Here is a 56,089-nt window from a genome sequence, read left to right as displayed (position 1 = left end):
TGGCCAAGCTGGAGCGCATTCTTCGGCACTTCGATCAAGTGGTTGACGTGAAGGTTCTTCTCACCGTTCACAAGCAAAAGGAAAAAGACAAACGCCAGCGCGCCGGCTGCACGGTGCGGGTGAAAGGGCAAGATTTGTTTGTAGAAACGCAGCACTTCGACCTCTACGCCGCAGTGGATGCTCTGGCAGACAAACTTGACCGTGTCGTCATGCGCTATAAAACGCGTCTGCAGGGGCCTCGTTCGGGGGCCAAACGTCTGGATTCGGATGGCATGCAGTTGGCGGAGGTGTCAGTTTGATGAAAGCTTGGCGCAAACCCAGCGTTTGCGCCAATTTGTTGCATGGCTGTCGCCTTGTTACAACGCTAAACACTCCGCCCTATGGGGCGGTTTTTGATAGTGATCAGGGTTTCCCCACGGTTTCCAGCGCTGCGGTGCATAATTGTTGATCACACCATGAATCGCCTAGCTTCTATCCTTCCACCCGCTCAAGTGCTTGTGAGCGTTGATGTCACCAGCAAGAAACGCGCTTTCGAGGAAGCGGGTTTACTCTTTGAGAGCTTGCATGGTCTGTCTCGTGCCTTGATCACCGATAGCCTGTTCGCTCGCGAACGTCTGGGCTCTACGGGACTGGGGCACGGAGTTGCCATTCCGCACGGTCGCATCAAGGGCCTGACGGCTCCCATGGCAGCCGTGTTTCAGCTGGCTAGCCCTATTGGCTTTGATGCACCCGATGAGCAGCCTGTTGGCCTGCTGATCTTTTTGCTGGTGCCCGAAGCTGCGACGCAAAAGCATCTCGAAATCCTTTCCGAGATTGCTGAGCTGCTCAGCGACAGCCAATTGCGCGAGCGTCTGAAATCCTCCTCGGATGCACAGCTACTGCACAGCATGATCGACAGCTGGCAGTCTTCTGTTGCCTCTCAGGCCTGAGGCTTGCCCCCTTCTTTTTGACTGACAGGGCCTTGCCATGAGACCCAGCGCCATCAGTGCGGACGTACTGTTCGAGGCATTTCGCAACTCCAGCCTGCGCTGGCAATGGGTGGCGGGCCTCGGTGCCTCTGAACGCCGCTTTGATGAGATGGCCGTGCGTTCGGCCCGCTCTGGCGCAGACCTGGTGGGTTACCTCAACTACATCCACCCCTACCGTCTGCAGGTGCTGGGTGAGCGTGAAATCGCTTACCTGACCAATGCCACCTCGCAGGATTGCCTGCGCCGCATTGCGCGAATCGTGACACTGGAGCCGCCTGTGCTGGTGCTGGCCGATGGTCAGGAAGCGCCCGACGAGTTGATTTCCACATGCGAGCGTTCGCATATCCCCCTGTTTTCGACCAAAGAGCAGTCGGCCTTCGTCATCGATGTGCTGCGCGCCTACCTGTCCAAGCACTTTGCCGACCGCATCACCATGCACGGCGTGTTCATGGACATTCTGGGTATGGGTGTGCTGATTACTGGTGAATCTGGTCTTGGCAAGAGTGAACTGGGGCTGGAGCTGGTCACACGTGGCAACGGCTTGGTGGCCGATGATGCGGTGGATCTGTACCGTATCAACCAGACCACGGTCGAAGGCAAGTGTCCCGAGCTACTGCAGAACCTGCTGGAAGTGCGCGGCATTGGCTTGCTGGATATTCGCTCTATCTTTGGCGAGACTGCGGTGCGCCGCAAGATGCGCCTCAAGCTCATCGTGCATCTGGTGCGCAAGGAAACCATGGAGCGCGAGTACGAGCGCCTGCCGGCCGAGCCACTGACCCAGGATGTGCTGGGCGTACCCATCCGCAAGGTGGTGATTCAGGTGGTGGCCGGTCGAAATATCGCCGTACTGGTGGAAGCTGCGGTGCGCAACGCCATCTTGCAGCTGCGCGGCATTGATACCTATCAGGAGTTTGTGCTCCGCCACCGCCGGGCCATGGAAAAAGGCGAGTCGTTCTAAGGGCCGCTACACGACCCAGTCAACCGAAGGTTTACGGTTGAGACGAGGCTTCGCTACGTGTATCCAGGGCGGTGCTCGCGGGTCTAACCAGTGAGTCTCGGCATGGAGAAATGCGAAGCAAATGTAAAAAGGGCAAGGCATTTACATGCCCTGCCCTTTGTAGATGAGTCGCGGTTTACTTGGTTGCGCGGGTGGCGCATGCGGCGCACTGGCCGTACAGAGCCATGGAGTGATCCTGAATCACCCAGCCCTTTTCCTTGGCGATCAGGTTCTGGCGCTTTTCGATTTCGGCGTCGTAGAACTCTTCGACCTTGCCGCAGCTGGTGCAGACGAAGTGGTCATGGTGCTGACCTTCGTCGAGTTCATAAATGGCCTTGCCGCTTTCGAAATTGCTGCGAATCAGAATGCCGGCTTGCTCAAACTGAGTCAGGACGCGGTAGACGGTAGCCAAGCCGATGTCCGAGCGCTCATCCAGCAGTACGCGGAACACATCTTCAGCCGTCATGTGGCGCTGAGCGCCCTTCTGGAAGATTTCCAGAATCTTCAGTCGCGGCAAAGTGGCTTTGAGGCCCGTGCTTTTGAGTTCATCAATATTTTTCATGTGTCTATCTCTTGGTGGACTACGGGCACATGGAAGGCTGGAATCACGCGTTTGCAGAGAAGCTTTACACGCAGATAAAGGGAATCCTCAAGTGTCTCCGGGCCTGCCGCTACAATGAACCTGATCATATCCCTATGCCATTACCCATGCATGTTCAAGCCCGTAGCCGCGCAGCTCTGACCCTGACGCTGGCAATCGCAGCGGCACTGGCCGGCTGCAACAGTATCGATGGTGCCGCTCACCGCGTCGCCAATGTCATCACGCCTTACAAAATTGATGTGGTTCAGGGCAATTTCGTGTCCAAGGAACAGGTCGAGGCTCTGCAGCCCGGCATGAGTCGCCAGCAGATCCGCGACATCCTGGGGACACCGCTGGTGACCAGCGTATTCCACGGTGATCGCTGGGAATATGTGTTCACCATCAAGCGCCCCGGTGTGGAGTCGCAGATTCGCAAGCTCACTGTCTACTTCAATGGCGACAGCTTTGCGCGCGCCGAAGGTGACGAGATGCCTTCCGAATCCGAGTTTGTGGCCAGCCTCAAGGGTATGAAGGGCACACCCAAGATTCCTCCGCTGGAAGCAAGCGAAGCGCAGCTGGCCAAGTTCCCAGCGCGTAACAACGCGGAAGCAGAGCAGGCTGCCGCCAATCTGCCGCCAGCCGCTACCAGCTACCCTCCGCTGGAATCGCGTTAAGTACGAAAACATGCTGATCCCCGCTTGCAGTAAGCGGTTGATGCTCTCTTTTTTATGACGGCATGGATTGAAACCCTGCCGTTTGTTTATTTGACCGAGTGATAGCGCCATGACCGCAGCCACCTCCAATACCTCCACCCGTCAGCGCGTTGCCGTGGCTGGTGCCTCTGGCCGCATGGGCCAGATGCTCATCGAAGCCATTCTGAACAGCAGCGACTGCGTGCTGGCCGCTGCGCTGGACCGTGCAGACAGCCCTTCCATCGGCACCGATCCTTCCGCCTTTCTGGGTAAGCCCAGCGGCCTGAAGATTGAAAGCGATGTGCGTTCAGCGCTGGCCAAGGCCGATTGCCTGATCGATTTCACCCGCCCTGAAGGCACGATGGAGCATCTGGCCGTGGCGGCTGATCTGGGCGTGGGTGTGGTGATTGGTACCACTGGCTTCAGCGATGAACAGAAGGCGCAGATCGCCGAGTTTGCGAAGAAGACTTCCCTCGTACTGTCGGCCAATATGAGCGCGGGTGTGAACGTCACCTTCAAGTTGCTGGAAATGGCAGCCAAGGCGCTGAAGGAAGGTGGCTACGACATCGAAATCGTCGAAGCTCACCACAAGCACAAGGTCGATGCACCTTCGGGCACGGCGCTGAAGATGGGCGAAGTGATTGCTGAAGCCCAAGGCACCAATCTGGCTGACCGCGCCGTGTACGAGCGCTTTGGCCACACCGGTGAGCGCAAGGCTGACAGCATCGGCTTTGCCACCGTGCGCGGCGGCGATATTGTGGGCGACCACACCGTACTGTTTGCCGGTACGGGCGAGCGCATCGAGATCTCGCACAAGTCCAGCAGCCGCGCCGGTTACGCCAACGGCAGTCTGCGCGCCGTGGCCTATCTGGCCGACAAGAAGATCGGCCAGTACGATATGTACGATGTGCTGAAACTGCGCTGATAACGCGGATTGCAAAGGGGCCATGATGGCCCCTTGCTGTTTTTGGGAGCGAGGTGATTGATGTCTGCAGGAATGTGGCAATGGCTTGCCGAAGGCGATACCGTCACTTGGGGCACGGCAGCGGTGATGCTGCTGATGTCCGTGCTCAGCTGGGTGGTCATCCTCTACAAACTCTGGTTCATGGCCACTGCGCGCCGCAACGTGCCTCAGGCGGTGGATGCGTTCTGGCAGATGCCTGATCTGGCGCAGGCGCAGGCCAAGGTCAAACAGCTGGACGGGCAAGGTCTGGTGCAGCCCATGGCGGATGCTGTGGCGCAGGCCGACAGCGCAGCGGCTTATGGATCGCTGGCCCAGCACGCGGCGCAAGGCCAGCGTTTGATGCGCAGCCTGCGCACTGCACTGGGCGCGGCTGCCAGCCAGCTGCAATGGGGGCAGACTTTGCTGGCCACGATTGGAGCCACTGCTCCTTTCGTGGGGCTGCTGGGCACCGTCTGGGGCATTCACCATGCGCTGGGGACGCTGGCTGGCAGCGGTCAGGTCGATATTGCCCAGCTCGCAGGTCCGGTGGGTGAGGCTCTGGTCATGACTGCCGCAGGCTTGGCCGTGGCGCTGCCCGCCGTGCTGGCTTACAACCTGCTGGGCCGATCAGCTAGTCAGCTGGAAGCAGTTCTTGAAGGTTTTGCCCATGATCTGCACGCCCAGTTTGGGGTGGATGCTTCATAAAAGGTAGCGCCATGGCATTTGGTCGCATGAGTACACGCCAGGGCGCGGATGCGCCCATTAACACCATCAACGTTACCCCGCTGGTCGATGTGATGCTGGTACTGGTGGTGATCTTTATTCTGGCCGCCCCTATGCTGGCCGCCAGCTTGCGCGTGCAACTGCCCAAGGCGCAGGCCGCCACCCAGCAGGCACCCGCAGCGCAGGGCGATGCGCTGGTGGTGGAAGTCAGCCCGCAGGGCGAAATCTGGATTCAAGGCGCTGTGGCTGACGATGATGCGGTGCAGCAGCAGTTGCAGCAACTGGGGCAGCGCAACCCGCAGGCCGAGGTGCAATTGCGCGCCGACACCAGCGTGCCTTATGGCCGCGTGGTGCAGGTCATGGGCTGGGCGCATGCGGCAGGACTGACGCGTATCGGCTTTGTGACAGAGCCTGAGCCAAAGGCTGGCAGTAACTGACGACTGCGCTCGTAAAAGCCTTTACTTTTTGCAAATTGCCGGTCAGCAATTCTTGCTTTGGCGCAAGGCCAGCGCTCATAGACACTGCCCTTGTTGCTATCTCTTTCAAATCGCCTCCAGCCCGCATCCACAATGGATAAAGCCCCTGACCATCGCTGGCGTAACAAGCCCTGATGTGCAGAACAAGGTTCTGGCGTTACGATGGTTTCGCCTGCCTTTATGGCGCCCCGACAAATTTCGCCGCAGTGGTTGCGGCATTTGGTGACTAGGAGGATTTGCATGCAAGTACAGGTTCATGCCGACGATTCCATCCAGGGTGGAGAGTCTCTGGCTCAATGGGCTCAGGAGGAGATCAATACCAAGCTGGCCCGCCTGAAAGAGTATGTGGTGCGTGTGGAGGTCTTTCTCACAGGCGTAGATGCCCTCAAAAGCACGGGCGGCCCAGGCAAGCGTTGTGTGCTCGAAACCCGAGCGACAGGCAGGCCTCCCATCGCCGTGAATGCAGAGGCAGAAAAGGTCAAGGACGCTTTCAGTTCCGCCATTGAAAAACTCAAGCGCGCGGTGGAAACCGATCTGGACAAGGTGAAGGACAAAAACCTGCGCGATAGCGTCCGTGGCGTAGATGATCTCAGCGACGAGAACGCATCTGTGGCATAAATTTTGAAGGTTTTTCGGCCTCCAGTCCTTTAAATACAGGCGCTGACAGCTACTAAAACCATATCAAATAAAAAAGGGCATGTTCATCAAGAACATGCCCTTTTCCGTTGCGTTGGACTCGGCAATCAGGCCGCGGTCAGTGCACCGGCTTGAGTCAGCTTGTCGGCGACCAGCAGCTTCTTCATCTCGGCCTGGCTCATGATGCCCAGTTCTTCCGCCACTTCGGCAATTTGCTTGCCGCTAGCGATGGCGGTCTTGGCAATCTTGGCGGCTTTTTCGTAGCCGATCAGCGGGTTCAGCGCCGTCACCAGCGTCACCGATTCGGCAATGCGGGCATCCAGCAGCACTTCGTTGGCCACAATGCCTTCCACGCAGTTCACTTGCAGTGTCTTGCAGGCATTGCACAGGTGGCTCAGGCTCTTGTGCAGTGCCCAGCCCATCAGGGGCTCAAAGGCGTTGAGCTGAAGCTGACCCGCTTCCACGGCCATGGTGATGGCGGCGTCGTTGCCGATCACTTCAAAGCAGACCTGGTTCATCACTTCGGGGATCACGGGGTTGACCTTGCCGGGCATGATGGACGAGCCCGCTTGGCGCGCGGGCAGCTTGATATCGCCCACGCCAGCTTGCGGGCCGGAAGACAGCAGGCGCAAGTCATTGCTGATCTTGGACAGCTTGACAGCCACGCGCTTCAAGATGCCAGAGATGTCGGCAAATGCACCGGTATCTCCAGTGGCTGCAATCAGGTTGCTGGCCTTGACGACAGGCACGCCCGAGATTTCGGCCAGCGCCTTGGTTACAGAGTCAGCGTAGCCCACAGGCGCATTGATGCCGGTGCCAATGGCGGTGCCGCCCATGTTCACTTCGCACATCAGGTAGGCGGATTCACGCAGACGCTTCTCATCGTCAGCGATCATGGCGGCAAATGCTGCGAACTCCTGACCCAGAGTCATCGGCACGGCGTCTTGTAGTTGTGTGCGGCCGATTTTCAGGATGCTGGCGAATTCAGTGGCTTTGCCTTCAAAAGCACCACGCAACTCAGCCAGGGCGATCAACAGCTTCTGAATGCCAGCATAGGTGGCGAGCTTGACGGCGGTGGGGTAGGCGTCGTTGGTGCTTTGCGAGGCGTTGACGTGATCGTTCGGGTGAATCACGTCGTAGCTGCCCTTTGGCAATCCCAGGTGCTCAAGGGCACGATTGGCGATCACCTCATTGGCGTTCATATTCGTGGATGTGCCAGCGCCGCCTTGAATGACGTCGACCACAAACTGGTCGTGCAGCTGACCGGCGATCAGATCGTCGCAGGCCTTGGCGATGGCATGGGTCTGGGTCTCATTAATCGCGCCCATTTGCAGATTGGCTTGGGCGGCGGCCTTTTTGACAAAGGCAAACGCGCGGATCAATTCGGGCATGAGTGCCACGGTGTGACCAGTGATGGGGAAGTTCTCCACTGCGCGTGCGGAATGAACACCCCAGTACGCGTCGGGAGGAATAGTTTTGATGCCGATGAAGTCGTGTTCTTGACGCATGGATGTGCTTTCTTGCTTCCAGATTTGAGTATTCACACGCGCAGCAAAAGCCGGTCGTGGTAACGCCCCGGACGAAAAAACGGAAGTCGCATTTCGAGGCCAGGGCGTTGGCTGGATTATGAAAGCAAGATATGCATGAGTACAAACGTTTCATGCATAACGTTTGTGCGGCAAAGTCTGTGATGCATTGAATTCGTTTAAAAGAATCCAAAAACAATTAAGAGCATTAAAAATGCTCTTAATTGTTGAGTTTGAAATTTCAATTCGCACCAATTTGGTGCGAATTGAAGCAGCGCTGGCGGGCCTTATTTCGATGCGCGCAGGTTCACACCTTCCAGCGAAGGCGAGTGCAGAGACTTCAGGGCAGAGGCCACAGGCTTGCCAAAACGGCGTGGCTGGCCGTTGATGATGTCATCCGCGCTGGCGGCTTCGGCTTCCCATTGGGTCTGGGCTTCTTTCATTTCTTCGGTGGTGCGAGCCACAAAGTTCCACCACAGCAAGATGGCCTCATCCATGGGTTCGCCACCGATGATGATCAGGCGGCTGCCAGGCGAGCATTCCAGGTTCACGGACTTGGTGCCTGCGGGCAGATAGATCAGGTCTTCAGACGGCAGGATTTCGCCTTCCACGCGCACTTCGCCGGACATGCTCATCACCGCATGCTCAAAGTCTTCGCGCAGCAGCATGCTGGCGCGTGCGGGGCTGGCAGTGCCAGAGGCCAGCAGGTCCACGCCCATCAGGGGCGAGTGGACTTCTGCAGGGGCCGTCAGGCCCAGCGCTTCACCGGCCAGCACGGTCACCGCAAAGTCGCCAATTTGAGTCTTTGGCAGATCGGGGTAGTGCTGAAAGCGAGGAGGGATGTTGCGGTGGCTGTCGGGAAGGGCAATCCAAAGCTGGGCCGCGTGCACGCCCAGCGACTGGCTTTCCTCAGAGTGGGCAATGCCACGGCCCGCCGTCATCAAATTGACCTGACCGGGGCGAATAATCTGTTCGGATCCCAGGCTGTCGCGGTGCAGAACTTCACCTTCAATCATCCAGGTGAAGGTTTGCAAGCCGATATGGGGGTGGGGGCCGACCTGCATGCCGGGTGGTGGTGGCTCTGCAGGACCTGCGTGATCGAGAAAGCACCATGCACCCACTTTGCGCAGCGCGGCTTGAGGAATGGCGCGGTGGATGGGGATGCCGCCAACATCGGCAATGCGGGTGGGAAAACGTTGTAAGTTCTTTGATTCACTCATGACAAATCCTGACGGCAAAGGGTCTCGAGTGTCATGCAAACAAGGCTTTCACGCAATCAGACGGCAGAATGAACTAACGCCTTGCACGCAGTTACACCACCGTGACTACTCAGCCCATCGGCTGACAGCGACTCAGCCTTGAGTCGACTACTTTGAAGGCGTAGGCCGCTAGCAGTGGCTTTCATGTGCGCCATCTGTGCGCAGCGACCTAACAACGGCAGGAGGAATAGACCATGAGCGAACAACACACCCCAGGTAATCAGATCTCTGCGATTGAAGTGCAGCAGTACCCGGAGCACTTTGCGGCTCGCGTGACAGGCAAGGTCGAGCACCGCGTGGGAGATGGGCCATCCGAGCTGATTCCCCAAGGTATCGAGATGAAGGTTGATACGGCTATTGCCAGCTATGTGCTGTCCTGGGTGGACCCTGAGGACCAGCAGCCTGAAACCGCTTCCTTGGCCAAACGTGAGTTTGAGTACTATGTGGAAGTGGGCGCGCTGGAAGTGATGGTGTAATCAGGTTACACGCGCCAGCCCGCCTGACAGTAAAAAGGTAAAAAGCCCTGCAATCGCTTGCAGGGCTTTTTTCATGCCTGAGTGGCTTCTGCCAGAGCTGTAGGGATGCTCATACTGCCTTCCAGTAGCTTGTGTACAGGGCAGGCATTGGCAATCTGCAGCAGGCGCTGGCGCTGCTCATCATCCAGCTCGCCATGCAGGGTGATGTTGCGCGTGATCTGGTTGCCGTCAGCGGGCTTGCCTTCGGGGTTGAGCTGCAGGTTCACGTCAATCTGCGTCAGCGGCCATTGCTTGCGGCCCGCGTACATCTGCAGGGTGATGGCTGTGCAGGCGCCCAGTGCGGAGAGCATGAGTTGCAGCGGATTAGGGGCAGAGTCGGTGCCACCGAGCGCTACAGGCTCATCGGCCCACCACGTGTGGCCTTGCACATCAGTGAGAGAGATGCGATAAGGAATGCTCCCGCTTTGGGCGTGAATGCTGTGAGCCATTTGTTGTGTCTCCATCAAAAGGCATCACTTTACGTGCTGCATGCGTTGTCTGCCCCTGGGTGGGATGTATCAACGCATACATGCACTTTTTTCGCCCCTGGATCTGTCTTTTGGATACCTACCAGGGGGGCTTCACAAGAAGGCTACTTCATAGTGAATCGCTGTTAAGTATCGGCCAGTTGCTACCAAACCACTTTCGCTAGGAGCTGCCCTAACCTGGGCTTGCCATTGCCTGCAAAAGTGACGCCTAAGCCAACACCGCTGCCATTCGCACTGAGCCAGGAAACATCCAAAGAGAGGTTCTGGAACTGCATCGTGGTAGCTCTGGCATACAAGGGTCCATAGCTGTATTGATAGGCGAGCCAAGGAGTGACTCGATCACTCACGGAGTACAGGCCTAGCTGCCATTGGCTCCAATTGCTATTGCTCAAGGCAATCTGCGTTTGGACCGGCAGGCGCTCATTACTTTTCCTGTGTCCATACTCCCCAGTCATGGAAAAACTGTTGTGGCGCTTGATCTCAATTTCGCCATTCACAGCCTTGACGTTATAGAGACGGTCGCTGTAGTGGACGGAGGAGAAGCGCAGTTGGCTCAATAGGTTGTTGGCACTGAAGTCGACGCGCCATGGGCCGCGGGTATAGGCTCCGGCTATGTCGAGGCCCCAACCCCAGCCATGGTCTTCCTTTTCATTGACCAGAAAGCCAAAGCGACGAGTGCCCACTCGGTTAAGAGTTCCTTGCACATTCGCATCTTGCCCTGCTACTAAAAGTGTGCCTCTCGACTTGGCTGACTGATAGTCTTCAATGGTGAAAACATGAGGCTTCAAGTGCAGCTGGAGATTGTCTCCCCATTGCATCTTTTTCCCCAGTGTCACTTGTCTGGATTGCAACATTTGCAAGCTGCCGTTCAGCGAATAGATGCCGCTCTGAGGAATAGAAAATTTGTTGCTGTCTTTGGCCAGAGCCGCCAAGTGCAACACATTTTCGCTGCCGACATAGTAGCCCTTGTACTTGGCGGCAACCTCCAGCTCCAGCCCTCCAATTTCAGCGGTAGCACCTGCCGACGCATGAAGTGATGCAGCGACCGTCTTCGCGGCCGGGCTGAGACTTTTATCCAGCCAATGCTCTTTGTAAGCCAGCCCCGAGCTGGACTTGTGATCCATGCTGACAGAAAACTCATGTGCCATGGCTGCGGGCATTGCGGTGAGTAGCAAAAAAAAGGCCAGCAGCCGCTGGCCTTTCATTTCGCATACTCGATCAGTAGAACGAGTATTCTTTGCCATTCACCTGCACTCCGGAACCTGTGATCTCTCCCACCTTCTCGCCGTTGTGCAAGATGTCGCCACGCTTGGTGGCAGCATTCACGCTGGCGGTGTAACGACTGTCCGCAGACTGAATCTGGATGGTGTCTGTACACAAGCGGTGCAGGGCGTCTGCGTTGAAGCAGTAAGTACCCGTTGTCTTATTCGCGGTAGCCGAGAAGTTGACAGCGTTGTTGCCTGCTCCAGCATTGATCCGAGCATTGACGGCATTTGCGGCAATGCGGCTAATGTTCAAGCCGACAACGTCGCCGTCATTGATTTTGAGGCTGCTTTCGACGCTATATGCATCAAAACCCGAGCCTGTGTAGGCTGTCGGCAGATAGCTGCCATTCAGGCTCAGGCTTGCTGTGGCGCTGGAACTATCCTTGACTACGGCGTTCAGCTGAGCCTTGAGGCTTTCAATGGAGGCGACATTGCGCTGGGTTCCAGGCAGCATTTTGGTCTTTCCATTAACACTCAGTTTGCCGGTGAACGTGTCTCCATAGCTGGAGGAGACTGTTGCACCACCGCTTATTGCCCAAGTGCGGGGATCGGGAGTCTTATCGATACGGCTGGCAGACAGCGCCATGTTTTCGAGCGTGAGCGTTGCCTTTGTTCCAGCGCTATACGCTGAATATGTGCCGTTCAGCTTGGTTGCAACAGCTTCCGAGATCTGTACCCAATCAGTTGAGCCAGCAGTTGGCGGAGCAATGCCACTGACATCCAGGCTCAGGTCAGTTTCTGAGGTGACGACGTCATTGACTTTAATGCTCCCCTTGTAACTGATCGTGCCACTTCCGTTTGCGTAGGTGGATTTGGCAGTAACGGAGATGGTTTGAGTCTGCTGTGGGCCGATGGGCCAGTTACTGAAAAATTTGACGCTGCCATCGTTTTGCGGTGTCCAGCCAGAACCAGGTCTGCATTGGAAGCCAGTGCTGCCAATGGAGCAAGAACTATCCAAGGCGCTGATGCCATCTAGAACAGAGGTGGCAGCGTCATTGGAGAAATTCGCATAGCGCTGATTCAGCGTATCTTCTGCGCCGCGAATGGTTTTCTCGACGCTCAGAAAAGCCTCGCGCAGGTTATCCAGGAAAGTTTCGAAATCTTTGCTGCCGCCAGGGGTCGCATTGATATTGGAGATCAGGTCAAGGATGGCTTGCTTGTCTACGGGCTGAGCCAGTGACTGCAGTGGGCTTTCTTGCTTGCTGTTGAGCTCTGCGGCGGCGGCATACTGAGCCACGATGTAGTCAGCAAACGCTTCAGGGTTTGAAATGACGGCAGTGCCTTGCGGAGTTAATTCAATCGCATTTGCAGCCAGAGTGCGCAGGCTTTCCAGTTGGCAATCAATGGCCGAGGCTCCACTGGCGCTCTGGCAAGATTGCGCAGCTTGCATGAAGCCGGACAAGGCAACCATCAGATGAGTGCTCGCGGCAGTTGCTGCGCTTGCACCATCCAGATTGGTGGGTTGCGCTTCAAAGGGGTTGGCTTTGTTGTTCACCAGTGCGCTGGCCAGTGCCATTGCGGCATTGATGGATGCGGATGTCCATTTTCCATCATTGTTTTTGGCCCAGCCTTCAGCGGCGGCAACAGCGGCATCAGTAAATGGATTCACGCTGGAAGTGATCGTGCCAGAGGACGCATCTTTGACAAAACTGCGCAGCTTCAGTCCTGGGGTGACTGCTACAGCCTTGTATTTGCCATTCTCAACTTGAGTCTCATCCAGCATGGTGGTGCCATCAATGGCAGTCACCACCACCAGCAGGCTTGATGTAGTGGCGGGAATGTTCAAAGTGAACTTGCCATTGGCATCGGTCTTGCCCTTAGCCAAAGCAGTGGCAGCCGGACCTGTAGCCTCTAAAGCGAACACTTCAACTTGTGCGTTGGCAAGCAGGCCCTTGGCAGCTACGCCGTTCACTTGAACCGTTTTGCTTGTTTCACTGCCATTGCCAGCGCTATTCCCGCTGCCTCCTCCGCCGCCGCAAGCGATCAGTGCTGCGCAAGCAAGAGTTGATAAAGTGAATTTAATAAATTTACCAGACATGTAACAAATGAATGAAACTAAAAGTTACATGATATCTGGTCGTTATATTTTTTATATGGATAATTAAGGATTTATATATTTAAATGCGAAGTGAGTAATCGCAAATAAAATAATAAACAAAAAAGCCAGCATGGCGTCCCATACTGGCTTTTTGATAGCTACTAGCGCTTATCCAATAAGCGCTAGAGGCATGTTTAGCTTGTAATCAGTGGAGATTACTTGGCCACCACGCGCACCATTTCCAGGCACTTGTTGGAGTAGCCCCACTCGTTGTCGTACCAGGACACGACCTTCACGAAAGTCTTGTCCAGGGCGATACCGGCTTCGGCGTCAAACACGGAAGTGCAGGTTTCACCGCGGAAGTCAGTCGCAACGACCTTGTCTTCGGTGTAGCCCAGCACGCCCTTCAGAGCGCCTTGGGACTGGGCCTTCATTTCGGCGCAGATTTCTTCGTAAGTGGCTTCGCTGTTCAGTTCCACGGTCAGGTCGACCACGGACACGTCAGACGTAGGCACGCGGAAGGACATGCCGGTCAGCTTCTTGTTCAGCTCAGGAATCACCACGCCCACGGCCTTGGCGGCGCCAGTGCTGGAAGGAATGATGTTTTCCAGAATGCCACGGCCGCCGCGCCAGTCCTTGTTCGAAGGACCGTCCACGGTCTTTTGTGTGGCGGTGGCAGCGTGCACGGTGGTCATCAGGCCGCGCTTGATGCCCCACTTGTCGTTCAGCACCTTGGCCACGGGAGCCAGGCAGTTGGTGGTGCACGAAGCGTTGGAGATGATGGCTTCGCCCTTGTAGGTCGCGTGGTTCACGCCGAACACGAACATGGGGGTGTCGTCCTTGGAAGGAGCCGACAGAATCACCTTCTTGGCGCCAGCATCGATGTGCTTCTGGCCGGTTTCCTTGGTCAGGAACAGGCCGGTGGATTCGATCACGATGTCGGCGCCGACTTCGTTCCACTTCAGAGCTGCGGGGTCGCGCTCTTGTGTCAGGCGGATCTTCTTGCCGTTGACGACCAGGGTGTTGCCTTCAACCGAAACTTCGCCGTCAAAACGACCGTGCACGCTGTCGTACTTGAGCATGTAAGCCAGGTAGTCGGGCTCCAGCAGGTCGTTGATGCCGACGATTTCGATGTCGGAGAAGTTTTGCACTGCGGAACGCAGCACGTTACGGCCGATGCGGCCAAAACCGTTGATGCCTACCTTGATCGTCATAGTTGCCTCTAGATGGTTGGATAGTGAAAAAACAAAAACTGGGGCAGATTGTGCCCGGACTGGCGGGATGGGCGCCTCGTCCGGATGGCTGATGAGTACAAAAGCACCCACTTCAGCCAGAAAAAAGGGGCGCGAGGCCCCTTTTGCGCTTACTTGGCAGCGTTTTGCAGAGCGACCTGCACGGTGTCAGCCACGTTTTTAGGCGTGAAGCCGAAGTGCTCGAACAGCACGGGTGCAGGAGCGGACTCACCGTAGGTGTCGATACCGACCACAGCGGCGCAGCCGTACTTCCACCAGAAGTCGGTCACGCCCATTTCCACGGCGATGCGGGGCAGGCCGGCGGGCAGCACGGCCTTTTTGTACTTCACATCTTGCTTGTCGAAGGTGGTGGTGCTAGGCATGGAGACCACGCGCACAGCGATCTTGCGCTCGGCCAGCAGCTTTTGGGCAGCCAGAGCCAGTTGCACTTCGGAGCCGGTGGCGATGATGACGGCCTGGGCCTTCTTCTTGAAACCGATGTCCTTGGGCTCGCTCAGCACGTAGGCGCCGCAGGCAATATTGTCCAGCGCGTCTTCGCTCTTGGGCGAGTAAGCCAGGTTCTGACGGCTCAGCAGCATGGCTGTGGGCTTGTTCTTCTGGCTCAGTGCCACGGTCCAGGCGACAGCGGTTTCTGTGGTGTCAGCGGGGCGCCACACATCCAGACCGGGGATCAGGCGCAGGGATGCTGCGTGCTCGATGGACTGGTGGGTGGGGCCGTCTTCGCCCAGACCGATGGAGTCGTGGGTGAAGACGTGGATGACGCGTTGCTTCATCAGCGCGGCCATGCGGATGGCGTTGCGGCTGTAATCGGCAAAGGTCAGGAAGGTGCCGCCGTAAGGGATGTAGCCGCCGTGCAGCGCCACACCGTTCATGATGGCGGCCATGCCGAACTCGCGCACACCGTAGTTGATGTGGCGGCCGATCTGGCCTTCTTCGGTCTTGACCACGGCACCCTTGTCATCCACGCGGAAAGCGGGAGTGGACTTGGTGTTTGTGAGGTTGGAGCCTGTCAGGTCAGCAGAGCCGCCCAGCAGTTCTGGCAGAGCGGCGGTCAGGCCTTCCAGAGCCAGCTGACTGGCCTTGCGGCTGGCGACGGTGGCACCGGCGTCATGCGCGTCGGAAGCGATCTTGGCTGCGATTTCACCGAAGTTCTCGGGCAGATTGCCCGCCATGCGGCGTGTGAAGTTGGCAGCTTGCTCGGGGAAGGCGGCCGTGTAGGCAGCGAACTTCTTGTCCCATGCGGCTTCGATCTTGGCGCCCTGGTCCTTGGCGTTCCAGTCAGCATAGACCTCGGCAGGGATTTCGAAAGGTGCAGCAGTCCAGCCCAGCGCAGCGCGGGTTAGAGCGATTTCTTCAGCACCCAGAGGCTCGCCGTGAGCCTTGGCCGTGTCTTGACGGTTGGGCGAGCCCTTGCCGATGTGGGTCTTGCAGCAGATAAGCGTGGGCTTGTCGGCGCTCTTCTTGGCGGCGGCAATGGCGGCGTCCACGGCATCCACGTTGTGGCCGTCGACATCGCGAATCACGTTCCAGCCGTAGGCTTCAAAACGAGCGGGTGTGTTATCGCCGAACCAAGGAGTGACCTTGCCGTCGATGGAGATGCCGTTATCGTCCCACAGGGCGATCAGCTTGTTCAGCTTCCAGGCGCCAGCCAGAGCAGCGGCTTCGTGCGAGATGCCTTCCATCAGGCAGCCGTCGCCCATGAACACGAAGGTGTGGTGATCCACGATTTCGTGCTTGGGCTGGTTGAACTCGGCAGCCAGCAGCTTTTCAGCCAGTGCAAAGCCCACGGCATTGGTGATGCCCTGACCCAGAGGGCCGGTGGTGGTTTCCACGCCGGGAGTCACGCCCACTTCGGGGTGACCAGCGGTCTTGCTGTGCAGCTTGCGGAAGTTCTTCAGCTCGTCGATCGACAGGTCGTAGCCGCTCAGGTGCAGCAGACCGTAGATCAGCATGGAGCCGTGACCGTTGGACAGGATGAAGCGGTCGCGGTTGGCCCAGTGAGGGTTCACGGGGTTGTGCTGCAAGTGGCGGCTCCACAGGGCAACGGCCATATCGGCCATGCCCATGGGGGCGCCGGGGTGGCCGGAGTTGGCTTGTTGAACGGCATCCATTGCGAGTGCGCGGATCGCATTCGCCATTTGTTGAGTGTTGGCCATCAGGGCGCTCCAAAAGGAGGGTGTAATTCTGCTAAGCCCATCATTTTAATGGAGGGTGAGTTTTCGCAGGCGGCGTACGGGTCAATGCTCTACAGTGCTATTCAGAAAACGGGCAGTAGCCTTGTTGAAAAGTCCGTCTGAAAACTGATTGCGCATGACTGCAAAAACCACTGCTTCTCCCTTTGTTCAACCCCCTGTAATGCTCTTGGCCGCAGGCCGTGGCGAGCGCATGCGGCCGCTGACCGATGCCACGCCAAAGCCCTTGCTTCAAGTGCAGGGCGTGCCACTGCTGCAGCACCACATGCAGTCGTTGGTGGCCGCAGGCGTGTCGCGCGCCGTCATCAACACTGGCTGGCTGGGTGATCAAATTCCTGCCCACTTTGGTAGTCAATTTGTGCTGCAAGGCAATGGGGATGAGCGCAAGCTGCTATCGCTTGTCTACTCCGCCGAGCCTGAAAAAGCCTATGAAACCGCAGGCGGCATCAGCCGCGCGTTGCCGCAGTTAGGCGATGTTTTCTGGCTGGCCGCAGGCGATGTGCATGCGCCAGACTTCACTTTTGCGGCCGATGCCGCGCAGGCTTTTGCGCAAAGCAATGAACTGGCCCACCTGTGGCTGGTGCCCAACCCCGAGCACAACTTGCGTGGTGACTTTGGCTTGAGTGAAGACGGCAAGGCACTCGACCTGCCCGCAGATGACGCCAGTCCGCGCTACACCTACAGCACCATCGCGCTACTGAAAGCAGAGCTGTTTGCGCAGCCCTGGTTTGAGGTGCAGCCCGGAAACCCTGAAGGCCTGCGCGCGCCGCTGGCCCCGCTGCTGCGCCGCGCCATGGCGGATGGTCGTGTGGGCGCATCGCTCTACACTGGCCGCTGGGTGGATGTGGGTACGCCCGAGAGACTGGCGCAGCTCAACCAGGGCTGAGCTGCGGACTTGCACTTTGATTAGGTCGGGGCTTTATCCATTTCGGCCTCTGCAGTCTTGAGCGGGGTGAAATGGCTCAGATGGTTGTCATCGCAAGCATCTGCTAAGCTCAGCGCCCTTTTCTGGCGCCTGTGGTCGCCATGGTCTAAGTGCATGCAAATCGTTTTTTTCATGGCCCTGGTGGGCCTGGCCTCGCTCTGCCAGAACCTCACGGGTTTTGCGTTCGGGCTGATCTTTGTGGGTGTGGCCGGCGCCACCGGCCTGATGAATATTGCCGATGCGGCCAATGTGGCCTGTCTGCTGTCCATCATCAATGGCGCGAGCTATATGCGCGCCTACCGTTTTGAGGCGGACTGGACGCTGCTTAAACCCATGCTCATCAGCAGCGTGCTGGGTGTGATTGGTGGCGTGCTGTTGCTGCACTGGCTCAGCGGCAATACGCTGAACGGCTTGCGCATGTTGCTGGGCGTGGTGATCGTGCTTTGCGCGCTCTTGCTGCTGATGCAGAAAAAAGCGCTGGACAAGCCTTCTGGCCCGGTTGCACTGTGGTTTGCGGGCATCTCATCGGGTTTGCTGGGCGGCCTCTTCGCCACGCCCGGCCCGCCCATGGTCTATCACCTCTACCGCCAGCCGCTTGATCGCATGCTGGTGCGCCATTGCCTGTTTGCCATGTTCGTCACCTGTTCGCTGTTGCGCGCCGCCATGGTGGCGGTGGAAGGGCAGCTGAACTGGGGCGCGATGGGCTGGACGGCGCTGGCCTTCCCCGTGGTGACGGGTGTGACCTGGTGGAGCGCCAAGCGCCCACCCGCGCTGCCCAAAAAGCTGGTGGAATGGCTGGTGTGCGGCCTGCTGATTCTGTCGGGCGGCAGCCTGCTGTGGTCGGGCTGGAAAGCCAGCCAGCCCGAGGCGGTGGTGCCCGACGATTCAACCGCATCACTGACGCACACAGAGCACTGTTTTGATGCGCAATTACTGACGCTCTCAGCGTGAAGCTGATGTGCAACAGGCCGCGCGGCAGTACGATATGCCAATGACTTCTGTTTATGCTCAACGCCGCGAACGCTTGGCCGCCCAGTTGGGCGCTGGCGGTGTCGCCATCATTCCCACGGCCCCAGAGCTGCACCGCAACCGCGATACCGAATATCTGTATCGCCACGACAGCTACTTTTACTACCTCACCGGCTTCAGCGAGCCCAACGCCTGTCTGGTGTTGACCAGCGACGGAAAAAGCGTGCTGTTCTGCCAGCCCAAGGACCTGGAGCGCGAGGTCTGGACGGGCTACCGTCTCGGCCCCGAAGCGGCCAAGGCAAAGCTGGCTGTGGATCAGGCTTTCTCCAGCGATGAAATCAACGCACGCCTGCCACGCCTGCTTGAAAACCGCGAGCGCGTCTGGTTCCCGTTTGCCACCCACAAGGGGCTGGCTGAACAGATTGAAGGCTGGCTGGGTCAGGTGCGTGGCCGCTCGCGTTTTGGCGTGCTGTGCCCCACTCAGCAGGGCGATGCCTGTGCGCTGATCGACGAGATGCGACTGATCAAAGACGCGCACGAGCTGGACATCATGCGCCGTGCCAGCGAGATCAGCGCCCGTGCCCATGTGCGCGCCATGCAGCGCTCTGCCCGCATGATTCGCAATGGCGAAGAGGTGCGTGAATACCATCTGGATGCTGAACTCCTGCACGAATTCCGCCAACATGGCTCGCAATACGTGGCCTACGGCTCCATCGTGGCAGCCGGTGCCAACGCCTGCGTGCTGCACTATCAGGCCGACAAAGCCCCCGTGCGACCCGGCGAGCTGGTGCTGATTGATGCGGGCTGCGAGCTCGATGGTTACGCTAGCGACATCACCCGCACATTCCCGGCCGATGGCAAATTCACCGGCCCGCAGCGCGCGCTGTATGAATTGGTGCATGCCAGCCAGGAGGCGGCCGTGGCCGTCACCAAGGCCGGCAACCGCTTCACTGACCCGCACGATGCCACTGTGGCCGTGCTGGCACAGGGCATGCTGGACCTGGGTCTGCTGGACAAGCGCAAGTACGGCACGGCGCAGGATGTGATCGAGTCGCGCGCTTACTTTCAGTTCTATATGCACCGCACTGGCCACTGGCTGGGCATGGATGTGCATGACTGCGGCAGTTATGTGGAGCCCACGGAGCTGGATGTGGTCAGCGAGCGCAAGGACCCCATCTCGGGCGAAACCATTGCCAACCGCCCCAGCCGCATTCTGCGTCCCGGCATGGTGACCACCATCGAGCCCGGCATCTATGTGCGTCCGGCTGCGGGCGTGCCTGAGCAGTTCCACAACATCGGCATTCGCATTGAAGACGATGCCATCGTCACCGAAATCGGCTGCGAGCTCATTACGCGCGGCGTGCCCGTCAAGGCGGATGAAATTGAAGCGCTGATGCGTGGCTAATTTGCGCGATTGAAAGCACCATGTCCTTGACCTCCCATCGCCTCACCCGCCCTGTTGCGACCCAGCCCTTGCCCGCTGCGCGCATGGGGCTGGCGCTGTGGGTCATGGGCATGCCCGGTGCGATTGCTGTGGCCCACACGGCACCGCCCGCCTGGCTGGTGACTCTGGCAGATGGTGCGTCTGCAGAGACTCTGGGCTGGATCGCGGCACTGGGCTTGGGCATCATGCTGGCGCTGGCCATATGGCTGGGGCTGAAACTGGGCCCGCAAGTGGGCTTGAGTACGCCGCTGATCCATGCCGCCGTAGAGGGGCGCACACCTTGGCGCGGCATGCGTGTGCTGAGCCTGCCGGGCGTGGCTGGAGGCGTAATCGGCGCTGCCTGGCTGGTGACGCTGGCGGTGGTCTGGCCCGAAAGCATGTCGTTTGTCGACCCGGTCTACGGTCTGCCGCTGCTGCCCAAGCTTCTTTATGGCGGCTTTACTGAAGAGCTGTTGCTGCGCTTTGGCATGTTGTCGCTGGTCATGTGGCTGATGTGGAAGGCCTTTGGTAGCCCAAAACACCGCCCCGGCTGGTTGCTTGGCTGGTCGGCCATTGCCATTGCCGCTCTGCTGTCGGCAGGCATTCCGGTGTACCTGGGCTGGACGGTGACGGGCACCATGTCTGCTGCCGTCGTGGCGCAACTTCTGGTCTGTGAAATCGTCTACGGCCTGCTGGCCGGCGTCATGTTCTGGCGCTACGGCCTGGAGTCAGCCATGCTGACCCATCTGGTGACTTATCTGCTCTCTCACGGGCTAATTTAGAGTCGCGAAAACCACCCTTGATACGTCGTTATTTCGCCTTGTCGTACGTTTGTACTGCCTGCGGCTTCATGCCTCGTCTCAACCGCAAATCTGCAATTTGCTGGGTGGTGTTCGCGCCTCTTGGCGCGCTGCCATCACGGCCTGATGCGGCGTGCTTTGCCGCTTTCGGCGCATCCGCCCGCTTCTGCATTTGAACCCGCCGGGCAAAACTGTTTCGACGCGGTCGTTGATGCGCTGCACAACGCAGGACTGCTTCCGCCAGAAACTCCCTCTTGCACTTCTAAAACAGTAGCTGCAAGCGCTTGAAATACCTAGGTTTCAGCGCATATTTGATCTTATTCAATTCAGGGGCGAGCGCAAGCAGCTACTATTTTTGTGCAGCTGTGCTCGAAAGGTCATGTGTTACAGCACCTTTGATGATGCATTCATGTAACTGCATTCATGCAAGAATTGAAACCCGATTACATTCCATCGCGAGAGAGACATTTCATCATGCAAGTGAGTCGTGCTACCAAGATCGTCGCCACACTGGGCCCTGCTTCCAGCGATCCGCAACTGCTTGAGCAAATGGTGCGCGAGGGCGTAAACGTTGTTCGCCTGAACTTCAGCCATGGCAAGGCCCAGGACCACGTGGACCGCGCCACCATGGTGCGTGAAGCCGCCAAGCGTGCTGGCCGTGAAGTGGCCATCATGGCCGACTTGCAAGGCCCCAAGATTCGCGTCGGCAAGTTTGCCGAAGGCAAGGTCATGCTGGAGCCCGGCGCCCGCTTTGTGCTGGACGCATCGCGCACCGAACCCGGCGACATCAACGGCGTGGGCCTGGATTACAAGGAACTGCCGCGCGATGTGAAGCCCGGCGACGTGCTGCTGCTGAACGACGGCCTGATTGTGATGACCGTGGAAGCTGTGCGTGGCGATGCCGTGCACGCCATCGTCAAGCTGGGCGGCGAGCTGTCCAACAACAAGGGCATCAACAAGCAAGGTGGCGGCCTGACTGCCCCCGCGCTGACCGCCAAGGACATGGAAGACATCAAGACTGCGATGTCCTTCCAGGCTGATTACGTGGCCGTGAGCTTCCCCAAGAACGCCACCGACATGGAAATGGCTCGCCAGCTGTGCAACGTGGCAGCGGCCCAGTACGGCCACAAGCCCGGCCTGATCGCCAAGATCGAGCGCGCTGAAGCCATTCCTCGTCTGGAAGAAATTCTGAAGGTCTCCGACGGCATCATGGTTGCCCGTGGTGACCTGGCTGTGGAAGTGGGTCACGCTGCCGTGCCTGCGCTGCAGAAAAAGATGATCCGCATGGCGCGTGACATGGATAAGGTGGTTATCACTGCGACCCAGATGATGGAGTCCATGATCACCAACCCCGTGCCTACCCGTGCGGAAGTGAGCGACGTGGCCAACGCCGTGCTGGACGGCACCGACGCCGTGATGCTCAGCGCCGAAACCGCTGCTGGCAAGTACCCGTTGGAAACCGTGCAGGAAATGGCCGCCATCTGCGCCGCTGCCGAAGCTGCCGAAGACCGCGCCAAGGATACTGACTTCTCCAACAGCCCCTTCAAGCGTACCGACCAGGCCATCGCCATTGGCGCCCTGTTCACTGCTCACCACCTGGGCGCCAAGGCCATCGTGGCCATGACGGATTCCGGTTCTACCGCTTTGTGGATGAGCCGTCACCGCATCCACATCCCTATCTACGCTCTGACGCCTCGTCTGGCGACTCAGCGCAAGATGGCGCTGTACCGCAACGTGCGTCCTCTGCTGATGGACACCAGCGCTGACCGCGATACGGCTCTGGATCAGGCCAAGACCCATCTGCTGATGCGCGGCATCGTGCAATCTGGCGACGTGTACGCCATCACCTGCGGCGAGCCCATGGGCCAGCCCGGTGGTACGAACATGCTCAAGATTTGCCGAGTTGAGTAACTGACGTTACCCCTGAGGCGCTGCGCGCCTTCCCCTCTCTCTTCGGGAGGGGGACGGCATCCTTGCTGGATGTCTCTTGTTGGGGGTGTGCCGGTTTTCAATAAAAAAGCTGCCAGCGCTTATCAATAAAGCGCTGGCAGCTTTTGTTTTGATAGCACCTGATTCTTCAGTCGGCCGGATAGGCTGCGCTGGGTGCAGCGCCCGCGCTCCGGGTCTGGCGTGTAAGGTATCGCGTCACTACTAGATCGCAGATCCAGCAGCTTGTCCAGCACAGCCATGCGGTCCACAGCGTATGGCTCATGAAGTGGGCGCCGCGCATTTGCTGGGCCAGTCCCAGTGCAAAGCCCGCTGCCAGAGCGGCTGCTAGCCACAGGCGCGCTGCATGGGCGGCTGTGTGGCGCAGGGCAAAGTAGCCGCTGACAAAGGCAAAACCTGCCGAGGCATGACCGGCCGGGAAGCAGTGGCCGCCGCCGCCATCCGTCACTCCCCATGCCCAGTGAGAAACATAGTGGGCCAGTCCGCCAAATTCGCTCAGATCCCAGGGGCAACTGGTGGCACTGATGCGTTTCATGACGGCCATGACGATGAGTGAGACCAGAGACGCAACCACCAGCTGTATGCGCCGCGAATAGGGCACTTGCCGCAGCAGACCCAGCGGCCACCAGATCATCAGGCTCAGCCCCAGCACAATGACCCATGCCAGCTTGCGTGCGCCTTCATGGGCGATGTTGACCATGAACCAGTTGTTTTGCAGCGCAAAGCCGTGGCTGCTGCCAAACCAGCGGGCCATGGCCAAGTCCAGCCCGCTGAGGTCCCAGGCCACGACACAGGCCAGGGCGATGAGGGTCCAGCTCAGCAGTTGTGAGGCGGTGGTTTCTGAGGGGGGATTGCGAAAGGGCGAATGCATGCCCGCAACGATAGAAACCACTTCTTAACAAGCGCTTAAGGCGGCAGGCGCCTGCCTCGCCTCGTTTGCTTTTACTGGGCCTTCAGGCGCAGACGCAGTTTTTTAATGTGCGGCGCCATACGCAGATAGCGTCGGCTGCGCAGCCAGAAAGCCGCATTCCAGACGAGTAAGGCTGCGCTGATGCCGACCAGCGCACCGGCCATGACATCCGAAGGAAAGTGCACTCCAAGGTGAACACGGCTCCAGGCGACGCCAATGGCCGCCGTCCAGCCCAGTGCCACCAGCGCCTTGCGGTGGCGCGTCACGCCCAGACTGAGCGCCATGGCCAGCGCAAAAGCACCGCTGGCATGCTGGCTGGGGAAGCTGGCGCGCCCGCCATGCTGAATCCACAGCGTGCCCAGGTTCAGTTGAAACGGGCGCGGCGCTGGGAAGCCCCAGCGTATGAGTCTTGCGATCAGCCAGGCGGTCGCCATGGACAGCAGCAGCATCAGCATGGTGCGGCGCACCCCCGGTGAGCCAAACAGCAGAGCGATGATCACGAGAATGGCGCTGATATTGGGAGCCCATGCCGAGAGAACGCGCGCGAACTCGATGCTGAACCAGGGGGTTTGCGCGTCGGCATTGATCAGCGCAAACAGATAAGGATCGAAGAAGAACATAAAGGCGCTGCAGCGGGCGGTGGCAATGACAAGTGCGTGGATGGTAAGGCGAAATGCCGCCAAGGCGGTGTCAAATCTGCGGCGGATCAGGGCAGTTCAGGCGGCTGGGAGCCTCTGGCAAATGGGTGTGCCTGCAAATCTGGCGGATATTCGCTTGCGCCGCACAATGCAGTGATGCGAATTTTGGTGGTTGAAGACAACGAAGGCATTGCCGAAGGCCTGCGCAGCAATTTGATGCAGCGCGGCTATGCGGTGGATGTGTGCGCCAGCGTGGCGCAGGCTTGGGGTGCTCTGGCGGCAGAGCGCTTTGATGCCGTGCTGCTGGACCTGGGCCTGCCCGACGGCGATGGCAGCGAGGTGGTGCGCCGCCTGCGCGCGCAGGTGGCCCGGCCCGGTCTGCCGCAACTGCCCGATGCCTCTACGCCAGTACTGATTTTGACGGCACGCGATCAGGTGCAGGACCGGGTTGCGGGGTTGAATCTGGGTGCCGATGACTATCTGGTCAAACCCTTTGACATGGACGAGCTGGAAGCCCGCCTGCGCGCCATGATGCGCCGCGCTGCCGGTCAGGCATCGCCGGTCATTCGCCATGCCGATCTGGAGGTGGACCCGGCGGCCCGAATCATCCGGCAGGCGGGGCAGAAGGTAGAGGTCTCACCGCGTGAATTTGCCGTGCTCTGGGCTTTGCTGTTGGCGCGCGGCCGGGTGCTGTCGCGCCCGCAGATTGAAGAGCATCTCTACAGCTGGGGCGATACGGTGGAGAGCAATGCGGTGGAGGTCTATGTGCACCACCTGCGTAAAAAACTGGGCCAGAAAGTCATCGTCACCATGCGCGGCGTGGGCTATTTCATGCCGCAGGAGCAGGAATGAGCGCCGCAGCGCCCACCGAAAAGCGCCGCAGCTCATTGCAGCTGACGCTGCTGGCCTGGGTGCTGGCCGCGCTGGCGCTGGTCTGGGGCAGCTTTGTTATCTGGGGCTACCAGACGGGCGTGACGGAAGCCGATGAGCTGACGGACGGTCACCTGGCCAGCGTCGCATCGCTGGCGCTGAACTGGCATGTGCAAGGCGATGTGCCCGTGGGTGAGGCAACCGCTGTGCAGCCACCGCCGGGCCTGCATGCTCACGACTATCAGGAGTCGCTGAGCGTGGTGCTCTGGAACGCCAGTGGTGTGCTGATCTCGCGCACCGGTCAGGCGCCATTGCCAGACTTTGGCATGGAGCAGGGCTTTGCCACCATCGCCTTTGATTCGCAGCAGTCATGGCGCAGTTTTACCCAGTGGAGCCACGACAAAAAAGCCAAGGTCACGGTCATGATTTCTCTGGCCGAGCGCGATAGCCTGGCCGATGACATCGCCATGCAGATGATTGAGCCGGGCTTCTGGCTGCTGCCCATCGTGGTGATTGCTTTGGGTGTGGCTGTGCGCCGAGGCATGAGGCCGCTGAACCAGATCACGCAGCGGGTCGAAGCCCTTGATTTAAGCCGCGATCAGCGCGTATCCGATGCCAATGTGCCGCGTGAGCTGTCGCCCATGGTGAACTCCATCAATACGCTGCTCGACCGCCAGCAAGAGGCGCTGGAGCGCGAGCGCAATCTGGCCAACGAGGTTGCGCATGAGCTGCGCACACCGCTGGCCTCCATCGCTTTGCAGGCGCAAGCTCTCAAGTCTGGCCCGCAGACCGATAACCCAGCCATGCAAGCAGCTTTGCAGCGCATTGGGCAAGATGCTTTGCACGCAGGTCATGTGCTCGATCAACTGCTGACCTTGGCCAGAGCTGGGCGCGGCATGCTGGATGCGCCTTTGCAGGCCGTGAACTGGGCTGCCGTGGCGCGTGATGTGGCTGCTGCACAGGCCCAGAGCGCTTGGCTGCGCGAAGACACGCTGGCGGTAGATGCACCTGAGTCTGTCATGGTGCGCGGCAATGCGCTGCTGCTGGATTCTGCCCTGCGCAATCTGGTCGAAAACGCGGTGCGCCATACGCCGCCGGGCACGCAGATCGAGGTGCAGGCCGGGTGTGATTCATCACTTGGCCTGGCATGGATGCAGGTCTGCGATGACGGGCGGCGTGATGCCGCGCCTGCCCATGTGCCGCCTGTGGACAGCCTGCACCTGGGCCATGAAATTGTCAGCCGCGTCATGCAGGCCCACGGCGGGCGCTTTGTGGAGGCTGATGCACCACAAGGCTTCACCACCTGCTATCGCATGGAAATGCCGTCTGCCGGTTAAAATAACGGGTTACCAAGAGGTTACCAAGCGTGGCCCTGGTCTTTCTTCAGGCCGCAAGCTGCTGTGCAGGGCACTACAGCCACTCCCTCGCCGGGGCGTTGCCTATCAAAATTTTGAACGGAACCCACCATGCCTTTGATCTCGATGCGCGAAATGCTGGACCATGCTGCTGAAAACGGCTATGGCATCCCCGCCTTCAACGTGAACAACCTGGAACAAGTCCAGGCCGTGATGTCGGCTGCTGACGAAGTCGGCGCGCCCGTGATCCTGCAGGCCAGCGCTGGTGCCCGCAAGTACGCCGGTGAGCCCTTCATCAAGCACCTGATTCAGGCGGCTGCCGAGATGTATCCCCACATCCCTCTGGTCATGCACCAGGATCACGGCACGACTCCTGAAATCTGCCAGGGCGCGCTGAACCTGGGCTTCGGCTCGGTGATGATGGACGGCTCGCTGATGAGCGACGGCAAGACACCTTCCTCCTTCGAATACAACATCGAAGTGACTCAGAAGGTTGTGGCCATGGCTCACCAGATCGGTGCCACGGTTGAAGGCGAACTGGGTTGCCTGGGTAACCTGGAAACCGGTGAAGCCGGTGAAGAAGACGGCATCGGCGCTGTCGGCAAGCTGGACCACAGCCAGATGCTGACCGATCCCGAAGAAGCTGCTCAGTTTGTGCAAGCCACGCAACTGGACGCTCTGGCGATTGCCATCGGTACCAGCCACGGCGCTTACAAGTTCAGCCGCCCCCCTACAGGCGACATTCTGGCTATTTCCCGCGTCAAGGAAATCCACGCCCGCATCCCCAACACCCACCTGGTGATGCACGGCTCGTCTTCCGTTCCTCAAGAGCTGCTGGCCATCATCAATGAGTTCGGCGGCAAGATGAAGGAAACCTACGGCGTGCCCGTGTCGGAAATCCAGGAAGCCATCAAGTACGGTGTGCGCAAGATCAACATCGACACCGACATCCGTCTGGCGATGACCGGCGCTGTGCGTAAGTTCCTGGCCGAGAACCCCGATAAGTTCGACGCCCGCGAATGGCTCAAGCCAGCCCGCGAAGCCGCCAAGCTGGTCTGCAAGGCTCGCTACATCGAGTTCGGCTGCGAAGGCCAGGGCTCCAAGATCAAGGGCTACACCCTGGATCAAATGGCCAAGAAGTACACCGCTGGCGATCTGGCTCAGCTGGTCAAGTAATACTCCTATTTTGATAGCTGTTTGCGCTTGATTGATAAGCGCTAGAGGCTTGAAATGCTTAAAGCCCGCAGGACTGGTTCTTGCGGGCTTTTTGTTTTTTGAAATGACTTTTACGCAATTCTCTAAGGGGTTACGAGACTACCGAACGACCGTGCTTTTTATCAGAATAGTCTGATCAGACGATAAGACACGGAGACAGATGAATGAGTGACCGTCCTTGGCTGAATGCATATCCGGAGGGTGTTCCTTCGGACATTGATACGTCCCAGTACCCATCGCTGGTGGCTTTGATGGAAGAGGCATTTGCCAAGCACTCCAGCAAGGTCGCCTATTCCTTCATGGGCAAAGAGCTGAGCTTTGCCGAGGTCGATGCGCAGAGCAAGGCCTTTGCCTCCTATCTGCAAGGACTGGGCCTGCAGCGCGGTGACCGCGTAGCGCTGATGATGCCCAATATCCCCCAGTACCCAGTGGCCGTGGCTGCGGTGCTGCGTGCCGGTTATGTAGTGGTCAACGTCAACCCGCTCTACACCGCACGCGAGCTGGAGCATCAGCTCAAAGATTCGGGCGCCAAAGCCATCGTCATCATCGAGAACTTTGCCAAGACGCTGCAGGACGGCATGCATGGCAGCGCTATTGAGCACATCGTGCTGTGCGCCATGGGGGACGAGCTGGGCTTTCTCAAAGGTGCCCTAGTTAACTACGTGGTGCGTTCCGTAAAAAAGATGGTGCCTGCCTTCAGCCTGCCCGGTGCTGTGCGCTTCAACGATGCGCTGGCCATGGGGCGCGGCGGCAACTTTACGGCCCCCGTGTTCAAGGCCGACGACATGGCGCTGCTGCAATACACAGGCGGCACCACGGGCGTGAGCAAGGGCGCGGTGCTGCTGCACAAGAACATCATTGCCAACGTGCTCCAGTCCGAAGCGTGGAACGCGCCGGCGATGAAAAAGGTGCCTGCGGGCGAGCAGCCCACCAGTATCTGCGCGCTGCCGCTGTATCACATCTTCGCCTTTACGGTGAACATGATGCTCTCCATGCGCACGGGTGGAAAAACCGTGCTCATCCCCAATCCGCGTGACCTCAAGGCGACGCTGAAAGAGTTGTCCAAGCACCGTTTTCACAGTCTGCCTGCGGTGAACACGCTGTTCAACGGGCTGGCCAATCACCCGGACTTCAACACCGTGGACTGGAGTCATCTCAAGGTATCGGTGGGCGGTGGTATGGCCGTGCAAAGCGCTGTGGCCGAGCTGTGGCTCAAAAAGACCGGCTGCCCCATCTGCGAAGGCTATGGCCTGTCGGAAACCAGCCCCTCTGTCACCTGCAACCCTGTCACGGCAACCGCTTATTCGGGCACGATTGGCGTGCCCTTGCCCAGTACCTACGTCAAGCTGGTGGGGAGCGACGGGCAGGATGTGACTGAATGGGGACAGCCTGGCGAAGTGGCTGTGCTGGGCCCGCAGGTCATGGCCGGTTACTGGCAACGTCCCGATGAAACGGCCAAGTCCATGACGGCTGACGGCTACTTTCTGACCGGCGACATCGGCACCATGGACGAACGCGGTTTTGTGAAGATCGTGGACCGCAAGAAGGACATGGTCATCGTCAGCGGCTTCAACGTCTATCCGAACGAAGTGGAAGACGTGGTCTCCAACTGCCCCGGCGTGCTGGAGTGCGCGGTGGTCGGCGTGCCCGATGAAAAGTCGGGCGAGGCCATCAAGCTGGTCATCGTCAAGAAAGACCCGGCGCTGACCGAGCAGATCGTGCGTGAGTACTGCCAGGCCAATCTGACGGGCTACAAGCGCCCGCGCCACATCATCTTCCGCACCGAGCTGCCCAAGACCCCCGTAGGCAAAATTTTGCGCCGAGAGCTGCGCGATGCCTGATTGATTTCATCTTGTCTTTCCAAGGCAATTTCACAGGAGCGCGATGCGCTCCTTTTTTGTTTTCATCGGCGATCACGGCAGCGGCCACAATAGGCGCTTTGATCTGAATCCAAGAAGAGTTTCCCCATGCCGATAGCCATACTCAGCGCGCTTGCCGAAGAACAGGATGGACTCGTCCATTTGCTGGAGAACGCGCAGCAAACTCGGCATGCAGGCCGTATCTTCTGGACTGGCAAGCTGCATGGCAAAGAGGTGATCTGCGCGCTGTCTGGCATTGGCAAGGTGGCCGCGGCCACCACGGCGGTGGCGCTGATTGAGCGCTTTGGCGCCAAAGCCATCGTCTTCACCGGCGTGGCGGGCGGGCTGGGTGATGCGGTGCATGTGGGCCATGTGGTGGTGGCACGCCAGTATGTGCAGCACGATATGGATGCATCGCCGCTGTTCCCGCGCTTTGAGGTGCCCGGCTATGGCCGTGCCGTGTTTGACTGCGATGCAGCGCTCTCCAATGCCTTGCTGCAATCAGTGCAGGCTTGCGTGCAGCAACAGGCTGGAGAGTGGGCGGCAGAGCTGGGCCTTGGCGTGCCGCAGGTGCATGAAGGTCTGATCGTCAGTGGTGACCGCTTTGTCTCTGGCAGTGAAGAAGCAGCGCAGTTGCGCCAAGGGCTGGAGCAGGCTGATCTTGCACCGCTGGCCGTAGAGATGGAGGGTGCCGCCATTGCCCAGGTCTGCGCAGATTACGACCTGCCATTTGCCGCCATGCGCAGCATCTCGGACAAGGCCGACGACGCGGCGCATGTGGACTTTCCGCTGTTTGTACAGAGTATTGCCAGCCGCTACGCGCAAGCCGTGATCGAAGACCTGTGCAAGCGTCTTTAAATCGCTAAACAAACCAAGTCAGAGACAGCAAGCAAGGGCCGCCCCCAGCGGGGCTGTCGTCCCCCTCGGGGGGAAGCGGCAAAGCCGCTCAGGGGGAGCTAAATCTATTTCAACCAGCCGCGCTTGCGGAAATACAGCATGGGGCCTAGCGCACTGGCCACCATGAGAGCGACTACATAGGGGTAGCCATATTCCCAGTTCAGCTCGGGCATGAACTGGAAATTCATGCCGTAGACGCTGGCGATCAGCGTGGGCGGCAGCAAGGCGACGCTGGCCACAGAGAAGATCTTGATGATCTTGTTCTGGTTGATGTTGATGAAACCGACGGTGGCGTCCATCAAGAAGTTGATCTTGTCGAACAGGAAGGCCGTGTGGCTGTCCAGGGACTCGATGTCGCGCAGGATCTGGCGTGCTTCCTCGAACTGCTCGGCATTGAGCATCTTGGAGCGCATCAAAAAGCTCACGGCACGGCGCGTATCCATCACATTGCGGCGAATGCGGCCGTTCAAGTCTTCCTGCCGGGCAATGGCGCCCAGCACATCCTTGGCGGCTTCGTCGGTCACGTTGCCGGAAAGCACTTGCTGGCTGACTTTTTCCAGGTCGTCGTAAATGCGCTCCAGCGTGTCGGCGGAGTATTCTGCGTCCGCGTCAAACAGTTTGAGCAGCACGTCCTCGGCGGCGTCAATCAGGCCCGGTGCACGGCGCGCACGCATGCGCAGCAGGCGGAACACGGGCACGTCTTCATCGTGAATCGAGAACAGTACGCCGCAGCTGCGCAGGTTCTTGTTGTGCTGGTTGAGGATAAAGGCGACGCGCACCGAGCGCGGGTCTTCGTCGTCATCAATCAAGAAGTCGCTGCGGATATGCAGCTCGCCGTTGTCTTCCTCGTAGAAGCGGGCGGATTCCTCGATGTCGTCGTCCATCGCATCTTCAGGGATGGACAGCTCGTAGTGCTGTTTGATCCAGCGCTTTTCTTCGAGGGTGGGCGATTCCAGATCGACCCAGATGGGCTGAAAGCGTTCGAGGTCGGCCAGAGACTCGATTTCTTCCTGAACGAGTCGGCCATTGGCTAGCGTAAAGATGTTGAGCATCAGCTCACTCCCGGTTGTTCTTGAGGTTCTGCAGGGATCAGGGCGCTTTCAACCCCGCAGTTCGAACCGGGAGCTGAAAGCTACCAACTAGGGTAGGTTTCCACGGATGTCTTTCAATAAAGCTAAGTCAATGATTATGCTACGTTGCACTGCAGCATGTCGCGTGCAACGTGCATGGGGGAGTGGGTAAGCAGGGCTTGTCTTTTCCCTGTCACACCGGTTTTGTAAATGCATGGGCCTGCACCAGGTCGGCCCAGGCACCTGCCTTGGCCTGCGGTGCGCGCAGCAGGTAATTGGGGTCGTAAGTCACCACGGTTGGCACGCCCGCAATGCGATGCGGTTCAGAGCGCAGACGGCCCAGCGCATCGTGGCGGCCCAGTACGGCGCGGGCGCTGGCAAGGCCCAGCACCAGCACGCAGTCGGGGCGCAGCTCGCGCAGCAAGGTCTCCAGTGCGGGTTGCAGTGGCTGGGCATGGCTCAGGTCGGCATCAGGCGGCGCGCGGTGCAGCGCAGCGCTGAAGACGCGCGGCTTTTCTTGCAGCTGCAGGGCGCGCAGCATATTGTCCAGCAGCCTTGCCGCATCGCCTTGCAGCGCGGTCTGCGCGCTGTCGGCCGTGGGCTTTTGCGCAGGGCTGATGAGGGGTGGGTTGGCTGCAGGCTCCAGCAAGATCAGCCAGCCGCCTTGCTCGCTGGCCTGCACATGCTGCGGCGCGTGCGGGTAGACCAGTTGCGCGGGGCTGATCGTCCAGCCCAGACCGGGTTCGCCCGCAGGACCTGCCGCAGGCTGCTGCACAAACTGGCGCGGCTCATGCGGGTGGCTGGGGAGGATGGGGGTTGGCTGTCGTGCAGGTGCGGGTGCGCGGGCCGGGGCAGGCACCGCAACCGGTGCTGGCGCTGCAGATTGCGGCTCAGGCGCAGACACAGGGGCAGGTGCCGGGACAGCTGCAATAACAGTAGCGCGCATCGCAGGTACAGGTTCAGCTGCACGCAATTCGGTGCCTGCAATGGCAGCGCTGGTCTCCAGTGCCACAGCCGTTTCTACAGGCTCAGGCAACCAGACGGTAATGCCCATTGCTTCCAGCATGGCCCGCTGGCGGGCGTCCAGGTTCAGGGCCATAGTTTCAGACTCATAAGCACGGCGTTTTCACGCGGGCCGTTGGGGTTGGGGTAGTAATTTTTGCGCAGGCCCACTTCGGTGAAGCCGTGCTTGAGATAGACCTCGCGGGCGCGCTGATTGCTTTCGCGCACTTCCAGCCAGATCCACTGTGCATTCTTTTGCCGCGACCACAGGGCCAGCGCATCTAGCAGCAGGCGTGCCCAGCCTTGGCGCTGGTGGGCAGGGTTGACGGTGATGTTGAGCAGGTGGACCTCATCGAGCACGGACATGGCAACAAAGTAGCCCAGCAACTGGTGATTGGCATCGACCAGCAACTGCACCTCATACCCGGCCACCATGGCATCCTGAAAGTTGCCGCGCGACCAGGGGTGGGCATAAGCTTGCTCCTCAATGGGGAGCAGGGTATCAAGCCAGAGCGCGGACAACGGCTCGAAGTGCACCAGAGATGCCGCATCGTCCATGCAGGCGCTGGTGGCGGGCAGTGAGGAGCTGCTGGGTGATGTCATTGAAGCTTATTGAGCGGCGTTGTCGGTGGCAGCCAGTGCGGCAGCTGCAGCGGCGGCTTTTTCCGCTTCGCGCTCTGCCGTCGTTTTTGCCACTTTATCGCGGATGTAGCGGGGCAGTGCCTCTTCCGCTGGCACGGCGCAGCCTTTTGCCAACAGCGCCGGTGCCAGGCGCAGCATGGCGGTGGCGGTGGGCATGGCCTGCACATGCGGGGCGGCGGGGGCCAGCAGCTCGGGGTAGATGGGCTGGGCATTGCCGGCCACCGTCATGCCGGCGGCGACTTGCAGTGCTTGGGGCGCGCACAGGCCAAAGTCTTCGGGCTCTATCCACTGGCCATCCACATACCGAAACGGCGCGTGATAAACCTCGTTCATGCGCGCATCCAGCACGGCTTCGACCTCGGTGCAGCCGTGCTGGTGGCGCGCTTCTTCGGCCACTGTCAGCAGCGAATCAATGGGCAGCACCGGCACCTTGGCGGCAAAGGCCAGACCTTGCGTGATGGCGCAGGCCGTGCGCAGACCCGTGAAGGAGCCGGGGCCACGGCCAAAGGCAATGGCATCCAGCTGCTTGAAGGTGAGTCCGGCATCCTTCAAAAGCTGGCGAATGGCGGGCAGCAACTGGGCCGACGACTGCTGTGCGCCCGGTCCGCTGTGCTGCCAGACGGCATCACCCTGCTGGACGGCAACAAACAGGGTATCGGTACTGGTGTCGATGGCGAGAAGATTCATGTTCGGCGGGGCGTCAGCCGCATGGGGCTGGAGCGCTATTCGTGCTGCACTGGCTGGCAGAGGGAGGCTGACATTATCGGACGCCCGCCGCTACCTTGCCGCTGGCGCTGCCAAAGCCCGGCGTAGACTTGCGCGATGCTGCTGACCCCCACCTTTCTTCGCAAGACCCTCGCCGCGCTTGGCGCACCTTTGCTGGCGCTGCTGGCTCAGACCTCTTACAGCCAGGCCCAGCCGGCGGATACGCGCATTCCCGCCGCGGTCGAAACCGCGCTGCAGCGCGCCAAGATTCCGCGCGAGGCCGTGTCCTTGCTGGTAGTGAACGTGGACGGCAAAACGGCTCCCAGCTTGGCCTGGCGCACGCAGCAGCCCATGAACCCGGCATCCGTCATGAAGCTGGTCACCACCTATGCGGCGCTTGATCAGCTCGGCCCGGCCTTTGTGTGGCGTACGCCCGTGTATCTGGGCGGCCCGGTGGTCGATGGCGCGTTGCGCGGCAATCTTTACATTCAAGGGCAGGGCGACCCCAAGCTGGTGCTGGAACGCCTGTGGCTGATGCTGCGTCGCCTGCAAGGCATGGGCGTGAAGGTCATCGTGGGCGACATCGTGCTGGACCGCAGCGCTTTTCAGCTGCCCGCGCATGATGCGGCCGGTTTTGACAACGAACCCTGGCGCCCCTACAACGCATCTCCCGATGCGCTGCTGATCAACTACAAAGCGGTAGCGGTCAATGTCGCTCCTGATACAGGAGCTGGTGTCGCCCGTATTCAATACGATCCACCCATGTTTGGTATGGATAACCAGCAGACACTGGCGCTGGCAGCTCCTAATTCTGATTGTGGCGACTGGCGCAGCAAGATGCAGCTGGACATGGCCAACCCACAGCGCATCGCTTTCAACGGTAGCTATCCGGCCAGTTGCGGTGACAAAAGCTGGTCCATCGCCCCGGCGCAGCCCGAGCGCTTTGCGGCCAAGGCCATCGAAGGCATGTGGCGTGAGCTGGGCGGCAAGCTCACCGGCAGCGCGCATGACGGCACCGTGCCGCAAGGCCTGCAACCTGCGTTTCAGCTGGAGTCGCCCGCGCTGTCTGAAGTGGTGCGCGACATCAACAAATACAGCAACAACATCATGGCGCAGCATGTGCTGCTGACGCTGGGCATGCAACGCACGGGTGTGACCAATTACGAGTCTGCCCGCCAGTCTCTGGCGCAGTGGTGGACGGCACGCCTTGGCAATGTCGAGCAGCCCGCTGTGGACAACGGAGCAGGCCTGAGCCGCAATGCCAGCATTACCGCCAACGGCCTGGGCCGCATGCTGCAAAGTGCCTGGGTGTCGCCCGTGATGCCGGAGTTTGTCTCCTCCATGCCCATCGTCGGCGTGGATGGAACTTTGCGCCGCAGCCGCAGCAAATTTGCGGGCTCTGCGCACCTCAAGACCGGCACCCTGCGTGATTCGACGGCGCTGGCTGGTTACGTCGATGGCATCAGCGGCCAGCGCTATGTGCTGGTCGCCATGGCCAACCACGCCAACGCCACAGCGGCCCGCGCGGCGTGGGATGCACTGGTGGACTGGACGGCTGCGCAGTAAGCGTCATCGACAACCGGGCTTTGGCCCGGTTTTTTGATGGGCGCAGGACTGGTAGGGGAAGGCACTTTTCTGTCAGTGCGCATGTTTTTGCAAACCTATCGGTAGTTGCCCGATGACAAAGCATGTGGGAGTGTCGCTACGATGATATTGAGGAAAAAAGCACGACCGTGCGATTCATAACACCTCAGGAGGACATCATCTTGGCAAGCACACTCAAACTACTGGCTGCTGCATTGGCTTCAGCGGGGCTGCTAGTCGCCTGTGGCGGCGGAGGCTCAGACTCCGGCGGCAGCACGCAGACCGATAACAGCGGTGCGCGAGGCTCGCTCATCCACAATCCTCCGCTGGGCGTGACTGTGTTGACGGCAGAAGAGTTCAAGGGGCGGCTGGATGCCAATGCTTCGGGCAAAAGCCTGCTGCAGCTGGCAGGCGCACCCAAGTGTGGGGTGGATATTCGCTATATCGAGTATGGAACCGTGGGCGGTGCAGGCGAGGCCACCAATGCTTCTGGCGCGCTGATGATCCCCAAGGGCGATGCGGCAGGCTGCTCTGGCCCACGCCCCGTGCTGCTTTATGCGCATGGCACAACGTCTGACCGCGCATACAACATTGCCGATATCACCGAACCCGCACGCCCCGGCGCCAGTGAAGGCACTTTGCTGGCGGCCATGTTTGCCGCGCAGGGCTTTATTGTGGTTGCGCCCAACTACGCAGGCTACGACGTCTCCAAGCTGGGCTATCACCCGTATCTGAATGCTGACCAGCAGTCCAAGGAGATGATCGATTCGCTGACGGCTGCACGCAAGGCGTTGCCGAATCTAGGAGGCAAAGACTCCGGCGCGCTGCTGGTGACGGGTTACTCGCAAGGTGGTTTTGTGGCCATGGCCACGCACCGCGCCATGCAGGCTGCGGGCATGCCGGTGACCGCATCGGCACCCTTGTCGGGCCCTTATGCGATGGCGGCTTTCGGGGATGCGATCTTCTCGGGCAATGTGAACCTGGGCTCCACCCTGTTCCTGCCTTTGATCACCACCAGCTACCAGAAAGCCTACGGCAATATTTACCGCCAGACTTCGGATATCTATGAGGCCCAGTACGCCACTGGCATCGAAACGCTGCTGCCATCATCCACGCCGTTTACCAGCCTGGTTCAGCAGGGCAAACTGCCGCTGACCACGTTGTTCAGCAGTACCGCACCCGCGCCGGGGCTGGAGTCCATTACGCCGCCCACCACACCTGCGGCACAGGCTCCGTTGTTTGCACTGGGTTTTGGCAAGAACAACTTGATCAACAACCCCACGCGTCTGGCGTATTTGATGGATGCCAAGGCCAATCCTGATGGCGCATTGCCAGCCGTCACCACGGGCATGCCTTCGACCACTGCAGCCAACCCCGTTCGTCAGGCGCTGGCAAAGAACGACCTGCGTGGCTGGACGCCCCGCGCGCCAGTGCTGATGTGCGGCGGCAATGCGGACCCGACCGTTTTCTACGCTCCCAACACCGGTTTGATGCAGCAGCTGTGGGCCAGTTTGCCTGCTGGTTTGGTGACGGCGCTGGATGTGGATTCTGCCCCTGCAGGTGCCAGTGATCCGTTTGCCGCAGTGAAGGCTGGTTTTGCACAAACCAAGGCCGGCGTTGCCGCGCAGGGTGGTGCTGAAGCCGTGGTGCAGGCCTATCACGGCTCGCTGGTGCCGCCGTTCTGTAGTGTGGCTGCGCGCGCGTTCTTCCAGAAAGTGCTGGCTGGCGCCGGTGCATGAGTAAAGCTTCAGGAGTATCTGTATGAGTCGTTTGATTTCTCACGCATTGCTGGCGGCTTTGCTGGCAGGTGGCTGCGGTGTGGCCGCAGCCCAAGTGTCTATCCGCGCTGGTATTTCGCATATTGCGCCCCACTCATCGGCCAGTGATGCGGTGGGCCCCATGCTACCTGGCCCTCCTTCCGGGATTAGCGTGGAGGTGCAAAACAAATCCACCTTGTTCCTGTCGCTGGCCTATGGCTTCCATCCCAATATGGAAGTGGAGCTGGCATTGGGCTACCCGCCAACCCATGATGTGAATGGCAAGATCGCGGGCAATTTGCCCCCGCACATTGCAGCCTTTAATGGGCAGAAGCTGGCAGAAGTGCGCCAGATTGCTCCCACCTTGTTCTTCAACTACAAGTTTGGTGAGGCCAATAGTCAGTGGAGGCCATTTGTAGGCATTGGTGTGAACTACACCAACTTCGACAAGACCAAATCGACGGCCGCCAACAACGCGCTCAACGGTGGGCCCACGGACATTAGCCTGTCGGACTCCTGGGGGCTGGCAGGGCAGGTGGGCCTGAGCTACCGCATCAATGAGCGCTGGTCTATCTTGGGCGCGGTGGCTACGGCCAAGGTCAAGACCAAGCTCACCACCACTACCGCAGGCGTGCAGCGAAATATTGATATTCGCTTTCGCCCCACCGTGTTGACGGTGGCTGCTGCCTATAACTTCTAAGGTTTAGCCAGGCGCCCAAAAAAGAACCAGCGCATGCGCTGGTTCTTTGCTTTTAGCCTGCCGCCGCAGCGCGCTGCAGGCGGTCGCGCACGCCTTCCCAGTCGGCGGTGTCAGCAGGGGCTTCAATCCAGATCAGCTTGGCGCCCCAGTCGTCAAAATTGCGCAGCATGCCAAACAGCTCACGGGCCACGTCGCGGGGGTCGTCAGACATGCGGCGCAGCAGCAACTGGGCGCTGGGTGCCTTGAGAGGACTGCGGTGGTAAATAGCGATGTTCTTGCCGTCTTTGCCCAGAATATCCAGCGCTGCTTGCAGCTGCTTGGCCTCCATCAGCCGCACCTTGGCGTTGGGGGCGTAATGTGCCAAAAGCGTGCCTGACGCCCGTGGGGTGTTCGCCGACAGCTCTTCTTTTGAGAGCGGCTTCATGCCGCAGGCGCGTTCAATATCGTCACGGGTGATGGCGCCGGGGCGCAGCAGCACGGGCACGCCGCGTGTGCAGTCGACTATTGTTGATTCAATGCCCACTTCGCAAGCGCCGCCGTCCAGCACCAGCAGGTCGTCACCAAACTCGGTGGCCACATGCTCTGCCGTGGTGGGGCTGACGCGGCCAAACTTGTTGGCGCTGGGCGCCGAGACGCCCCACACGGGCGGCGTCAACTGCTGGCAGGCTTTGAGCACCGCATGCGCCACGGGGTGGCTGGGGCAGCGCAGGCCCACGCTGCCCTGCCCGCCCGTCGATGCCTTGGCGGCTTCGGGCAGGCGAGGCAGGATCAGCGTGAGGGGGCCGGGCCAGAAGGCGTCGATCAGTTGCTGGGCAAAGACCGGCACTTCCTTGGCGTAGCGGGTGATGGCCGCAGCATCTGCCACATGCACGATCAGCGGATGGCTGGCGGGGCGGCCCTTGGCGGTAAAGATCTGCGCCACGGCAGCGTCGTTGTCGCTGTCTGCGGCCAGGCCATAAACCGTCTCGGTGGGCAGGCCCAGCAGCTTGCCTTGTTGCAAGGCAAGCGCAGCGGCTTGTACCGAGGCGTCCAGCGTTCCATCCAAGATCATTTCGATTCCTCTTTCATTCACTGCGCCGCAGTGTGTGCGGTGCTTTTGCTCTTGCATGGCGCAGGTGAAGGACGCCTAGCAAGGGCCGCCCCGCAGCGAGGGCGTCGTCCCCCTCCCGCGTAGCGAGAGAGGGGGAAGCGGCGTAGCCGCTCAGGGGGTGTTATCAGAACGCTTCAATGCCCAAAATTTCAGCAGCCTTGAGGGCTGTGGCACGGGCTTGCTCCGCAGTGGCCGCGGTGATGTTCAAGTGGCCCATCTTGCGGGCGCGCTTGGCATCGACCTTGCCGTACAGGTGCAGGTGGGCACCGGGCAGGGCCAGAATCTGGTCCCACGCAGGGCTCTGGGCCACATCGCTGTCCTTGAACCACAGGTCGCCCAGCAGGTTCAGCATGACGGTGGCGCTGTGCTGGCGTGGCTGTGTCAGTGGCAGGTTGGTCATGCAGCGCACTTGCAGGTCGAACTGCGACACATCCAGCGCGTTTTGGCTGTAGTGGCCGCTGTTGTGCGGGCGTGGGGCAATCTCGTTGACCACGAGCTGACCGTTGTCCAGCACAAAGAACTCTACGCACAGCACGCCGACATAGTCGAGGCCGATTGCTACAGACTTTGCAGCTGCAATCGCTTGCTCTACCTGAGTTACAGGCAGATTTCCTTCATAAACCTCGGTGACGGTCAGAATGCCCTCGCGGTGCAGATTGCGCTGCACGGGCAGGTTGACGATGTCGCCATTGCGGCCACGGGCCACGATGACGGAGCATTCGTGTGCCAGTGGCAGCATTTTTTCCAGCACGCAGGCCACATGGCCCAGCTCAGCCCAGCCTTGGGCCAGTTCTTCGCGGGTCTTGACGCGAATCTGGCCCTTGCCGTCGTAGCCCATGCGGGCCGTCTTCAAGATGCCGGGCAGCAGCGCGTCGTTGACGGCAGCCAGTTGCGCGAGGGTCTCAATCACGGCGTAAGGCGCGCAGGGCACGCCGCACTTCACAAAGTGGGACTTCTCGGCAGCGCGGTCCTGCGCAATCGCCACGGCAGAACCGGTGGGCGACACGGGCAGGCTCTCGGCCAGTTTGTTCAAAGCGGCGGCGGGCACGTTTTCAAACTCGGTGGTCACGGCGGCGCACAGCTGGGCGAGTTCTGCCAGACCTTGCGCATCTTCGTAACCGGTGCGGATGTGGTGGTGGCTGACCAGACCCGCGGGGCTGGTTTCGTCTTTGTCCAGCACGGCGGTGAAGTAGCCCATGGCCTGCGCGGAGTGCGCAAACATGCGGCCCAGCTGACCGCCGCCCAGCACGCCGAGAGTCGCTCCCGGGAAAATCACGGCGGTGTTGTTAGCGTTGCTCATTCGTTCACCGGCAGCGTCATGTTGCGGGCGGCTTCGGTCTGCTCCACGCGGAAGGCGTCGAGCTTGGCGCGCAGCGCAGGGTCTTCATTGGCCAGCAGGGCCACGGCAAACAGGGCCGCGTTGGCTGCACCGGCGGTGCCGATGGCAAAAGTGGCCACGGGCACGCCCTTGGGCATTTGCACGATGGAGTGCAGTGAATCCACACCTTGCAGGTGGCGGCTGGCCACAGGCACGCCCAGCACGGGCACGGTGGTCTTGGCAGCAATCATGCCGGGCAGGTGGGCTGCGCCGCCGGCACCGGCGATGATGGCCTTGATACCGCGATCTGCGGCGCCTTCGGCAAAGCGGAACATGTCGTCCGGCATGCGGTGGGCCGACACGACCTTGGCCTCAAAAGTGATACCGAATTGCTGGAGGATGGCAACTGCGTGTTGCATGGTGTCCCAGTCGCTGCTGGAACCCATGACTACGCCAACTTGGATGGGGTTCATGTTGTCTCTTGAGGGCGGCTGCCGCCCGGCCTAGTGGAACCCCTGATTTTACGGTTTTGCTGCACGGCCTTGCGGCGGTAGGTCATAGCCGCTTGTGCAAAGCAGCTATGACCACCCGACTCAGGCCGCCGCGTGCTCGCGCGCAAAGCCCAGCACGCGGTCTTTGAAGACGTAAACCACCCAGCCCAGCGTGACCAGAATCTGCAGGCCCAGAGACACCCAGGGCACATAGCGCACCCATGCGCCGACTTGCTCTGCCGCATCGGTCGAGCCAAACCACATGGCGACCACGGGTTGCACAATCAAGGCTCCCGTAGAGCCGCCCACGCCATAGGCCAGTAGCGGCGCGGCGAAGTTGAGGATCAGCCAGGCAATCACAAACGCGGCCAGTGGCGACTTGAGCTTGCCCGCAAGCAGGGCAAAACCCGTCAGCAGCAGGCAGTCGCGCAGCAAATGCAGGCACAGATAGAGGTTGAGGCTGTTGAGCTGGCCGCTGATGGCAGCCTCGAAGCTATGCGGGGCGAACAGCAGCAGCAAGGCCATGGCAAAGGCCAGCAGCAGGCTGACGGGCCACAGCGGCAACGCCTCAAGCGCCTCGCGCCAGCGCTGGCGCGAGGCCGACCATTGCACCTGGCGCCATGCGCGCAGGTGCTGATCCATGTGCTGAAGCGCGACATAGGCGGTGCCTGTCAGCGCAATCAAGGCGGTGCTGCTGAAAAAAGCGGCAATTCCCATGTTCAGCGAGCCTGCGGAGAAAAAGCCCGTCAGTGCCAGACCCAGCGGCCAGGCCCAGGGCAGGGTGCGCACATCCAGCCGCGTGCACAGCTGGCGCCAGAGGCCCAGCAGGCCCAGGCCCAGTACCAGGGCACCGGCCAGATAGGCCAGGCCCAGCCCGCCTACATCCATGCCCCACCACAGCACGGGATTGCTGCTGTTCTCCGCCACACTTCTGTAAACATGGCTGATAAACGGGCCGGGTATGAAAAACAGGAGCAGCAAGGGCAATATGGCCGCGCGCCTGCGGTTGACGGGGCGGTCTTGCTGGCCCCAGCTCATCAGCACCGAGTTCATGGCCCAGGTCTGGAGGCCCAGCCCCCAGAGCACGGCCAGGCCTATGGTGTGGTGAATTTGTATGGGCTCCATCACCCACACGGTGGCAATGGCTGCCGAGGCAATTGCAAACCACAGCACATACAGCCAAGCGGGCAGGGCCGCGCCCAGCAGCTTGCCCCATGCCATCTGCCAGGGCGACAGGGCAGACAGGCGCTGCCAGTCCCAGGTGTTCTGGCTGGCTTCTTCGGCCAGACTGCGCCCGGCCAGCACGCTGCCGTAGACGATGGCGGCCACCCACACCCCGGCAATGGCCGTCATGCTGAGTGAGCCCGGCAAATCCTTGGGGGAAGACAGGGCCAGCGGCATGGCCAGTATCAGCAGGCTCAGGCCAAGACTCCATGCCAGCAGCGAGGGGCGCCAGTTCAGCCAGAGCTGGCGCTGAAATTCGGGGTTGCGCGCGGCGCTCATGCTTGCTCCTTGTTCTCGGTCTCACGGGCCTGCGCCGTGCGGGCATAACGGTCTTGCAGCCGCTCACGCACAGGGGCCAGCGATGCGACGGGAATGCCGGCCTGCACCAGCTGGCTCAGCCATTCGGCCCGGGCGGGCGCTGCGGCGGGCAGCCACAGCTGAATGGGGCGGCTGCCGGTGATGTCAAAGTCCTGCACCGTGGTGCTCAGCAGGGCCTGGCGCAGGCGGGCTTCAAAGCCCTCGGTCTGCGGCATGACCACTTCCAGCGCGTAAAGCTGTGGCTGATCGTTGGCGGCGGCCTGATGGCTCTGCTGGCTTTGGCTGACGCCGCCTGCGCTTTGCAGTGCTTCGTGGCTCTCGATGCGGCCGTTGCGAATGCTCAGAATGTGGGTGCAGTACTCGTCCAGCTCGCTCAGGATGTGGCTGGAGACGATCAGCGTCATGCCCTGTGCCTGCAACTGGCGAAACAGCTGTGACAGGCTGCTGCGCGCATCCGGGTCCAGCCCGCTGGCGGGTTCATCCAGCAGCAGCACGCTGGGCTGGTGGACAATCGCCTGCCCAATCGCCACCCGCTGGCGCTGGCCGCGAGACAGCTCGGTAGGGTGGCGGTGCAGCAGCTCCGTCAGCCCTAGTTGCGTGGCGACCTGCTGCACGCGGGCGGGCACGCAACTAGGCGCCACGCCCATGGACAGCGCTGAGTACTGCAGGCAGCGCATGACGCTCAGGCGGTCGTACAGGCCATAAAAATCAGAGAGATAGCCGAGGTGGCGGTGCACCTCGCGCGGCTGCTCTTCGACGGACAAGTCTTTGACGCGGATATGGCCGGACAGCGGTTGATCCAGGCCGGCAATGCAGCGCATCAGCGTGGATTTGCCCGCGCCATTGGGCCCCACCAGCGCGGTGACGCTGCCTGCGCCAATCGAGACGCTCACGCCATCGAGTGCGCGGTGGCCGGGGTATTCGAACACCAGTTGTGAAACTTCAATCAAGTCTGCGCTCCTTGCTTTGTGAGCAATATAGCGGAGGCGGCTGTCAGGGCTGCATCGTGTGCACTCTTAAAACGAGAGCGGCTAGCGCTTTATGCATATTGGTTCTTGGCATAAAGCATGTTTGAAAGCATTCAATGCAGGCGCTAGCTGCTCTCATTTGTGGAGCAAAGACCCAGCCCGCACCAGCCTATGAATTGCTGGCGCGCATTTGCATGGAGAATCGCAGCATCGCGCGGCGGCCGGGCAGTGACCGGAAGATCGTCGACACATCAGCGCCGCTGCCCCGTGGCAGCGCACAAGCAGCATTGGGAATCACATGATTGACATCACCATCGAGAATTTTGAAGCCGAAGTCATTGCCGCCTCCATGGCCGTGCCGGTGCTGGTGGACTTCTGGGCGCCCTGGTGCGGCCCCTGCAAGACGCTGGGCCCGATTCTGGAAAAGCTGGAAATCGCCTACGAAGGCCGCTTCAAGCTGGCCAAGATCGACTCTGATCAAGAGCAGCAACTGGCCAGCATGTTTGGCATTCGTTCCATTCCCACCTGCGTGCTGATGATTGAAGGCAAGCCCGTGGACGGTTTCACAGGGGCTCAGACCGAAGGCAAGCTGCGCGAATTCCTCGACAAGCACCTGCCTGCTGGCGACGAGATGGCTGCTGAATCTGAAGTCGACGAAGCGCAAGCCCTGCTGGCGGCTGGCGACACCCAGGCTGCACTGCAAAAAATGGCCGATGCACTGGCGGCCGACCCCGCCAACGACGACGCACGCTTTGACTATGTGCGCCTGCTGATCGCCACCGGCAGCTTTGAAGAAGCCCGCGCCCTGCTGGCCGAGCCCATCAAGCGCATTCCTCAGCCGCTGCGCTTTGAAGCGCTGAACCAGTGGCTCAAGGCGCTGGAATTCGCCACCGAAGGCGACAACGCCGATGTGGCCAAATACGACCCGCTGATCGCCGCCAACAAACGCGACTTTGACGCCCGCTTTGGCCGCGCCCGCGCCCTGCTGGCCCATAACCAGTGGACCATGGCCATGGATGAGCTGCTGGAAATCATCATGCGCGACAAGGGCTGGAGCGATCAGGCCGCGCGCAAGCTCATCGTCGCAGTGCTGGAACTGCTCACACCGCCCAAGCCCAAAAAGCAAGACGCCGTGCCCGGCCAGGCCGCTGGCGGCATCGAGCTGCTGGGCAAAAGCAGCGCCGAGTTGGATGAGGCGACCGCCATGGTCAACAGCTACCGCCGCCGTTTGAGCATGGCGTTGAACTGATTGCACCCCCTGAGCCGCAGCGCGGCTTCCCCCTCTCTCGCTTTGCTTCGCAATGCGGGAGGGGGACGATGCCTTCGCTGCGGGGCGGCCCTTGCTTGGCATCTCTGGTTTTGGGTGGTGCCAGTTTTTGACGTGGTTGTATGAATCAGATTTTTGCGACGGCCTTTCAGGGCCTGTTTTTGTATCTGGGGCTGGCTCTGCTGGTTGCCGTGCTGCTGGGCGTGCTGCGCTCGCCGCGCTTCAAGGGCTGGCGTGGGGAGCGGGCGGTGCAAAACACCATTCGCAAGCAGCTCAACCCGCTGGTCTATGTGGATCTGCACAACGTCACCTTGCCCACAGCCGATGGCAGCACGCAGATTGACCACCTGATTTTTTCGCCCTACGGCCTGTTTGTGCTGGAGACCAAGAACTATCGGGGCTGGATTTTTGGCAGCGAGCGCCAGTCGCAGTGGACGCAGCAAATTTTTAAAAAGCGCAGCCGTTTTCAGAACCCTCTGCGTCAGAACTACAAGCACACCAAGGCGATTCAGGAGTTGCTGGGCGTTGCGCCTGAACATGTGCACTCGGTGATTGCCTTTGTGGGCGACTGCGAGTTCAAGACCGAGATGCCGTCGCAAGTCACGCGCGGCGATGGCTTTGTCAGCCATATCCAGAGCTTTACGCAGACGGTATGGAGCCCTGAGCAAATGCAGGAGCTGCTGGACAAGCTCGAAGCCGTGCGTCTGCAGCCTGGTCGCGCCACGGAGAAAAAGCATGTGGCGCATGTGAAGGAGTTGCAGTCCGCCAAGTCGCAACCCAAGCCAAAGATGCAGAGCAAGACGCCTGCGCGGCCCAAGTCTGAGCCTGTGGCAGCGCCCGTAAAGCCACCGCCGCCCGATGTGGTCGATATCTTGCTGGAGCCGGTGGCTGCTGCGATGGTTGAGTTGCCGGTAGATGTGCAGCCCGAGCGACCCGCTCCAGTCCCTGTACCTACCCCTGCGGTCAAGCGCATGAACGAGGTGCGCGAATGCCCGCATTGCACATGGCCGCTGCGCAAGCTGGTGATGCAGCGGGGGCCACTGGCCGGGCAGGGCGTCTGGCGCTGCACCAATACGGCGGCTTGCAGCTTTGTGCAAGAGGAAACGTCACAAGGCTGATTTGTCAGAGTCCGCGCTTGCCATGCATGATGGGCTGATTGAACAGAAAGCATGTGATGGACCCCAATCTGTATCAGGCCTCCCAGCCACTGGTGCCCGACCAAGAGCGCGTGGCGCAGCTCTATCAACTGGCGGTGTCGCCCCGCAACCCTCAAACCATGGAGTCGCATGTGCGCACCGGCCTGCTGCTGGTAGCTGCCCTGCTGCTGGGCTGTGGTCTGATTTTCTGGATTGCGGCCAACTGGCAGGAGCAGTCCCGGCTGTTCAAACTAAGCCTGATTGAAGCCGCGCTGGCGGCATCCGTGCTGGCAGCCTGTATGTGGCCGCGCATGCGGGTGGCCGCGCTGTTCTGTGCCACGCTGGTGCTGGGCGGCTTGCTGGCTTTTGTGGGGCAGACCTATCAGACCGGGGCCGATGCCTGGCAGCTGTTTGCCGTGTGGGCCGCGCTGTCGCTGATCTGGGTGGGCATGTTGCGCAGCGACTGGTTGTGGCTGCTGTGGGTGCTGATTGCGGCGCTGGGCATTGTCATGTGGACGGGGCGGCTGGACTGGTGGGATGTGCTGTTTCTCGGCAATGGCTCGCAACTGCGCAGCTGGCTGAACATCGGCCTGTGGCTGGCGCTGCTTTGTGTGCCCACTCTGGTGTCGCTGCTGCCCTGGTTGCGTGTTCAGGGCGGCATGGGCTGGTGGTCGCATCGCGCGGCGCTGGCCTGTGCGCTGGCGGTGTGGAGCAGTATGTTTGTGGCGCAGATTTTTGATTTTGAGGAGCGTGGCACAGGGGCGGTACTGGTCTGCACGCTGGCACTGGTAGCAGCCAGTTTGGTGCTGTCGCTGCACGGGCGTTTTCAGGACTATGTCTCGCTTTGCCTTGCCACGCTGGCCGTCAATACACTGCTGCTGTCGGCGGCGGCCCGGGTTCTGGTGCGTGCGGATATTGGGGGGCTGCTGATTTTTGCCCTGGTGGGGCTAGCCTGTCTGGGCGGCTCGGTGCGCTGGCTGGTGAGCGTGCAGCAGCGCGTGCGGGAGGAGCAGGTATGAAGCATTTCTCATCACAGCCCCACTGGTGGCCTGCCGCGCAGCAGCAAGGGCTGGTGCAGGGCGATGCTGCGCCCGTTGATGCCCATGAGCCCACGGTGCTGGTCATAGCCATGGCCATGCTGGGCGTACTGGTCTGCATGGTTCCACTGCTCGCCTTTGTGTTCTTGGGGTTGGGCGAAGAGGTGTTTTTAGGTGCTGGCGGCATGGTGCTGGGCCTGCTGGCATTGGCCGGTGGCGGCGCCTTGCTGCGCAGCGGGCCGCAGGCTTTTGCGGGCTGCGCAGGGCTGGTGCTGTGGCTGCTAGGCGAGGCGCTGGTGCTGATCAATCTGGGTGTCGATTACCTGGATTCCCGCACCCACCTGTTGATGGCTTGTGTGTTGCTGGCTGCCCTGCAGATGCTGGGAGCCTGGCTGTCCCCGGCGCGCTGGATTCAGACCATCATGGGTGTGGCCTGGGCGGTAGCCGCCTTTGTTTTCTTCATGGTGCTGCAAAGCTGGTTGCCGTGGCTGTCGCCGCTGCAGCTCGATAGTCTGCTGCTGGTGGCCCTGTGGTGGCTGTGGCTGCGGGCCGAACCCGCCCGGCTGGCACGGCCTCGGCAAGGCTGGGCGCAGACTCGCTGGGCGTTGTTTGCCGATGCCGCAATCGTCGGGGTGCTGCTGCTCATCGCCAAGGGCAGCTACGGTAATGACTGGCTGGATGTGCAGGGGCAGATGCGCTGGAGCGAAGGCTGGGACAAAGGCTGGAGCTGGGCTTTTGTCGCCGCGCGCTGGCTGTCTGCGGCAGAGGTGCTGCTGGCTGCAGCGCTGCTGGTCCACATCTGGCGCGGCCGGGGTCTGCTGCAAGCCCGCATGTCGGCATTGCTGATGCTGGTGGGGGCCTTGCTGGCCGTGTGCGCATGGTTTCGTGTGGATCTGGGAAGCATTGCCCTGATTGCCGCTGCCGCCCTGCTAGCTGGGCGCTGGCGCATTGCTTTGTTGTGCGCGCTGCTGGGCCTGGTGGTGCTGAGTCAGTTTTATTACGAGTTGCACTGGCCGCTGGCCATTAAAGGCGTTGGCGTGGCCGTACTGGGTGCCGTGCTTTTGGCGGGCCTGTGGGTGCTGCGCCAGCGCACTGCCGCAGATGCGGTGCCGCAAGCCGCGCAGCCACAAACGCGCAGCAACAAGGCGCAGCTGGCCTGGATGCTGGCTGGCGCGGCGCTGGTGTTTGGCGCGGTCAACTGGGATGTGCGCGGCAAAGAGCAAGTCATTGCCCACGGTCAGCGCATTCTGGTGCCGCTGGTCCCCGTGGACCCACGGTCGCTGATGCAGGGCGACTATATGGCGCTGCGCTTTGATCTGCCGCCCGCCGTCAGCGAAGGTCTGGAAAATATCACTGCCCCCACCGCCTATGTGCGCGCCGCCGTTGATGCTCAGGGCGTTGCCACGGTGCAGGCGCTGGTGGCTGACCGCAAGCAGGCTGGCGCGGGCGAGGTGATCTTGCCGCTCAAGCGCCTCAAAGGGCAGTGGGTGCTGGTGACCGATGCCTACTTCTTCCCCGAAGGGCAGGGCACGCATTTTGAAAGCGGCAAATATGGCGACTTTCGCGTGCTGCCCGATGGTCGCGCTCTGCTGGTGGGGCTGGCCGATGCCGAGGGAAAAATCATAGAGCCTTTGCCCGGTGGCCCCATCTGGAGCCCGAAATCCAGCCCCAGCGAGCGCGCCGCTGAGGAGCAGAGTGAGACTGCGGTAGAGCCTGCGGAGGGTGCGAAGGAGCCACGCCCATAGCTGCCTTCCACATTGCGCTACCCCTGTTTGGCCTAGGTACATTCCGGCAGAAATTGGCCGGGGGCCAGCCGGGTATGCCACCAATAATCAAAAAGCCTCTTACGAGGCTTTTTTCATAACGATAAGGAGACAAAGCAATGAACCGACTGGCTGGCAAGACCGCCATCATTACCGGCGGCGCACGCGGCATGGGCGCGGCCACTTGCAGATTGTTTGTAGAGCAGGGCGCCAAAGTGGCGATTGCCGACATGCTGGAGGCCGAAGGCCGGGCTCTGGCGGCTGAGCTGGGTGACGCGGCTCGTTTTTACCCCCATGACGTGACCAGCGAAGAATCCTGGGCCGCGCTGGTGCGCAATGTGGAAAAAGACCTGGGTGCGGCCGATGTGCTGGTCAATAACGCAGGCGTATTGCTGTTCAAAACCTTGCTTGAAACCTCGTTGGCAGACTACGAGCGTGTTCTCAAGGTCAATCTGGTGGGGGAGTTTCTGGGCATCAAGGCTGTGGCACCGGGCATGATCGAGCGCGGGCGCGGCTCCATCATCAATCTGTCCTCCGTCGATGGCATGAAGGGCGCGAACGGGCTGGCGGCCTATGCATCGAGCAAATGGGGCGTGCGCGGGCTGACCAAGGTGGCCGCCATGGAGCTGGGTCACCGCGGCGTGCGGGTGAATTCCGTGCACCCGGGCGGTGTCGATACAGCCATGGGCAACCCCGGCCAGCGCTCGCGCGAGCAGGTCAACCAAGGCTTCACCAACATTGCGCTGCAGCGCGTGGGTGAGCCGTCAGAAGTCGCGGCTGCCACGCTGTTTCTGGCCAGCGACGAGTCCTCTTACATGGTGGGCGCAGAAATCGTGGTGGATGGCGGCATGACGGCAGGCCATTACTATGTGGGAATGCCCGGCGCGCCGGGGATGTAGGACTCCTGAAAAATGAGCTGCTAGCGCTTGTCCTGTAGGCGTTAGCAGCACTTTTATCCCTTAATTCCTTCCTGCCATGCATGCCATATCTCATTTCAGAGGCTTTTTTCGCCCGGCGCTGGGCGCACTGTGCATGTTGTGGGGGCTGGCAGGCTGCGCGGCTGAAGGGAGTCAGCCCACAGGCATGAGCGAAGCCGAAGCCATGGCCGCAGAGCCCGCGCCGCTGCTCAATACCTACTGGAAGCTGGTGCAGATGGGCGATGGCTCGCATGTCAGCGCCTATGACAACCAGCCCGAGCCGCATATCGTGCTGGAGAGCGGCACTGGCCGCTTTCATGGCGCGGGTGGCTGCAACCGGCTGCGGGGCAGCTATAGCCTTGATGGGCGCTGGCTGCGCCTGTCTGCGGTGACGACGACCCGTATGGCCTGTGTGCAGGGGCGGCTCAGGGAGCAGGCGTTTCTCAGCACGCTGGCGCAGGTCAGCAGCTTTGCGGTGCAGGGCCAGAAGCTGGCGCTGACCGATGCCGATGGTCAGGTGCTGCTGCGCTTTGAGGCGGTGTATCTGCGCTGAAAGCGTCAGTGCGCAAGGGATGACGCTTCGCGCCCGGGTGCGCTGCTCAGCGAGCGAATCGGTATGCCCATGTCCTGCGGAATATCACCCGACAGCTGCAGCGCCAGGTAGCGGGTGCAGCACACGCGCAAAAAAGAGCTGAAGTTGTCCACCGCGCCGCGTTCGGCAATCAGCTCGTCATAGAGCTTGGTGCACAGTTGCGGCACGCTGAAGCCATCGCGGGCGGCGATTTCTTCCAGTACCTGCCAGAACAGGTTTTCAAGCCGGATGCTGGTTGCCACCCCATGCAGACGGATGGAGCGGGCTCGATGGCTCCAGAGTTGTGGGTCGGCGCTGATAAAGACCTGGCACATGGCGCGGCTCTCCAAAACAAAACCGGGCCATGGTGTGGCCCGGTTTGTCTGCAGTCAAGAGGCTTGCTCTTGAATGTGTAGCTTTAAGCGCTTGTTGAATAAGCGCTAGAGGCTTTTTTAATGCGAAATCTTGGTGCCCAGCAGTGCCAGGAACTGTGCAATCCACGCCGGGTGCGCAGGCCAAGCGGGGGCGCTGACCAGATTGCCTTCGGTATGAGCCTGATCGACAGGGATGTCGGCATAGGTGCCGCCAGCCAGTTCCACTTCAGCGCGGCAGGCGGGGTAGGCGGAGCAGGTGCGGCCCTTGAGCACGCCAGCGCCAGCCAGCAGCTGCGCACCGTGGCAGACGGCGGCTACGGGCTTGTTGGTGTCAAAAAAGTGGCGCACGGCGGCGCGCACGCTTTCATAACCACGCAGATATTCGGGGCCACGGCCGCCGGGGATGACCAGCGCGTCGTAATCGGCCACTTTCACGTCGGCAAATGTGGCGTTGAGCGTGAAGTTGTGGCCGGGCTTTTCGCTATAGGTCTGAGCGCCTTCAAAGTCGTGAATGGCGGTCTTGATCTGGTCGCCGGCCTTTTTGTCGGGGCAGACGGCGTGCACGGTATGGCCCACGGCCAGCAGGGCCTGGAACGGCACCATGGTCTCGTAGTCCTCGCAGTAGTCGCCGCAAATCATCAAAATCTTCTTGCCTGCCATGGTCTGTCTCCTTTGTAGGTGGTCAAACCATTGTGGGCAGGCAAGGGGCGCAGCGGGTGTTAATGGGCTACTACATTGCTGTTCATGGGGCCGGGGATGGGGTAATGCATCCCATAGTCCGACGAGCGCTGATACAGCTTGAGCCCAAAGTGCGGCAGCATGGCGATCAGGTGGTCGAAGATTTCGCCCTGTATCGCTTCGTACTCCACCCAGATGGTGGTGTTGGTATAGCAGTACAGCTGCAGCGGCACGCCCTGTGGCGATGGCTCCAGTGTGCGGGCCAGCAAAAACATGCCCGGCCCCTGGTGAATGCGCGGGTGTGCCAGCAGGTAGGCGTAGGCATAGGCCTTGAAGGCGGCCAGATTGCTGACCTGATCGGGCGCGATGAGGTGGCCACTCTGGGCCGTGATGGTGCCGGGCTGTACATCGTCCACGGCACGCAAGCCGGTTTTTTCATTCCAGTAATCGCGCAGCAGCGCAATGTCAGAGAGCGCATGACGCTCATCTTTGGATAGCATGTGAATGCTGTGGGCATCGATGGATAGCGAGCGCTGAATGCGGCGCCCTCCGGCCTCGAACATGCCGCGCCAGTTCTTGAAGCTGTCGCTCATCAGCCGCCAGGTGGGGATGGTGGTGATGGTCTTGTCAAAGTTCTGCACCTTGACGGTGTTGAGCGCGATGTCGATCACAAAGCCGTCGGCTCCGACCTGGGGCATCTCGATCCAGTCGCCCACGCGCAGCATGTCGTTGCTGCCCAGCTGCACGCCTGCGACAAAGGACAGGATGGTGTCCTTGAACACCAGCATCAGCACGGCCGACATGGCACCCAGCCCCGACAGCAGCAGCAGGGGTGAGCGGTTGAGCAGCGTGGCCACGATGAGTACGACCGCAAAGCTGCAGATCAGCAGCTTGCCCAGTTGCACATAGCTTTTGATGGAGTGGGTCTGGGCAGCGGCCTTGCGCTCTTCGTCGCGTTCGTGCGCCTCGTTCATGGCGTTGAGCAGGTCGCACAGCGCGCGTGCCAGGTGGTAGACCGTGAAGGCAATCGCCACATTGGTGATCAGCGTAGTCCAGCGCGGCTCCAGATACGGCACGCCCATCACGCCAAACTGCACGATCAGGGATGGCACGGCCTTGGCAATGCGGCGCAGCACTTTGTCATGCATGAGGACTTGCGACCAGCCGGTCTTGAGCGTATCGCGCATGTGACGAAAGAATTTGAGAACTAGCCAGCGGGTCAGCCAGCCCGCCAGCATGGCCGCAAAGGCCAGCGCACACAGGGCCGCCAGCGTTTGCATGGAAGGGTTCCACTCAGAAGCAAAAGACCATAGGGAAAGCAACAACAGCTCCTCAGTAAGCAAATTCATTGGGGGATGGGGCGCAAGCAGATACGGTCTGACAGACTCTGGCAGAGGGCCGGCGATGGCGGGGCAGAAAGGGTGAGACTGCTGGCAGATGCCAAAGTTCAGCCCAAAGCTTACGCACAGCGGCATTTCCCAGTGTTGCGCGCGGGAAGCCGGGGCTGGAAGGCGCAGCGCACTTTGCGGTCATGCTGGCCGAAACTGGCGCAAGCGAGCGGGCAGCCTAAAATCCCTGCTGATTTCAGATTACTACCTTGCCGTGACCCAAGGGGGCTGGCGGCCACTGCACTGCACCATGCAAGAAAAATTCAACCACATCGACGTCGAGCGCGCCGCGCAAGATCATTGGCAAGCCAAGGACGCCTACCGCGTTACCGAAGATAGCAGCAAGCCCAAGTACTACGCCTGCTCCATGCTGCCTTACCCTTCGGGCAAGCTGCACATGGGCCATGTGCGCAACTACACCATCAACGACATGCTCACGCGCCAGCTGCGCATGAAGGGCTTCAACGTCCTCATGCCCATGGGCTGGGATGCGTTTGGACTGCCCGCTGAAAATGCAGCCTTGAAGAACAAGGTGCCGCCTGCCCAGTGGACGTACGAAAACATCGCGTACATGAAAAAGCAGATGCAGGCCATGGGCCTGGCCATCGACTGGTCGCGTGAAATCGCCACCTGCGACCCCGAGTACTACAAGTGGAACCAGTGGTTGTTCCTCAAGATGCTGGACAAGGGCATTGCCTACCGCAAGACCCAGGTCGTGAACTGGGACCCGGTGGACCAGACCGTGCTGGCCAACGAGCAAGTGATCGACGGCCGCGGCTGGCGCACTGGCGCGCTGGTGGAAAAGCGCGAGATTCCCGGTTACTACCTGGCCATCACGCAGTACGCGCAAGAGCTGCTGGACCATGTGCAAATGGGCAACGAGAAGGCCACGCTGACCGGCTGGCCCGACAAGGTGCGCCTGATGCAGGAAAACTGGATCGGCAAGTCGGCGGGCGTGCGTTTTGCATTCACCCACGACATCAAGGGTGCGGATGGCAGCCTGATCCAAGACGGCAAGATGTACGTCTTCACCACCCGTGCCGATACCGTCATGGGCGTGACTTTCTGCGCCGTAGCACCAGAGCACCCACTGGCCACGCACGCCGCTGCAGACAAGCCCGAGCTGGCTGCCTTCATTGAAGAATGCAAAAAGGGCGGCACCACAGAGGCTGAACTGGCCGTTCGTGAAAAAGAAGGCAAGCCCACTGGCCTGTTCGTCACCCACCCCATCACCGGCGCGCAAGTCGAGGTGTGGATTGGCAACTACGTGCTGATGAGCTATGGCGACGGCGCCGTAATGGGCGTGCCTGCCCACGACGAGCGCGACTTCCTGTTTGCCAACAAATACAACCTGCCTATCAAGCAAGTGGTGGCGGTTGAAGGCCAGGCCGCTTACGACGACAAGCAGTGGAGCGACTGGTACGGCGACAAGGAACGCGGCGTATTGATCAACTCTGGCGAGCTGAACGGCCTGAACCACAAGGATGCGGTGCAAGCCGTGGCCAAGATTGTGGGCGACAAGGGTCTGGGCGAGCTCAAGACCACCTGGCGTCTGCGCGACTGGGGTGTGAGCCGCCAGCGCTACTGGGGCACGCCTATCCCTATCATTCACTGCGAAGATTGCGGTGCCCAGCCTGTGCCTGAGAAGGATCTGCCGGTCGTGCTGCCGCAAGGCCTGGTACCGGACGGCTCCGGCAACCCGCTGATCAAGAGCGAAGAGTTCCACGCCGGTGTGGTCTGCCCTTGCTGCGGCAAGCCAGCCCGCCGCGAAACGGACACCATGGACACCTTCGTAGACAGCTCCTGGTACTTCATGCGCTATTGCGACGCGAAGAACAGCGAGCAGATGGTGGGCGCGGGCGCTGATTACTGGATGCGCGATCAGAATCTGGCGACCGGTGGTAGCGGTATGGACCAGTACATCGGTGGTGTGGAACACGCCATCCTTCACTTGCTGTACGCACGCTTCTGGACCAAGGTCATGCGCGATCTGGGCCTGCTCAAGATCGACGAGCCCTTCACCAAGCTGCTGACGCAGGGCATGGTGCTGCGCGGTGCGTACTCGCAAAAACTGCCCAGCGGTGCCAAGGAGTACTACTGGGAAAAGGACGTGGACGTCGCGACTTGCACGCTCAAGGCCGATGGCTCCAAGCTCGACTACGAGATGACCACCATGTCCAAGTCCAAGAACAATGGCGTGGATCCTCAGGACCTGATCGAAAAGTACGGCGCCGACACCGCGCGCCTGTACACCATGTTCACCTCGCCCCCCGAGCTGACACTGGAGTGGAACGAGTCCGCCGTGGAAGGCAGCTACCGCTTCCTGCGCCGCGTCTACAACTTCGGCACCAAGCTGGCGGGCATGGACATGGCTTCTGCCGTGGCAGGCGTTGCCGGTGCCCAGTCGCTGGACGATGTGGAATTCGGCAAGGCCGCCAAGGCTCTGCGTCTGGAAATCCATAACGTGCTCAAGCAGGTCGAGTACGACTACTCGCGCATGCAGTACAACACCGTGGTCTCTGGCGCGATGAAGATGATCAACGCCCTGGAAGATTTCAAGGCGCTGGATGACGCAGGTGCCAAGGTCGCGCTGATCGAAGGCTTCGGCATTCTGCTGCGCGTGCTGTACCCCGCAACGCCTCACGTCGCCCATGTGCTGTGGAGCGAGCTGGGCTACGCCAGCCACATGGGTGATCTGCTGGATGCTGCATGGCCTCAGGTGGACCCCAAGGCACTGGTGCAGGACGAGATTACGCTTGTGCTGCAGGTCAACGGCAAGCTGCGCGGCTCCATTCTGGTGGCTGCAGGTGCCGACAAGGCCACCATCGAAGCTGCGGCTCTGGCCCATGAGGAGTACCAGAAGTTCGCCGAAGGCAAGACACCCAAGAAAATCATTGTGGTGCCCGGCCGTCTCGTGAACGTGGTGATCTAATCACCTCCCTGAGGCGCTGGCGCGCCTGACTCCTCTCTCTCTCTTTGAGAGGGGGCGGTAGCTTCGCGGCGGTGCGACCCTTGTTCGCTATCGCTGGCGAAAGGGCCGTGCCACCCGCCGTGATCCTGCGGCTTCTGCTGGAGCCGCAGGATTTTGTAGATTAAAGGACAGTTGATGCAAAAACGTACGCTGCTGGCCGCCATGGCCTTGACGCCTTTGCTGGGAGCCTGCGGATTCCGTTTGCGCGGTGCGCCGAACTTTGTGTTCCGCTCCATCTATGTGCAGGCTGGGCGCGGCTCGCCCGTGGGCACTTTGCTGCGTCGTAATCTGGAGTCCTCCAGCGATAAGCTCACCGTGGTCAAAGACCCGGCTTCGCCTGATACGGCTGAGGTGATCTGCCAGGTCGTCAGCGAACAGGCCCAGCGCATCATCATCGGCTCTAACGTCGCCGGTCAGGTGCGTGAAATCGAGCTGCGACTGATCGTTCGCTTTTCTCTGCGAACCCCCGGTGGCGATGCCGTGATCGAGCCGACCGAGATTCGCCAGATTCGCAACGTGACCTATAACGAAACCAATGCCTTGTCCAAGGCGGCAGAAGAAGAAATGCTGAACAAGGACATGCGCAATGACATCGTGCAGCAGATCATTCGCCGCCTCGCCGCAGTGAAGAGTCTGCAAACTTCTTAAATTGATAGCTGCTAGCGCTTGATAGATAAGCGTTAGAGGCGTATTTGGTACCTGAATCTCATGCAGCTTGCGCTGAACCAGCTTTCCTCTCATCTGGCCAAGGGCTTGCGC

The 56,089-nt window shown here is 60.4% G+C and carries 52 protein-coding genes (1 of these 52 cut by a window edge); 30 read left to right on the top strand and 22 right to left on the bottom strand.

Annotation, left to right across the window (positions count from 1 at the left end; translation table 11 throughout):
* The 3 genes from hpf to hprK form a co-directional block, all read left to right on the top strand.
* A protein-coding gene (gene hpf, locus RSF91_RS04595) for a ribosome hibernation-promoting factor, HPF/YfiA family (protein WP_332567310.1) crosses the window boundary here: on the top strand, positions 1–299 show its 3' portion. Its footprint begins 61 nt before the window's first position; 299 of the gene's 360 nt are visible here — the last part of the coding sequence; the start codon falls outside the window, past its left edge; the stop codon is at positions 297–299.
* 156 nt (positions 300–455) lie between these two features.
* Positions 456–929 carry a PTS sugar transporter subunit IIA gene (locus RSF91_RS04590; RefSeq protein WP_099739260.1) on the top strand — a complete coding sequence of 158 codons (474 nt, stop codon included), beginning with the start codon at positions 456–458 and terminating at the stop codon, positions 927–929.
* Positions 930–966: 37 nt separating this feature from the next.
* The gene (gene hprK, locus RSF91_RS04585) at positions 967–1,926 is read left to right on the top strand and encodes an HPr(Ser) kinase/phosphatase (protein ID WP_099739258.1); all 960 of its coding nucleotides are present in this window, start codon (positions 967–969) and stop codon (positions 1,924–1,926) included.
* A 175-nt stretch (positions 1,927–2,101) separates the two neighbouring features.
* Here the strand turns inward: hprK and fur are convergent, their stop codons facing one another.
* Positions 2,102–2,527 (bottom strand): ferric iron uptake transcriptional regulator, encoded by a 426-nt coding sequence (gene fur, locus RSF91_RS04580; protein ID WP_332567309.1) that lies wholly within the window; start codon positions 2,525–2,527, stop codon positions 2,102–2,104.
* 146 nt (positions 2,528–2,673) lie between these two features.
* On the opposite strand from fur, the gene RSF91_RS04575 reads away from it, so the two are divergent.
* The 5 genes from RSF91_RS04575 (at position 2,674) to RSF91_RS04555 (ending at position 5,997) form a co-directional block, all read left to right on the top strand.
* Positions 2,674–3,219 (top strand): outer membrane protein assembly factor BamE, encoded by a 546-nt coding sequence (locus tag RSF91_RS04575; protein ID WP_332567308.1) that lies wholly within the window; start codon positions 2,674–2,676, stop codon positions 3,217–3,219.
* A gap of 109 nt (positions 3,220–3,328) precedes the next feature.
* The gene (gene dapB / locus RSF91_RS04570) at positions 3,329–4,162 is read left to right on the top strand and encodes a 4-hydroxy-tetrahydrodipicolinate reductase (protein ID WP_332567307.1); all 834 of its coding nucleotides are present in this window, start codon (positions 3,329–3,331) and stop codon (positions 4,160–4,162) included.
* A gap of 60 nt (positions 4,163–4,222) precedes the next feature.
* The gene (locus tag RSF91_RS04565; protein WP_332567306.1) at positions 4,223–4,885 is read left to right on the top strand and encodes a MotA/TolQ/ExbB proton channel family protein; all 663 of its coding nucleotides are present in this window, start codon (positions 4,223–4,225) and stop codon (positions 4,883–4,885) included.
* A gap of 11 nt (positions 4,886–4,896) precedes the next feature.
* Positions 4,897–5,340 carry an ExbD/TolR family protein gene (locus RSF91_RS04560; protein ID WP_332567305.1) on the top strand — a complete coding sequence of 148 codons (444 nt, stop codon included), beginning with the start codon at positions 4,897–4,899 and terminating at the stop codon, positions 5,338–5,340.
* A 279-nt stretch (positions 5,341–5,619) separates the two neighbouring features.
* The gene (locus RSF91_RS04555; RefSeq protein WP_332567304.1) at positions 5,620–5,997 is read left to right on the top strand and encodes an HPF/RaiA family ribosome-associated protein; all 378 of its coding nucleotides are present in this window, start codon (positions 5,620–5,622) and stop codon (positions 5,995–5,997) included.
* A gap of 125 nt (positions 5,998–6,122) precedes the next feature.
* Here RSF91_RS04555 and RSF91_RS04550 read toward each other — a convergent pair whose 3' ends face one another.
* On the bottom strand, positions 6,123–7,523 hold the full coding sequence (locus RSF91_RS04550) for an aspartate ammonia-lyase (RefSeq protein ID WP_332567303.1): 1,401 nt from the start codon (positions 7,521–7,523) through the stop codon (positions 6,123–6,125).
* 305 nt (positions 7,524–7,828) lie between these two features.
* A complete protein-coding gene (locus RSF91_RS04545) occupies positions 7,829–8,761 on the bottom strand; it encodes a pirin family protein (protein ID WP_332567302.1) in 933 nt (310 codons plus the stop codon).
* 233 nt (positions 8,762–8,994) lie between these two features.
* On the opposite strand from RSF91_RS04545, the gene RSF91_RS04540 reads away from it, so the two are divergent.
* Entirely contained in the window at positions 8,995–9,276 is a 282-nt protein-coding gene (locus RSF91_RS04540; RefSeq protein WP_332567301.1) for a hypothetical protein, read from the top strand.
* A 71-nt stretch (positions 9,277–9,347) separates the two neighbouring features.
* Here RSF91_RS04540 and RSF91_RS04535 read toward each other — a convergent pair whose 3' ends face one another.
* The 5 genes from RSF91_RS04535 to tkt form a co-directional block, all read right to left on the bottom strand.
* Positions 9,348–9,764, bottom strand: a complete 417-nt coding sequence (locus RSF91_RS04535) for an OsmC family protein (protein ID WP_332567300.1) — start codon at positions 9,762–9,764, stop codon at positions 9,348–9,350.
* A 182-nt stretch (positions 9,765–9,946) separates the two neighbouring features.
* Entirely contained in the window at positions 9,947–11,047 is a 1,101-nt protein-coding gene (locus RSF91_RS04530; protein WP_332567299.1) for a hypothetical protein, read from the bottom strand.
* Positions 11,022–13,106, bottom strand: coding sequence for a hypothetical protein (locus tag RSF91_RS04525; RefSeq protein WP_332567298.1), 2,085 nt, complete (start codon positions 13,104–13,106; stop codon positions 11,022–11,024). Before RSF91_RS04525 ends, RSF91_RS04530 begins: the two co-directional genes overlap by 26 nt.
* A gap of 215 nt (positions 13,107–13,321) precedes the next feature.
* Entirely contained in the window at positions 13,322–14,320 is a 999-nt protein-coding gene (gene gap / locus RSF91_RS04520; RefSeq protein ID WP_332567297.1) for a type I glyceraldehyde-3-phosphate dehydrogenase, read from the bottom strand.
* Positions 14,321–14,469: 149 nt separating this feature from the next.
* Positions 14,470–16,515: a transketolase gene (tkt, locus tag RSF91_RS04515; RefSeq protein ID WP_169106340.1), complete on the bottom strand. Its 2,046-nt coding sequence runs from the start codon at positions 16,513–16,515 to the stop codon at positions 14,470–14,472.
* 199 nt (positions 16,516–16,714) lie between these two features.
* Between tkt and RSF91_RS04510 the strand changes: the two genes are divergently transcribed.
* From RSF91_RS04510 to pyk, 5 genes are all read left to right on the top strand, one after another.
* Complete coding sequence (locus RSF91_RS04510; protein WP_332567296.1) at positions 16,715–17,437, top strand: nucleotidyltransferase family protein; 723 nt, start codon at positions 16,715–16,717, stop codon at positions 17,435–17,437.
* A gap of 153 nt (positions 17,438–17,590) precedes the next feature.
* Complete coding sequence (locus tag RSF91_RS04505; RefSeq protein ID WP_332567295.1) at positions 17,591–18,427, top strand: sulfite exporter TauE/SafE family protein; 837 nt, start codon at positions 17,591–17,593, stop codon at positions 18,425–18,427.
* 40 nt (positions 18,428–18,467) lie between these two features.
* On the top strand, positions 18,468–19,850 hold the full coding sequence (locus RSF91_RS04500; RefSeq protein WP_332567294.1) for an aminopeptidase P N-terminal domain-containing protein: 1,383 nt from the start codon (positions 18,468–18,470) through the stop codon (positions 19,848–19,850).
* A 20-nt stretch (positions 19,851–19,870) separates the two neighbouring features.
* Positions 19,871–20,650 (top strand): abortive infection protein, encoded by a 780-nt coding sequence (locus RSF91_RS04495; protein ID WP_332567293.1) that lies wholly within the window; start codon positions 19,871–19,873, stop codon positions 20,648–20,650.
* Between the two features lie 492 nt (positions 20,651–21,142).
* Positions 21,143–22,579 carry a pyruvate kinase gene (gene pyk, locus RSF91_RS04490; RefSeq protein WP_332567292.1) on the top strand — a complete coding sequence of 479 codons (1,437 nt, stop codon included), beginning with the start codon at positions 21,143–21,145 and terminating at the stop codon, positions 22,577–22,579.
* A 166-nt stretch (positions 22,580–22,745) separates the two neighbouring features.
* On the opposite strand, the gene RSF91_RS04485 is transcribed toward pyk, so the two are convergent.
* Positions 22,746–23,486, bottom strand: a complete 741-nt coding sequence (locus tag RSF91_RS04485) for a phosphatase PAP2 family protein (RefSeq protein WP_332567291.1) — start codon at positions 23,484–23,486, stop codon at positions 22,746–22,748.
* A 71-nt stretch (positions 23,487–23,557) separates the two neighbouring features.
* On the bottom strand, positions 23,558–24,145 hold the full coding sequence (locus RSF91_RS04480; RefSeq protein WP_332567290.1) for a phosphatase PAP2 family protein: 588 nt from the start codon (positions 24,143–24,145) through the stop codon (positions 23,558–23,560).
* Positions 24,146–24,319: 174 nt separating this feature from the next.
* Here RSF91_RS04480 and RSF91_RS04475 point away from each other — a divergent pair, with 174 nt between their 5' ends.
* From RSF91_RS04475 to RSF91_RS04455, 5 genes are all read left to right on the top strand, one after another.
* The gene (locus RSF91_RS04475; RefSeq protein WP_332567289.1) at positions 24,320–25,015 is read left to right on the top strand and encodes a response regulator transcription factor; all 696 of its coding nucleotides are present in this window, start codon (positions 24,320–24,322) and stop codon (positions 25,013–25,015) included.
* Complete coding sequence (locus RSF91_RS04470; protein ID WP_332567288.1) at positions 25,012–26,370, top strand: histidine kinase dimerization/phospho-acceptor domain-containing protein; 1,359 nt, start codon at positions 25,012–25,014, stop codon at positions 26,368–26,370. The genes RSF91_RS04475 and RSF91_RS04470 overlap by 4 nt, the downstream gene beginning before the upstream one ends.
* Positions 26,371–26,499: 129 nt before the next feature.
* Positions 26,500–27,564 (top strand): class II fructose-bisphosphate aldolase, encoded by a 1,065-nt coding sequence (gene fba / locus RSF91_RS04465; protein WP_332567287.1) that lies wholly within the window; start codon positions 26,500–26,502, stop codon positions 27,562–27,564.
* Positions 27,565–27,767: 203 nt separating this feature from the next.
* Positions 27,768–29,444 carry a long-chain-fatty-acid--CoA ligase gene (locus RSF91_RS04460; protein WP_332567286.1) on the top strand — a complete coding sequence of 559 codons (1,677 nt, stop codon included), beginning with the start codon at positions 27,768–27,770 and terminating at the stop codon, positions 29,442–29,444.
* A gap of 126 nt (positions 29,445–29,570) precedes the next feature.
* Entirely contained in the window at positions 29,571–30,320 is a 750-nt protein-coding gene (locus tag RSF91_RS04455; protein ID WP_332567285.1) for a 5'-methylthioadenosine/adenosylhomocysteine nucleosidase, read from the top strand.
* 104 nt (positions 30,321–30,424) lie between these two features.
* Here the strand turns inward: RSF91_RS04455 and corA are convergent, their stop codons facing one another.
* The 4 genes from corA to tsaB all read right to left on the bottom strand — a co-directional run bounded on the left by corA (position 30,425) and on the right by tsaB (position 33,760).
* Positions 30,425–31,411: a magnesium/cobalt transporter CorA gene (gene corA / locus RSF91_RS04450; RefSeq protein WP_332567284.1), complete on the bottom strand. Its 987-nt coding sequence runs from the start codon at positions 31,409–31,411 to the stop codon at positions 30,425–30,427.
* Between the two features lie 211 nt (positions 31,412–31,622).
* Positions 31,623–32,528 (bottom strand): uracil-DNA glycosylase family protein, encoded by a 906-nt coding sequence (locus RSF91_RS04445; protein ID WP_332567283.1) that lies wholly within the window; start codon positions 32,526–32,528, stop codon positions 31,623–31,625.
* Positions 32,519–33,034, bottom strand: a complete 516-nt coding sequence (gene rimI, locus RSF91_RS04440; protein ID WP_332567282.1) for a ribosomal protein S18-alanine N-acetyltransferase — start codon at positions 33,032–33,034, stop codon at positions 32,519–32,521. The genes RSF91_RS04445 and rimI overlap by 10 nt, the downstream gene beginning before the upstream one ends.
* Before the next feature lie 6 nt (positions 33,035–33,040).
* The gene (gene tsaB / locus RSF91_RS04435; protein WP_332567281.1) at positions 33,041–33,760 is read right to left on the bottom strand and encodes a tRNA (adenosine(37)-N6)-threonylcarbamoyltransferase complex dimerization subunit type 1 TsaB; all 720 of its coding nucleotides are present in this window, start codon (positions 33,758–33,760) and stop codon (positions 33,041–33,043) included.
* 135 nt (positions 33,761–33,895) lie between these two features.
* Between tsaB and dacB the strand changes: the two genes are divergently transcribed.
* The 3 genes from dacB (at position 33,896) to RSF91_RS04420 (ending at position 37,819) form a co-directional block, all read left to right on the top strand.
* Positions 33,896–35,344: a D-alanyl-D-alanine carboxypeptidase/D-alanyl-D-alanine endopeptidase gene (dacB, locus tag RSF91_RS04430; RefSeq protein ID WP_332567280.1), complete on the top strand. Its 1,449-nt coding sequence runs from the start codon at positions 33,896–33,898 to the stop codon at positions 35,342–35,344.
* 200 nt (positions 35,345–35,544) lie between these two features.
* On the top strand, positions 35,545–37,101 hold the full coding sequence (locus tag RSF91_RS04425) for an alpha/beta hydrolase family protein (protein ID WP_332567279.1): 1,557 nt from the start codon (positions 35,545–35,547) through the stop codon (positions 37,099–37,101).
* A gap of 22 nt (positions 37,102–37,123) precedes the next feature.
* Positions 37,124–37,819 carry an OmpW/AlkL family protein gene (locus RSF91_RS04420; RefSeq protein WP_332567278.1) on the top strand — a complete coding sequence of 232 codons (696 nt, stop codon included), beginning with the start codon at positions 37,124–37,126 and terminating at the stop codon, positions 37,817–37,819.
* Positions 37,820–37,871: 52 nt separating this feature from the next.
* Here RSF91_RS04420 and RSF91_RS04415 read toward each other — a convergent pair whose 3' ends face one another.
* The 5 genes from RSF91_RS04415 to RSF91_RS04395 form a co-directional block, all read right to left on the bottom strand.
* Positions 37,872–38,870: an L-threonylcarbamoyladenylate synthase gene (locus RSF91_RS04415; RefSeq protein ID WP_332567277.1), complete on the bottom strand. Its 999-nt coding sequence runs from the start codon at positions 38,868–38,870 to the stop codon at positions 37,872–37,874.
* Between the two features lie 163 nt (positions 38,871–39,033).
* Positions 39,034–40,209, bottom strand: coding sequence for a 5-(carboxyamino)imidazole ribonucleotide synthase (locus tag RSF91_RS04410; protein ID WP_332567276.1), 1,176 nt, complete (start codon positions 40,207–40,209; stop codon positions 39,034–39,036).
* Complete coding sequence (purE, locus tag RSF91_RS04405; RefSeq protein ID WP_099739176.1) at positions 40,206–40,700, bottom strand: 5-(carboxyamino)imidazole ribonucleotide mutase; 495 nt, start codon at positions 40,698–40,700, stop codon at positions 40,206–40,208. Before purE ends, RSF91_RS04410 begins: the two co-directional genes overlap by 4 nt.
* Positions 40,701–40,820: 120 nt before the next feature.
* Entirely contained in the window at positions 40,821–42,221 is a 1,401-nt protein-coding gene (locus RSF91_RS04400; protein WP_332567275.1) for a hypothetical protein, read from the bottom strand.
* On the bottom strand, positions 42,218–43,210 hold the full coding sequence (locus RSF91_RS04395; RefSeq protein ID WP_332567274.1) for an ABC transporter ATP-binding protein: 993 nt from the start codon (positions 43,208–43,210) through the stop codon (positions 42,218–42,220). Before RSF91_RS04395 ends, RSF91_RS04400 begins: the two co-directional genes overlap by 4 nt.
* Before the next feature lie 316 nt (positions 43,211–43,526).
* Here RSF91_RS04395 and trxA point away from each other — a divergent pair, with 316 nt between their 5' ends.
* The 6 genes from trxA (at position 43,527) to RSF91_RS04365 (ending at position 49,901) form a co-directional block, all read left to right on the top strand.
* Positions 43,527–44,477: a thioredoxin gene (gene trxA / locus RSF91_RS04390; RefSeq protein ID WP_332567273.1), complete on the top strand. Its 951-nt coding sequence runs from the start codon at positions 43,527–43,529 to the stop codon at positions 44,475–44,477.
* A gap of 140 nt (positions 44,478–44,617) precedes the next feature.
* Complete coding sequence (locus RSF91_RS04385; RefSeq protein ID WP_332567272.1) at positions 44,618–45,613, top strand: nuclease-related domain-containing protein; 996 nt, start codon at positions 44,618–44,620, stop codon at positions 45,611–45,613.
* A 56-nt stretch (positions 45,614–45,669) separates the two neighbouring features.
* Positions 45,670–46,650 carry a DUF2157 domain-containing protein gene (locus tag RSF91_RS04380; protein WP_332567271.1) on the top strand — a complete coding sequence of 327 codons (981 nt, stop codon included), beginning with the start codon at positions 45,670–45,672 and terminating at the stop codon, positions 46,648–46,650.
* Positions 46,647–48,413, top strand: coding sequence for a GDYXXLXY domain-containing protein (locus tag RSF91_RS04375; protein ID WP_332567270.1), 1,767 nt, complete (start codon positions 46,647–46,649; stop codon positions 48,411–48,413). Before RSF91_RS04380 ends, RSF91_RS04375 begins: the two co-directional genes overlap by 4 nt.
* Positions 48,414–48,550: 137 nt before the next feature.
* Positions 48,551–49,330 carry an SDR family NAD(P)-dependent oxidoreductase gene (locus tag RSF91_RS04370; RefSeq protein WP_332567269.1) on the top strand — a complete coding sequence of 260 codons (780 nt, stop codon included), beginning with the start codon at positions 48,551–48,553 and terminating at the stop codon, positions 49,328–49,330.
* A gap of 76 nt (positions 49,331–49,406) precedes the next feature.
* A complete protein-coding gene (locus RSF91_RS04365) occupies positions 49,407–49,901 on the top strand; it encodes an META domain-containing protein (RefSeq protein WP_332567268.1) in 495 nt (164 codons plus the stop codon).
* A 5-nt stretch (positions 49,902–49,906) separates the two neighbouring features.
* On the opposite strand, the gene RSF91_RS04360 is transcribed toward RSF91_RS04365, so the two are convergent.
* The 3 genes from RSF91_RS04360 to RSF91_RS04350 all read right to left on the bottom strand — a co-directional run bounded on the left by RSF91_RS04360 (position 49,907) and on the right by RSF91_RS04350 (position 52,251).
* Positions 49,907–50,254 (bottom strand): ribbon-helix-helix domain-containing protein, encoded by a 348-nt coding sequence (locus RSF91_RS04360; protein ID WP_332567267.1) that lies wholly within the window; start codon positions 50,252–50,254, stop codon positions 49,907–49,909.
* Between the two features lie 117 nt (positions 50,255–50,371).
* On the bottom strand, positions 50,372–50,953 hold the full coding sequence (locus RSF91_RS04355; RefSeq protein WP_099739157.1) for a DJ-1/PfpI family protein: 582 nt from the start codon (positions 50,951–50,953) through the stop codon (positions 50,372–50,374).
* Between the two features lie 59 nt (positions 50,954–51,012).
* Positions 51,013–52,251 (bottom strand): mechanosensitive ion channel family protein, encoded by a 1,239-nt coding sequence (locus RSF91_RS04350; RefSeq protein WP_332567266.1) that lies wholly within the window; start codon positions 52,249–52,251, stop codon positions 51,013–51,015.
* A 358-nt stretch (positions 52,252–52,609) separates the two neighbouring features.
* On the opposite strand from RSF91_RS04350, the gene leuS reads away from it, so the two are divergent.
* Together leuS and RSF91_RS04340 are read left to right on the top strand one after the other, a co-directional pair.
* On the top strand, positions 52,610–55,291 hold the full coding sequence (gene leuS / locus RSF91_RS04345) for a leucine--tRNA ligase (protein ID WP_332567265.1): 2,682 nt from the start codon (positions 52,610–52,612) through the stop codon (positions 55,289–55,291).
* Positions 55,292–55,465: 174 nt separating this feature from the next.
* Positions 55,466–55,978 carry an LPS-assembly lipoprotein LptE gene (locus RSF91_RS04340; RefSeq protein WP_332567264.1) on the top strand — a complete coding sequence of 171 codons (513 nt, stop codon included), beginning with the start codon at positions 55,466–55,468 and terminating at the stop codon, positions 55,976–55,978.
* Positions 55,979–56,089 lie beyond the last annotated feature (111 nt).

This window comes from Comamonas sp. (assembly GCF_036643215.1).
GTDB lineage: Bacteria > Pseudomonadota > Gammaproteobacteria > Burkholderiales > Burkholderiaceae_C > Comamonas.
Note: the sequence above shows the minus strand (reverse complement) of the source record. Positions and strands in the feature narration are given on the sequence as shown.

Bases quoted from the DNA above. Each gene is read 5' to 3' on its own strand.
- RSF91_RS04590 (WP_099739260.1), top strand. From the start codon at position 456: ATGAATCGCCTAGCTTCTATCCTTCCACCCGCTCAAGTGCTTGTGAGC.
- hprK (WP_099739258.1), top strand. From the start codon at position 967: ATGAGACCCAGCGCCATCAGTGCGGACGTACTGTTCGAGGCATTTCGC.
- fur (WP_332567309.1), bottom strand. From the start codon at position 2,527: ATGAAAAATATTGATGAACTCAAAAGCACGGGCCTCAAAGCCACTTTG.
- RSF91_RS04575 (WP_332567308.1), top strand. From the start codon at position 2,674: ATGCATGTTCAAGCCCGTAGCCGCGCAGCTCTGACCCTGACGCTGGCA.
- dapB (WP_332567307.1), top strand. From the start codon at position 3,329: ATGACCGCAGCCACCTCCAATACCTCCACCCGTCAGCGCGTTGCCGTG.
- RSF91_RS04565 (WP_332567306.1), top strand. From the start codon at position 4,223: ATGTCTGCAGGAATGTGGCAATGGCTTGCCGAAGGCGATACCGTCACT.
- RSF91_RS04560 (WP_332567305.1), top strand. From the start codon at position 4,897: ATGGCATTTGGTCGCATGAGTACACGCCAGGGCGCGGATGCGCCCATT.
- RSF91_RS04555 (WP_332567304.1), top strand. From the start codon at position 5,620: ATGCAAGTACAGGTTCATGCCGACGATTCCATCCAGGGTGGAGAGTCT.
- RSF91_RS04550 (WP_332567303.1), bottom strand. From the start codon at position 7,523: ATGCGTCAAGAACACGACTTCATCGGCATCAAAACTATTCCTCCCGAC.
- RSF91_RS04545 (WP_332567302.1), bottom strand. From the start codon at position 8,761: ATGAGTGAATCAAAGAACTTACAACGTTTTCCCACCCGCATTGCCGAT.
- RSF91_RS04540 (WP_332567301.1), top strand. From the start codon at position 8,995: ATGAGCGAACAACACACCCCAGGTAATCAGATCTCTGCGATTGAAGTG.
- RSF91_RS04535 (WP_332567300.1), bottom strand. From the start codon at position 9,764: ATGGCTCACAGCATTCACGCCCAAAGCGGGAGCATTCCTTATCGCATC.
- RSF91_RS04530 (WP_332567299.1), bottom strand. From the start codon at position 11,047: ATGGCAAAGAATACTCGTTCTACTGATCGAGTATGCGAAATGAAAGGC.
- RSF91_RS04525 (WP_332567298.1), bottom strand. From the start codon at position 13,106: ATGTCTGGTAAATTTATTAAATTCACTTTATCAACTCTTGCTTGCGCA.
- gap (WP_332567297.1), bottom strand. From the start codon at position 14,320: ATGACGATCAAGGTAGGCATCAACGGTTTTGGCCGCATCGGCCGTAAC.
- tkt (WP_169106340.1), bottom strand. From the start codon at position 16,515: ATGGCCAACACTCAACAAATGGCGAATGCGATCCGCGCACTCGCAATG.
- RSF91_RS04510 (WP_332567296.1), top strand. From the start codon at position 16,715: ATGCTCTTGGCCGCAGGCCGTGGCGAGCGCATGCGGCCGCTGACCGAT.
- RSF91_RS04505 (WP_332567295.1), top strand. From the start codon at position 17,591: ATGCAAATCGTTTTTTTCATGGCCCTGGTGGGCCTGGCCTCGCTCTGC.
- RSF91_RS04500 (WP_332567294.1), top strand. From the start codon at position 18,468: ATGACTTCTGTTTATGCTCAACGCCGCGAACGCTTGGCCGCCCAGTTG.
- RSF91_RS04495 (WP_332567293.1), top strand. From the start codon at position 19,871: ATGTCCTTGACCTCCCATCGCCTCACCCGCCCTGTTGCGACCCAGCCC.
- pyk (WP_332567292.1), top strand. From the start codon at position 21,143: ATGCAAGTGAGTCGTGCTACCAAGATCGTCGCCACACTGGGCCCTGCT.
- RSF91_RS04485 (WP_332567291.1), bottom strand. From the start codon at position 23,486: ATGCATTCGCCCTTTCGCAATCCCCCCTCAGAAACCACCGCCTCACAA.
- RSF91_RS04480 (WP_332567290.1), bottom strand. From the start codon at position 24,145: ATGTTCTTCTTCGATCCTTATCTGTTTGCGCTGATCAATGCCGACGCG.
- RSF91_RS04475 (WP_332567289.1), top strand. From the start codon at position 24,320: ATGCGAATTTTGGTGGTTGAAGACAACGAAGGCATTGCCGAAGGCCTG.
- RSF91_RS04470 (WP_332567288.1), top strand. From the start codon at position 25,012: ATGAGCGCCGCAGCGCCCACCGAAAAGCGCCGCAGCTCATTGCAGCTG.
- fba (WP_332567287.1), top strand. From the start codon at position 26,500: ATGCCTTTGATCTCGATGCGCGAAATGCTGGACCATGCTGCTGAAAAC.
- RSF91_RS04460 (WP_332567286.1), top strand. From the start codon at position 27,768: ATGAGTGACCGTCCTTGGCTGAATGCATATCCGGAGGGTGTTCCTTCG.
- RSF91_RS04455 (WP_332567285.1), top strand. From the start codon at position 29,571: ATGCCGATAGCCATACTCAGCGCGCTTGCCGAAGAACAGGATGGACTC.
- corA (WP_332567284.1), bottom strand. From the start codon at position 31,411: ATGCTCAACATCTTTACGCTAGCCAATGGCCGACTCGTTCAGGAAGAA.
- RSF91_RS04445 (WP_332567283.1), bottom strand. From the start codon at position 32,528: ATGGCCCTGAACCTGGACGCCCGCCAGCGGGCCATGCTGGAAGCAATG.
- rimI (WP_332567282.1), bottom strand. From the start codon at position 33,034: ATGACATCACCCAGCAGCTCCTCACTGCCCGCCACCAGCGCCTGCATG.
- tsaB (WP_332567281.1), bottom strand. From the start codon at position 33,760: ATGAATCTTCTCGCCATCGACACCAGTACCGATACCCTGTTTGTTGCC.
- dacB (WP_332567280.1), top strand. From the start codon at position 33,896: ATGCTGCTGACCCCCACCTTTCTTCGCAAGACCCTCGCCGCGCTTGGC.
- RSF91_RS04420 (WP_332567278.1), top strand. From the start codon at position 37,124: ATGAGTCGTTTGATTTCTCACGCATTGCTGGCGGCTTTGCTGGCAGGT.
- RSF91_RS04415 (WP_332567277.1), bottom strand. From the start codon at position 38,870: ATGATCTTGGATGGAACGCTGGACGCCTCGGTACAAGCCGCTGCGCTT.
- RSF91_RS04410 (WP_332567276.1), bottom strand. From the start codon at position 40,209: ATGAGCAACGCTAACAACACCGCCGTGATTTTCCCGGGAGCGACTCTC.
- purE (WP_099739176.1), bottom strand. From the start codon at position 40,700: ATGAACCCCATCCAAGTTGGCGTAGTCATGGGTTCCAGCAGCGACTGG.
- RSF91_RS04400 (WP_332567275.1), bottom strand. From the start codon at position 42,221: ATGAGCGCCGCGCGCAACCCCGAATTTCAGCGCCAGCTCTGGCTGAAC.
- trxA (WP_332567273.1), top strand. From the start codon at position 43,527: ATGATTGACATCACCATCGAGAATTTTGAAGCCGAAGTCATTGCCGCC.
- RSF91_RS04385 (WP_332567272.1), top strand. From the start codon at position 44,618: ATGAATCAGATTTTTGCGACGGCCTTTCAGGGCCTGTTTTTGTATCTG.
- RSF91_RS04380 (WP_332567271.1), top strand. From the start codon at position 45,670: ATGGACCCCAATCTGTATCAGGCCTCCCAGCCACTGGTGCCCGACCAA.
- RSF91_RS04375 (WP_332567270.1), top strand. From the start codon at position 46,647: ATGAAGCATTTCTCATCACAGCCCCACTGGTGGCCTGCCGCGCAGCAG.
- RSF91_RS04370 (WP_332567269.1), top strand. From the start codon at position 48,551: ATGAACCGACTGGCTGGCAAGACCGCCATCATTACCGGCGGCGCACGC.
- RSF91_RS04365 (WP_332567268.1), top strand. From the start codon at position 49,407: ATGCATGCCATATCTCATTTCAGAGGCTTTTTTCGCCCGGCGCTGGGC.
- RSF91_RS04360 (WP_332567267.1), bottom strand. From the start codon at position 50,254: ATGTGCCAGGTCTTTATCAGCGCCGACCCACAACTCTGGAGCCATCGA.
- RSF91_RS04355 (WP_099739157.1), bottom strand. From the start codon at position 50,953: ATGGCAGGCAAGAAGATTTTGATGATTTGCGGCGACTACTGCGAGGAC.
- RSF91_RS04350 (WP_332567266.1), bottom strand. From the start codon at position 52,251: ATGCAAACGCTGGCGGCCCTGTGTGCGCTGGCCTTTGCGGCCATGCTG.
- leuS (WP_332567265.1), top strand. From the start codon at position 52,610: ATGCAAGAAAAATTCAACCACATCGACGTCGAGCGCGCCGCGCAAGAT.
- RSF91_RS04340 (WP_332567264.1), top strand. From the start codon at position 55,466: ATGCAAAAACGTACGCTGCTGGCCGCCATGGCCTTGACGCCTTTGCTG.